54 protein-coding genes (2 of these 54 only partly in view) are annotated in these 55,878 nt (G+C 66.0%); 22 read left to right on the top strand and 32 right to left on the bottom strand.

Translation table 11 applies throughout. The features are described from left to right. A protein-coding gene (locus tag GEV01_RS26935; RefSeq protein ID WP_152808877.1) for an HD domain-containing phosphohydrolase crosses the window boundary here: on the top strand, positions 1–157 show its 3' end. The gene continues 851 nt to the left of window position 1, outside the view; the window shows 157 of its 1,008 coding nt (coding positions 852–1,008); the start codon falls outside the window, past its left edge; the stop codon is at positions 155–157. Here the strand turns inward: GEV01_RS26935 and GEV01_RS26930 are convergent. The 8 genes from GEV01_RS26930 to GEV01_RS26895 form a co-directional block, all read right to left on the bottom strand. Further along, entirely contained in the window at positions 154–1,350 is a 1,197-nt protein-coding gene (locus tag GEV01_RS26930) for an aminotransferase class I/II-fold pyridoxal phosphate-dependent enzyme (RefSeq protein WP_152808875.1), read from the bottom strand. The two genes, GEV01_RS26935 and GEV01_RS26930, sit on opposite strands and share 4 nt — an antisense overlap. A gap of 98 nt (positions 1,351–1,448) precedes the next feature. After that, positions 1,449–2,828, bottom strand: coding sequence for a sensor histidine kinase (locus GEV01_RS26925; protein WP_152808873.1), 1,380 nt, complete (start codon positions 2,826–2,828; stop codon positions 1,449–1,451). Continuing rightward, the gene (locus GEV01_RS26920; RefSeq protein WP_328595636.1) at positions 2,825–3,529 is read right to left on the bottom strand and encodes a response regulator transcription factor; all 705 of its coding nucleotides are present in this window, start codon (positions 3,527–3,529) and stop codon (positions 2,825–2,827) included. Before GEV01_RS26920 ends, GEV01_RS26925 begins: the two co-directional genes overlap by 4 nt. A gap of 203 nt (positions 3,530–3,732) precedes the next feature. After that, entirely contained in the window at positions 3,733–4,884 is a 1,152-nt protein-coding gene (locus GEV01_RS26915) for a glycosyltransferase family 4 protein (RefSeq protein WP_152808871.1), read from the bottom strand. Between the two features lie 7 nt (positions 4,885–4,891). Then, positions 4,892–6,064, bottom strand: coding sequence for a glycosyltransferase family 4 protein (locus GEV01_RS26910; RefSeq protein WP_152808869.1), 1,173 nt, complete (start codon positions 6,062–6,064; stop codon positions 4,892–4,894). A 5-nt stretch (positions 6,065–6,069) separates the two neighbouring features. Then, positions 6,070–6,987: a GDP-mannose 4,6-dehydratase gene (locus tag GEV01_RS26905; RefSeq protein WP_152808867.1), complete on the bottom strand. Its 918-nt coding sequence runs from the start codon at positions 6,985–6,987 to the stop codon at positions 6,070–6,072. Positions 6,988–6,997: 10 nt separating this feature from the next. Beyond that, on the bottom strand, positions 6,998–8,041 hold the full coding sequence (gene gmd / locus GEV01_RS26900; RefSeq protein ID WP_152808865.1) for a GDP-mannose 4,6-dehydratase: 1,044 nt from the start codon (positions 8,039–8,041) through the stop codon (positions 6,998–7,000). Positions 8,042–8,308: 267 nt separating this feature from the next. After that, a complete protein-coding gene (locus GEV01_RS26895; protein ID WP_152808862.1) occupies positions 8,309–10,627 on the bottom strand; it encodes an NADP-dependent malic enzyme in 2,319 nt (772 codons plus the stop codon). Between the two features lie 303 nt (positions 10,628–10,930). On the opposite strand from GEV01_RS26895, the gene GEV01_RS26890 reads away from it, so the two are divergent. After that, a complete protein-coding gene (locus GEV01_RS26890; protein WP_152808860.1) occupies positions 10,931–11,326 on the top strand; it encodes a hypothetical protein in 396 nt (131 codons plus the stop codon). Between the two features lie 4 nt (positions 11,327–11,330). Continuing rightward, on the top strand, positions 11,331–12,299 hold the full coding sequence (thiL, locus tag GEV01_RS26885; RefSeq protein ID WP_152808858.1) for a thiamine-phosphate kinase: 969 nt from the start codon (positions 11,331–11,333) through the stop codon (positions 12,297–12,299). Here the strand turns inward: thiL and GEV01_RS26880 are convergent. Beyond that, positions 12,284–14,890: an EAL domain-containing protein gene (locus tag GEV01_RS26880; RefSeq protein WP_152808856.1), complete on the bottom strand. Its 2,607-nt coding sequence runs from the start codon at positions 14,888–14,890 to the stop codon at positions 12,284–12,286. The genes thiL and GEV01_RS26880 overlap by 16 nt on opposite strands. Positions 14,891–15,182: 292 nt before the next feature. Here GEV01_RS26880 and GEV01_RS26875 point away from each other — a divergent pair, with 292 nt between their 5' ends. The 4 genes from GEV01_RS26875 (at position 15,183) to GEV01_RS26860 (ending at position 20,077) form a co-directional block, all read left to right on the top strand. After that, a complete protein-coding gene (locus tag GEV01_RS26875) occupies positions 15,183–15,674 on the top strand; it encodes a CinA family protein (protein ID WP_152808854.1) in 492 nt (163 codons plus the stop codon). 63 nt (positions 15,675–15,737) lie between these two features. Beyond that, complete coding sequence (locus GEV01_RS26870; RefSeq protein ID WP_152808852.1) at positions 15,738–16,478, top strand: P-loop NTPase family protein; 741 nt, start codon at positions 15,738–15,740, stop codon at positions 16,476–16,478. Positions 16,479–16,484: 6 nt separating this feature from the next. Beyond that, positions 16,485–17,072, top strand: coding sequence for a hypothetical protein (locus tag GEV01_RS26865; protein ID WP_152808850.1), 588 nt, complete (start codon positions 16,485–16,487; stop codon positions 17,070–17,072). A 14-nt stretch (positions 17,073–17,086) separates the two neighbouring features. Further along, entirely contained in the window at positions 17,087–20,077 is a 2,991-nt protein-coding gene (locus GEV01_RS26860) for a sensor histidine kinase (protein ID WP_152808848.1), read from the top strand. On the opposite strand, the gene GEV01_RS26855 is transcribed toward GEV01_RS26860, so the two are convergent. Together GEV01_RS26855 and GEV01_RS26850 are read right to left on the bottom strand one after the other, a co-directional pair. Next, complete coding sequence (locus GEV01_RS26855; protein WP_152808847.1) at positions 20,048–20,689, bottom strand: GNAT family N-acetyltransferase; 642 nt, start codon at positions 20,687–20,689, stop codon at positions 20,048–20,050. The genes GEV01_RS26860 and GEV01_RS26855 overlap by 30 nt on opposite strands. 2 nt (positions 20,690–20,691) lie before the next feature. Further along, positions 20,692–21,237 (bottom strand): TetR/AcrR family transcriptional regulator, encoded by a 546-nt coding sequence (locus tag GEV01_RS26850; RefSeq protein ID WP_328595635.1) that lies wholly within the window; start codon positions 21,235–21,237, stop codon positions 20,692–20,694. An 84-nt stretch (positions 21,238–21,321) separates the two neighbouring features. On the opposite strand from GEV01_RS26850, the gene GEV01_RS26845 reads away from it, so the two are divergent. Both GEV01_RS26845 and GEV01_RS26840 read left to right on the top strand, forming a co-directional pair. Next, entirely contained in the window at positions 21,322–21,948 is a 627-nt protein-coding gene (locus tag GEV01_RS26845) for a DJ-1/PfpI family protein (RefSeq protein WP_152808842.1), read from the top strand. 70 nt (positions 21,949–22,018) lie between these two features. Then, a complete protein-coding gene (locus GEV01_RS26840; RefSeq protein WP_152808840.1) occupies positions 22,019–22,690 on the top strand; it encodes a DUF6683 family protein in 672 nt (223 codons plus the stop codon). Here GEV01_RS26840 and GEV01_RS26835 read toward each other — a convergent pair. Further along, complete coding sequence (locus GEV01_RS26835) at positions 22,687–23,580, bottom strand: LysR family transcriptional regulator (RefSeq protein ID WP_152808838.1); 894 nt, start codon at positions 23,578–23,580, stop codon at positions 22,687–22,689. The genes GEV01_RS26840 and GEV01_RS26835 overlap by 4 nt on opposite strands. An 89-nt stretch (positions 23,581–23,669) precedes the next feature. On the opposite strand from GEV01_RS26835, the gene GEV01_RS26830 reads away from it, so the two are divergent. From GEV01_RS26830 to GEV01_RS26820, 3 genes are read left to right on the top strand one after another with little or no spacing between them, the layout of a single operon-like run. Continuing rightward, entirely contained in the window at positions 23,670–24,656 is a 987-nt protein-coding gene (locus tag GEV01_RS26830; RefSeq protein ID WP_152808836.1) for a zinc-binding dehydrogenase, read from the top strand. 54 nt (positions 24,657–24,710) lie between these two features. Next, positions 24,711–25,037: an ArsR/SmtB family transcription factor gene (locus GEV01_RS26825; protein WP_008452460.1), complete on the top strand. Its 327-nt coding sequence runs from the start codon at positions 24,711–24,713 to the stop codon at positions 25,035–25,037. Continuing rightward, complete coding sequence (locus tag GEV01_RS26820; protein ID WP_152808834.1) at positions 25,034–26,068, top strand: cation diffusion facilitator family transporter; 1,035 nt, start codon at positions 25,034–25,036, stop codon at positions 26,066–26,068. The genes GEV01_RS26825 and GEV01_RS26820 overlap by 4 nt, the downstream gene beginning before the upstream one ends. Positions 26,069–26,074: 6 nt before the next feature. Here the strand turns inward: GEV01_RS26820 and cysK are convergent, their stop codons facing one another. The 3 genes from cysK to tcdA all read right to left on the bottom strand — a co-directional run bounded on the left by cysK (position 26,075) and on the right by tcdA (position 28,492). After that, complete coding sequence (gene cysK / locus GEV01_RS26815) at positions 26,075–27,007, bottom strand: cysteine synthase A (protein WP_152808832.1); 933 nt, start codon at positions 27,005–27,007, stop codon at positions 26,075–26,077. 52 nt (positions 27,008–27,059) lie between these two features. Then, entirely contained in the window at positions 27,060–27,530 is a 471-nt protein-coding gene (locus GEV01_RS26810; RefSeq protein ID WP_152808918.1) for an FKBP-type peptidyl-prolyl cis-trans isomerase, read from the bottom strand. 119 nt (positions 27,531–27,649) lie between these two features. Beyond that, positions 27,650–28,492 carry a tRNA cyclic N6-threonylcarbamoyladenosine(37) synthase TcdA gene (gene tcdA, locus GEV01_RS26805; RefSeq protein WP_152808830.1) on the bottom strand — a complete coding sequence of 281 codons (843 nt, stop codon included), beginning with the start codon at positions 28,490–28,492 and terminating at the stop codon, positions 27,650–27,652. Between the two features lie 73 nt (positions 28,493–28,565). Here tcdA and pdxH point away from each other — a divergent pair, with 73 nt between their 5' ends. Beyond that, positions 28,566–29,801, top strand: coding sequence for a pyridoxamine 5'-phosphate oxidase (gene pdxH, locus GEV01_RS26800; protein WP_152808828.1), 1,236 nt, complete (start codon positions 28,566–28,568; stop codon positions 29,799–29,801). Between the two features lie 22 nt (positions 29,802–29,823). Further along, complete coding sequence (locus GEV01_RS26795; protein ID WP_328595634.1) at positions 29,824–31,083, top strand: cyclopropane-fatty-acyl-phospholipid synthase family protein; 1,260 nt, start codon at positions 29,824–29,826, stop codon at positions 31,081–31,083. Here GEV01_RS26795 and GEV01_RS26790 read toward each other — a convergent pair. The 3 genes from GEV01_RS26790 to msrA are packed head-to-tail and all read right to left on the bottom strand — an operon-like array spanning position 31,020 to position 34,912. After that, entirely contained in the window at positions 31,020–33,293 is a 2,274-nt protein-coding gene (locus GEV01_RS26790) for an ATP-binding protein (RefSeq protein ID WP_152808827.1), read from the bottom strand. The two genes, GEV01_RS26795 and GEV01_RS26790, sit on opposite strands and share 64 nt — an antisense overlap. Further along, entirely contained in the window at positions 33,286–34,341 is a 1,056-nt protein-coding gene (locus GEV01_RS26785) for an HD domain-containing phosphohydrolase (protein WP_152808825.1), read from the bottom strand. The genes GEV01_RS26790 and GEV01_RS26785 overlap by 8 nt, the downstream gene beginning before the upstream one ends. Before the next feature lie 16 nt (positions 34,342–34,357). After that, positions 34,358–34,912, bottom strand: a complete 555-nt coding sequence (msrA, locus tag GEV01_RS26780; RefSeq protein ID WP_152808823.1) for a peptide-methionine (S)-S-oxide reductase MsrA — start codon at positions 34,910–34,912, stop codon at positions 34,358–34,360. 110 nt (positions 34,913–35,022) lie between these two features. Between msrA and GEV01_RS26775 the strand changes: the two genes are divergently transcribed. Both GEV01_RS26775 and GEV01_RS26770 read left to right on the top strand, forming a co-directional pair. Continuing rightward, positions 35,023–35,526 (top strand): flavin reductase family protein, encoded by a 504-nt coding sequence (locus GEV01_RS26775; protein WP_152808821.1) that lies wholly within the window; start codon positions 35,023–35,025, stop codon positions 35,524–35,526. A gap of 95 nt (positions 35,527–35,621) precedes the next feature. Further along, on the top strand, positions 35,622–36,806 hold the full coding sequence (locus GEV01_RS26770; RefSeq protein ID WP_152808819.1) for an acyl-CoA dehydrogenase: 1,185 nt from the start codon (positions 35,622–35,624) through the stop codon (positions 36,804–36,806). 68 nt (positions 36,807–36,874) lie between these two features. Here GEV01_RS26770 and GEV01_RS26765 read toward each other — a convergent pair whose 3' ends face one another. The 12 genes from GEV01_RS26765 to GEV01_RS26710 all read right to left on the bottom strand — a co-directional run bounded on the left by GEV01_RS26765 (position 36,875) and on the right by GEV01_RS26710 (position 49,881). After that, complete coding sequence (locus GEV01_RS26765; protein WP_152808817.1) at positions 36,875–37,555, bottom strand: OmpW/AlkL family protein; 681 nt, start codon at positions 37,553–37,555, stop codon at positions 36,875–36,877. A gap of 75 nt (positions 37,556–37,630) precedes the next feature. Beyond that, positions 37,631–38,983 (bottom strand): SGNH/GDSL hydrolase family protein, encoded by a 1,353-nt coding sequence (locus tag GEV01_RS26760; protein ID WP_152808815.1) that lies wholly within the window; start codon positions 38,981–38,983, stop codon positions 37,631–37,633. Positions 38,984–39,167: 184 nt separating this feature from the next. Continuing rightward, entirely contained in the window at positions 39,168–40,709 is a 1,542-nt protein-coding gene (locus GEV01_RS26755) for an alpha/beta hydrolase family protein (RefSeq protein WP_152808813.1), read from the bottom strand. Positions 40,710–40,845: 136 nt separating this feature from the next. Next, a complete protein-coding gene (locus GEV01_RS26750) occupies positions 40,846–41,931 on the bottom strand; it encodes an L-threonylcarbamoyladenylate synthase (RefSeq protein WP_328595633.1) in 1,086 nt (361 codons plus the stop codon). Next, entirely contained in the window at positions 41,928–43,130 is a 1,203-nt protein-coding gene (locus GEV01_RS26745) for a 5-(carboxyamino)imidazole ribonucleotide synthase (RefSeq protein WP_152808809.1), read from the bottom strand. Before GEV01_RS26745 ends, GEV01_RS26750 begins: the two co-directional genes overlap by 4 nt. Then, positions 43,131–43,631 (bottom strand): 5-(carboxyamino)imidazole ribonucleotide mutase, encoded by a 501-nt coding sequence (gene purE / locus GEV01_RS26740; RefSeq protein ID WP_152808807.1) that lies wholly within the window; start codon positions 43,629–43,631, stop codon positions 43,131–43,133. A gap of 1 nt (position 43,632) precedes the next feature. Further along, complete coding sequence (locus GEV01_RS26735) at positions 43,633–44,526, bottom strand: phosphoribosylaminoimidazolesuccinocarboxamide synthase (RefSeq protein ID WP_152808804.1); 894 nt, start codon at positions 44,524–44,526, stop codon at positions 43,633–43,635. A gap of 121 nt (positions 44,527–44,647) precedes the next feature. After that, positions 44,648–45,712: a class II fructose-bisphosphate aldolase gene (fba, locus tag GEV01_RS26730; protein WP_152808802.1), complete on the bottom strand. Its 1,065-nt coding sequence runs from the start codon at positions 45,710–45,712 to the stop codon at positions 44,648–44,650. Between the two features lie 171 nt (positions 45,713–45,883). Further along, positions 45,884–47,335 (bottom strand): pyruvate kinase, encoded by a 1,452-nt coding sequence (gene pyk / locus GEV01_RS26725; protein WP_008452504.1) that lies wholly within the window; start codon positions 47,333–47,335, stop codon positions 45,884–45,886. Between the two features lie 191 nt (positions 47,336–47,526). Continuing rightward, positions 47,527–48,744 (bottom strand): phosphoglycerate kinase, encoded by a 1,218-nt coding sequence (locus GEV01_RS26720; RefSeq protein WP_152808800.1) that lies wholly within the window; start codon positions 48,742–48,744, stop codon positions 47,527–47,529. Between the two features lie 68 nt (positions 48,745–48,812). Beyond that, on the bottom strand, positions 48,813–49,142 hold the full coding sequence (locus GEV01_RS26715; protein ID WP_008452508.1) for an AzlD domain-containing protein: 330 nt from the start codon (positions 49,140–49,142) through the stop codon (positions 48,813–48,815). Further along, positions 49,135–49,881 carry an AzlC family ABC transporter permease gene (locus GEV01_RS26710; RefSeq protein WP_070271088.1) on the bottom strand — a complete coding sequence of 249 codons (747 nt, stop codon included), beginning with the start codon at positions 49,879–49,881 and terminating at the stop codon, positions 49,135–49,137. Before GEV01_RS26710 ends, GEV01_RS26715 begins: the two co-directional genes overlap by 8 nt. A 137-nt stretch (positions 49,882–50,018) precedes the next feature. Here GEV01_RS26710 and GEV01_RS26705 point away from each other — a divergent pair, with 137 nt between their 5' ends. Genes GEV01_RS26705 through GEV01_RS26690 form a run of 4 tightly spaced genes read left to right on the top strand, consistent with a single transcriptional unit; the run spans position 50,019 to position 52,253 of the window. Next, complete coding sequence (locus GEV01_RS26705; RefSeq protein WP_117014229.1) at positions 50,019–50,225, top strand: zinc-finger domain-containing protein; 207 nt, start codon at positions 50,019–50,021, stop codon at positions 50,223–50,225. Positions 50,226–50,256: 31 nt separating this feature from the next. After that, positions 50,257–50,682: a YybH family protein gene (locus GEV01_RS26700; RefSeq protein WP_152808798.1), complete on the top strand. Its 426-nt coding sequence runs from the start codon at positions 50,257–50,259 to the stop codon at positions 50,680–50,682. Between the two features lie 22 nt (positions 50,683–50,704). Then, a complete protein-coding gene (locus GEV01_RS26695; protein ID WP_328595632.1) occupies positions 50,705–51,679 on the top strand; it encodes a YheT family hydrolase in 975 nt (324 codons plus the stop codon). Then, positions 51,672–52,253, top strand: coding sequence for a DUF2946 family protein (locus GEV01_RS26690; RefSeq protein WP_152808796.1), 582 nt, complete (start codon positions 51,672–51,674; stop codon positions 52,251–52,253). Before GEV01_RS26695 ends, GEV01_RS26690 begins: the two co-directional genes overlap by 8 nt. On the opposite strand, the gene GEV01_RS26685 is transcribed toward GEV01_RS26690, so the two are convergent. Next, entirely contained in the window at positions 52,231–53,904 is a 1,674-nt protein-coding gene (locus GEV01_RS26685) for a M48 family metallopeptidase (protein WP_152808794.1), read from the bottom strand. The two genes, GEV01_RS26690 and GEV01_RS26685, sit on opposite strands and share 23 nt — an antisense overlap. Before the next feature lie 112 nt (positions 53,905–54,016). Between GEV01_RS26685 and moaC the strand changes: the two genes are divergently transcribed. After that, positions 54,017–54,520, top strand: coding sequence for a cyclic pyranopterin monophosphate synthase MoaC (moaC, locus tag GEV01_RS26680; RefSeq protein WP_152808793.1), 504 nt, complete (start codon positions 54,017–54,019; stop codon positions 54,518–54,520). Positions 54,521–54,733: 213 nt separating this feature from the next. Continuing rightward, positions 54,734–55,447, top strand: a complete 714-nt coding sequence (locus tag GEV01_RS26675) for a flagellar brake protein (protein ID WP_008452526.1) — start codon at positions 54,734–54,736, stop codon at positions 55,445–55,447. Between the two features lie 46 nt (positions 55,448–55,493). Here the strand turns inward: GEV01_RS26675 and GEV01_RS26670 are convergent, their stop codons facing one another. Further along, positions 55,494–55,878 carry the 3' portion of a pilin gene (locus tag GEV01_RS26670; RefSeq protein ID WP_152808791.1) on the bottom strand. Its footprint extends 83 nt past the window's final position, so the window shows 385 of its 468 coding nt (coding positions 84–468); the start codon falls outside the window, past its right edge — the gene reads right to left on this strand; its stop codon occupies positions 55,494–55,496.

The following is a 55,878-nucleotide window of genomic DNA, read 5'->3' as shown; positions in this document are numbered from 1 at the left end:
GCCCTACAAGCCGGAATGGCCGATCCCGCAGGCGGTGGAATACCTGGAGCAGCAGCGCGGCAAGCACTTCGACGCCGACCTGGTCGACCTGTTCCTGAAGCAGATGCCGGCGCTGCTGGAGGTCAAGCAGCGCTGGGCGGAGCAGACCGCCGCTTAAGCCGCCAGGCGCGAGGCGCGGCCGGCCAGCTGCGCCATCACCCGCACCGCATGGTCAATCTGCTCGCGGGTGTGGCCGGCGTTGATCACGAAGCGCAGGCGGGCCTGGCCCACCGGCGCCGCCGGGAACTGGACCGCATCGACGTGGATGCCTTCCTTGCGCAGCGCGATCGCATAGCGCTGGCAAGCCTCGGCCTCGCCGACCAGCACCGGCAGGATGGGCGTCAAGGTCGACAGAATGGTGTAGCCCAGCGGCGCCATGCGCTCGATGAAATAGCGCTGGTTGTCCCACAGGCGCTGGCGGCGCTCCGGTTCCTGGTCCAGCAAATCCAGCGCGGCCAGCAGCGCGGCCGCGCGCTCCGGCGGCGGCGGGCTGGCGTAGCCGTAGGCGGAACTGGTCATGCGTATCACTTCGGCGGCCTCGCGCTCGACGGCGACGTAGCCGCCCAGCGCGCCCAGCGCCTTGCCCAGGCTGCCCATCTGCATGATGCACGGGCTGTAGCAATCGTAGTGCTCGGTGCTGCCGCCGCCATGGGCGCCCAGCACGCCGGTGGCGTGGGCGTCGTCGATGTAGAGCAGCGCGCCGAAACGCTCGGCCAGCGCCACCAGCTGCGGCAGCGGCGCGATCGTGCCTTCCATGCCGAACACGCCGTCGCTGACGATGATGGGCGTGCAGCCCTCTTCCGCGCCCGACTTCAGCAGCGATTCCAGATGCTCCATATCGCCGTGGCGGTAGGTGTAGCGCAGCGCGCCCGACATCTGGATGCCTTCGCGGATGCTGACGTGGTTGAACTCGTCCGAGTAGTAGGCGTACTTGTGGCGCTTGCGGGCGCGGTAGCCGTGCAGCCGCGCCAGCGCGGCCGCCTTGGCGATGGACGACAGCACGCCGATATTGGTCATGTAGCCGGAAACAAACAGCACCGCGTCGCTCTTGCGCGCCAGCGCGCCGAGACGGCTTTCCAGCGCGCGGTAGACCTCCGGCTCGCCGCCGGGCTGCCACGACGCCACGCCGTCGCCGTGGCGGACGCCGTAGCGGTCCAACCCGTCCTTGGCCGCCGCCACCAGGCGCGGATGGCCGGCCAGCGCCAGGTAGTCGTGGCTGCTGAACGACACCACGTGCCCGCCATGCTCCCGCGCGTCCTGCTGGACGGGATGATGCTTGAGCCAATCGGCGATGTCGCTTAAATCGTGCATGGTGGGGATGATCTCGGTATGTAACCCTTCATGCTAGCGCGCAACGGCTTTCCGCCAGCTTGCGGCCACATTACCGATCGGAAAGCTAACCCGGCAGGCTAGGCTTGCGGCGCCAGCGGCAGCAGGATGCGCGCCACCAGCCCCGGCGCGGCGTCCTCCAGCACCAGCTCGCCGCCGTGGGCCAGCGCGGTGGCGCTGACGATGGCCAGGCCCAGGCCGTTGCCCGGCAGGTGGCGGCTGTCGTCCAGGCGGTAGAAGCGCTGCGTCACCTTGCCGCGCTCCTGCTCGGGGATGCCGGGGCCGTTGTCGTGCACCGCGATCGAGGCCAGGCCGCCGTGGTACAGCCCGGCGCGCAGGCGCAGCGAGGCGCCCGGCCCGGCGTACTTGATGGCGTTGTCCAGCAGGCTGGCGACGGCGCTGGCCAGCAGGTTGCGGTCGCCGTCCACGTACAGGTGCTCGGGCGCGTCCACCGTCAGCTGCAGGCCGCTGTCCTCGGCGCTGGCCTCGTACATCTCGCCGATGTCGCTGGCGATGTGGCCCAGGTCCAGGCGCTCGAACAGGCGGGTGCGCATGCCCGATTCGGCCTCGGCGATCTGCAGCAGGCGTTCGAACAGCCGTATCAGGTCGTCGATGTCCTCGATGGCGTCGCGGGCGGCGGCGGTCAGGCGCGGCACGCTGGCCTCGCGCCGCACCACCTCGTCGAGCCGGCCCCGGATGCGGCCCAGCGGCGTGCGCAGGTCGTGGGCGATGGCGTTCGACACGTGGCGGATGCCTTCCATCAGCAGTTCGATGCGGTCCAGCATGCGGTTGATGTCGCGCCCCAGCAGCGCGAATTCGTCGTGTCCCGTGACCGGGATGCGCGGGCTGAGGTCGCCCGCCTCGATCTGCGCGGCGGTGCGGCGGATCGCGCTCAGGCGGCGTTCGATCGCGCGCCGGAACAGCAGCGCGCCGCCCACCGTCAGCAGCAGCGAGACGGCGGCGCCGGCCAGCAGCGCGTGCCAGATCACCTCGCGCACGGCTTCCTGCTCGCTGAGGTCGCGGCCGACGATCAGCGCGCCGCCGTCGTCCAGCGGGCGCAGGTAGAGGCGGGCCGGCGCCGGATGGCCCTGGCGCACCACCATCGCGCTCACCAGCCCCGGGCCGGTGCCCGGCGACGGCAGTTGCGACTTCGGCCACGCATCCAGGTTGCCGGCCAGCGGCGTGCCGTCGGCCGCCACCAGCTGGAAGATTTCGCGGTCGCTGTCGACGCCGTCGTCCAGCTGGCGCCGCACCTCGGCCAGCAGCACGCCGGGCGGCAAGCCGTTGGCGCGCGCCAGCAGGCGGTCCGACTGGACCACGATGCGGCCGTCGATATCGCGGTCCAGCACGCCCACGGTGCCGCGGTAGAACACCGCCGACACCAGCACGATGGAGGCCGTGCCCAGCAGGCCGTAGCCCAGCACCAGCTTGGCGGCGATGGACGCGCGCAGCCGGATCAAGCGGCCGGCTCCCCGTCTTCGGGCGGGGTCGGCCCCATGCGGTAGCCGACGCCGCGCAGCGTATGGATCAGCATGACGGGGAAGTCCTTGTCGACCTTGGCGCGCAGGCGGCTGATCTGGACGTCGATGACATTGGTCTGCGGGTCGAAGTGGTAGTCCCACACCGATTCGAGCAGCATGGTGCGCGTCACCACCTGGTTGACGTTGCGCATCAGGTACTCCAGCAGCCGGTATTCGCGCGGCTGCAGCGTGATGACCTTGTTGCCGCGCGTCACGCGCAGCGTGCGCAGGTCCAGCCGCAGGTCGGCCACCTGCAGCTGCGAGCTGTCGGCGCCGGGCGCGCTGCGGCGCTGCAGCGCCTCGATGCGGGCCAGCAGTTCGGAAAAGGCGAAGGGTTTGGACAGGTAGTCGTCGGCGCCGCCGCGCAGGCCGCTGACGCGGGCGTCGATGGTGGTCAGCGCGCTGACGATGATGACCGGGGTCTGCTTGCCCAGCGCGCGCAGGCGGTCGACGATGGACAGGCCGTCGATGCGGCCCGGCAGCATGCGGTCGAGCACGATGATGTCCCAGTCGTTGCCGACCGCCAGGTCGAGGCCTTCGGGGCCGTTGTCGCAGGCGCTGACCAGGTAGCCCGCCTCGCGCAGCCCTTTGCAGATGTAATTCGAGGTTTCGGCTTCGTCTTCAATAACCAGGCAGCGCACGCGGATCTCCGGATTCAGGGGTGGTGGCGGTATTCTACCCTGCTGGAGAGGCCACGGTGGGGGTGAACTCCCGCCCGGACGACGTCGTTGCGTCACACAGCGGGTGGCGCCGTCTTGGCAGCGTCATTGTTGAGGACCGTCGGCAGGGCGCGGAGTTCGACCGCCATGATAGCCGCGTCCGCCAGCGCCGCCCTTGCGTCAGATCAAACGGTACGTGGAACGGCGCTCTCGCCGGCCGTGCCCGCGCGGGCCGCCAGCTCGCTGTACAGCGCGTGGTAGTTGCGCGCCATGGTCTCGGCGGTGAACAGTTCCCAGTAGCGCGCCTCGGCGCGGCGGCCCATCTCGGCGGCGCGTTCCGGCTGCTCCCACAGCACGCGCATGGCCGCGCCCAGGGCCGCCGGATCGTCGGGCGGCACCACCAGGCCGGTCTCCTGGTCGAGGTTGATGTAGGTGGTGCCGGTGCCGATCTCGCTGGAGATCATCGGCTTGCCGTACATCGCCCCTTCCAGCAGCGAGATGCCGAACGCTTCCGAACGCAGGTGCGACGGGAACACCATCGCATAGCTCAGCTCCAGCAGCGCGACCTTGTCTTCCTCCTCCAGCGCGCCGACGAACAGCACGTGGGTCAGGCCCAGGCGCTCGGCGTGCGCCTTCAACTCCTGCTCCTCCGGGCCGCCGCCGACGATCACCACCGGGTAGTCCAGCTTGGCCATGGCGTCGAGCAGGATGTGCAGGCCCTTGTAGTAGCGCAGCACGCCGACGAACAGGAAGAAGCGCTCGCCGCAGCGCGCGCGCCAGCGGTCCTTGCAGGCGGCCGAGGGCTGCGGGTAGATCGTCTTGTCCAGGCCGTAGGTGATGGTGCGCGTCTTGTGCTCGAAGCGCTTGAGCACCGGCGACGAGGCCAGGTAGTTGGGCGAGGTGGCGACGATGGTGTCGATGCTGCGCAGGAAGCGGCGCTTGAGCGGGCTGTACACGCGCAGCAAATTCTTCTGGCGCACGATGTCCGAATGGTAGGTGACGACGCAGGGCTTGGCTATGCGCGCCATGAAGTGCGCCAGGTCCATGAATGGCCACGGGAAGTGGTAGTGGATCACGTCGGCCTCGCGCGCCAGGCGTGCCAGCTGGCGGATCGCGGCGAACGAGAAGCCGGTCGAGGCGACCTCGAAGTCGAGCTGCGCGCGGTGCACGGTGTGGCCTTCGAACTCGATGCGGGCCGGGCCCTGGTCGCGCGTCAGCGTCAGCACTTCGTTGGTGACGCCGAGGCGGCCGGTGCCCACGCACAGCTGGCGTATCACCTGCTCGATGCCGCCCCAGGTATCGGGGTAGTAGGTCTTGTAGAAATGGAGGACGCGCATGACTGCTTCAGTGAGAGAGGACGTGGTGGTACACGGCGACGGTACGGCGTGCCGCTTCATCCCATGTCAGTTCGAGCGCGCGGCGGCGGCCGGCGGCGATGCAGCGGTTGCGGGTGGCGTCGTCGCGCGCCAGCGTGGTCATGGCGGCGGTCATTTCCGGCACCGACAGCGGGTCGAACTCCAGCGCCGCGCCCTGCGCCACTTCCGGCAGCGAGGTGGCGTTGGAGGTGGCCACCGGCACGCCGCTGGCGAAGGCTTCCACCAGCGGCAGGCCGAAGCCCTCGTGCAGCGACGGGAAGACAAAGGCGCCGGCGCCGGCGTAGATGTGGTGTAGCTGGGCGTCGTCGGTCAGCTTGCTGAGCCAGACCACGTTCTCGCCGCGCTGCTTGGCGGCCTTGATCTGGGCCACCAGCTCGTCGCTGAGCCAGCCCGGGGCGCCGACGATCACCAGCTGGCGCGCGGAACGCAGCACCGGCGGCAAGGCCAGGTAAGCCTCCAGCAGGCGGCCGACGTTCTTGCGCGGCTGCAGCGTGCCGACGAACAGGAAGTAGCCGGGGTTGAGGCCGTGCAGCGCCAGCGTGGCGTCGCGCGCCTCGGCCGACGGCGCGTCGAACCATTCGGGGCGCACGCCATGGTGCACCACGCTGATCTTGCCCTCGTCGACGCCGAAGTGTTCGACCAGCTCGCGGATCGAGTAATGGGAGCCGGTGATCACATGCTGGGCCTTGCGCGCGGCCTTGATCTGCAGCCAGTTCTTCAGGCCGCGCAGGCGCGGCGTGCACCACTCGGGATGGGCGATCGGCACGGCGTCGTGCAGCGTCGCCACCACCGGGCAATCCATGCGCACGATGCGGTAGTCGGTGGCGTGGAACAGGTCCAGCGGCGGCGCCCCGCGGCCCATGACGCCGCTGACGTGCATATGCACCGACGACGGCAGCAGCAGGTCGGCCAGCGTGGCGCCGCGGAACGACAGCGGCAAGGCGCGGCCGACGCTGACGCGGCTGGCGTCGCCGCCCGGCGCGAAGGAAAACGGCAGCACTTCGGCGCCGGCCTGCGGCAGGTGTTCGAGCAGCGCGCGGCTGTAGACGCCCAGGCCGTCGAGGCGGCCGCCGGTCAGCGCCGTCTCGGCCGTGGTGGTGGACAGGCCCACCCGCACGATGCGGGATGCAGGGTTGTTCATCGCCGTCACGCCGTGTACATCCAGCGCAGCGTGTCGGCCAGCGGCACGGCCGCCGAGGCGCCGATGGCGGCCAGCAGGCGGCGGTTGTCGCCGACCAGGCGCACCACTTCATTGGCGCGCACGAAGGCCGGGTTGACGTGGACCTTGATCTGGTAGCCGGCGATGTCGGCCATCATGTCCAGCGCCTCGCCCAGCGAATAGGCGTTGCCGGAGCAGACGTTGAAGGTCTGGCCGGCGGCGGCCGGGCCCAGCGCCAGCAGGCGGCGGTAGCTGGAGGCCACGGTGCGCACGTCCGAGAAATCGCGCCAGACGTGCAGATTGCCCAGCTCGATGTCGGCGGCCTGGCGGCGGAAGTGGGCGACGATCTTCGGCAGCAGGAAGTTCTCGTGCTGGCCGACGCCGGTGTAGTTGAAGGGGCGGACCATGATCAGCGGCAGCTTGTCCTGCCACAGCCGCGCCATGTATTCCATGGCCAGCTTGCTGACCGCGTAATCGTTGGCCGGCGCGGCCGGCACCTGCTCGTCGATCACGCCGGCGTCGGTGTTGCCGTAGACATTGGCGCTGGAGGCCAGCAGCACGGCCGACGGCTTGTGTTCGGCGGCGGCCAGCGCTTCCAGCAGGTTGCGGGTGCCCGCCACGTTGACGCGGTAGATCTGTTCGACGTCGCCATGGCCGACGAAGGCGATGGCGGCCAGGTGGGCCACCACGTCCGGCCGCACCTGGGCCACCACGGCGGCCAGGCCGGCGCGGTCGCCCAGGTCGACGGCGAACTGGCGCGGGCCGGGTGCATGGCCGGGGGTGATGGTGCCGTAGACTTCGTAGCCTGCGGCGCTCAGCTCCTGCTCGACATAGCGTCCGGTGAAGCCGGACAGCCCGGTGATCAGGGCGCGCTTGCCTGCGCCCTCCATGCCCTCAGCAGCCATCGTCGCGTCCTTAGAAGGAGAAGCCGGCTTTGTTGCGGCGCAGGTCGGCCTCGACCATCATCTGGCACAGCTGTTCCAGCGTGGTCTTAGGCTTCCAGCCCAGTTCCTTTTCAGCCTTGGCCGGGTCGCCGATCAGCAGCTCCACCTCGGCCGGACGGTAGAACTTCGGATTGACGCGCACCAGCACCTTGCCGGTTTTCTTGCAGGTGCCGATTTCGTGGTCGGCCGAGCCGCTCCACTCCAGCGCCACATCGACCGCCTTGAACGCCATGCTGACGAAGTCGCGCACGGTCTCGGTGCGGTTGGTGGCCAGCACATAGGTGTCCGGATGGTCGGCCTGCAGGATGCGCCACATGCCTTCGACGTATTCCTTGGCGTAGCCCCAGTCGCGCTTGGCGTCCAGGTTGCCCAGTTCCAGCACGTCGAGCTGGCCCAGGTGGATCTTGGCCACCGAGTCGGTGATCTTGCGGGTGACGAATTCACGGCCGCGCAGCGGCGACTCGTGGTTGAACAGGATGCCGGAGCAGCCGAAGATGCCATAGGATTCGCGGTAGTTCACGGTCATCCAGTGGGCATACAGCTTGGCCACGCCGTACGGGCTGCGCGGGTAGAAAGGGGTGTCTTCCTTTTGCGGCACGGCCTGCACCTTGCCGAACATTTCCGAGGTCGACGCCTGGTAGAAGCGGATCTTCGGATTGACGATGCGGATCGCCTCCAGCAGGTTGACCGGGCCGACGCCGGTGATCTCGGCGGTCGTCACCGGCTGTTCGAAGGAGACGCCGACAAAGCTTTGCGCCGCCAGGTTGTAGACCTCGTCCGGCTGCGCGCTTTGCAGCAGGCGGATGTTGGAGCCCAGGTCGGTCAGATCGTATTCCACCAGCTTCAGATTCGGGTGCGACTGGATGCCGAGTTCCTCGATACGCCAGAAATTCACCGAGCTCGTGCGGCGATAAGTTCCCGTAACTTCGTAACCTTTTTCCAGCAGCAATTCGGCCAGATATGCACCGTCCTGGCCGGTAATGCCCGTAATCAGGGCTTTTTTTATTTTATTCATGGTGAATAGCAATCCAAATCATGGGTGACTTTACAGCCCGGTATTGTAACAGAGCGTACCAGCCGCACTTCTCACCAATTATGTCGATTACATCACTTACATCTTGTTACCATCAGCGGCAGTGATGTCTCGACTTCGTTGATATTGAGGCAATAAAAACGGGGTCAAGTCTGACATTCGGACACGAGTTCTACCGTAACGCGCGTTACGGTAGAACTCGTGTCCGAATGTCAGACTTGACCCCGGGCCTTGCGGCGGCGTGCTACATCAGACCTTGCGCTGGGCCACCGCGTCGACCACGCACAGCGCGGTCATGTTGACGATGCGGCGCACCGTGGCAGACGGCGTCAGGATGTGCACCGGCTTGGCGCAGCCCAGCAGGATAGGGCCGACCGCGATGCCGTTGCCGGCCGCCGTCTTCACCAGGTTGTAGGCGATGTTGGCGGCGTCGATGTTCGGCATCACCAGCAGGTTGGCGTCGCCCGTCAGCGTGGTGCCCGGCATGATGGAGTTGCGCAGTTTGGAGTCCAGCGCGGTGTCGCCATGCATTTCGCCATCCACTTCCAGCGTCGGATCGAGCTGCTTGACCAGCTCCAGCGCGGCGCGCATCTTCTGCGCCGATTCGCTGTTGGACGAGCCGAAGTTCGAGTGCGACAGCAGCGCCGCGCGCGGCGACAGGCCGAAACGGCGCATCTCTTCGGCCGCCATCACGGTGATCGCCGCCAGCTCTTTCGCGTTCGGGTTTTCGTTGACGTGGGTGTCGACCATCACCAGCTGGCGCTCGGGCATGATCAGCACGTTCATCGCCGCGTACACGCAGGCGCCGTCGCGCTTGCCCAGCACCTGGTCGATGTAGTGCAGGTGCAGCTGGGTGGTGCCGAAGGTGCCGCAGATCATGCCGTCGGCGTCGCCCTTCTTGATCATCATGGCGCCGATCAGCGAGTGGCGGCGGCGCATTTCCAGCTTGGCGTACTCTTGCGTCACGCCTTTGCGGGCGGTCAGCTCGTAGTAAGCCTGCCAGTATTCGCGGTAGCGCTCGTCGTGGTCCGGGTTGATGACGTCGAAATCGATGCCCTGCTTCAGGCGCAGGCCGAACTTGGTGATGCGGGTTTCCAGCACGGCCGGACGGCCGACAAGGATAGGACGGGCCAGCTTCTCGTCGACGATCACCTGCACCGCGCGCAGCACGCGCTCTTCTTCGCCCTCGGCGTAGACGATGCGCTTGAGTTCGGCGGCGGTCTTCTTGGCGACCTGGAACAGCGGCTTCATGAAGGTGCCGCTGCGGTAGACGAACTGCTGCAGGCTGTCGGCGTAGGCTTGCAGATCCTTGATAGGACGGGTGGCGACGCCGGAATCCTCGGCCGCCTTGGCCACGGCCGGGGCGATCTTGATCAGCAGGCGCGGATCGAACGGCATCGGGATCAGGTACTCGGGGCCGAACGACAGGTTGCTGAAACCGTAGGTGGTGGCGACGATGTCCGACTGCTCGGCGTGGGCCAGCTCGGCGATCGCGTGCACCACGGCGATTTCCATTTCGCGCGTGATGGTGGTGGCGCCGCAATCGAGCGCGCCGCGGAAGATGTACGGGAAGCACAGCACGTTGTTGACCTGGTTCGGATAGTCCGAACGGCCGGTGCAGATGATGGCGTCGCCGCGCACGGCCTTGACGTCTTCCGGCAGGATCTCCGGGTTCGGGTTGGCCAGCGCCAGGATCAGCGGATTCGGCGCCATGGCCTTGACCATGTCCTGCTTCAGCACGCCGCCGGCCGACAGGCCGAGGAAGATGTCGGCGTCGCTGATCACTTCGGCCAGCGTGCGGGCCGAGGTTTCGCGGGCGAAGCGTTCCTTGTCCGGGTCCATCAATTCCTTGCGGCCCTTGTAGACCACGCCTGCCAGGTCGGTGACGTAGATGTTTTCCAGCGGGAAGCCGAGGTCGACGATCAGGTCCAGGCAGGCCAGCGCGGCCGCGCCGGCGCCCGACACCACCAGCTTGCAGTTGGCGATATCCTTGCCGACGTACTGGATGCCGTTCATGATGGCGGCGCCGACGATGATGGCGGTGCCGTGCTGGTCGTCGTGGAAGACCGGGATCTTCATCTTCTCGCGCAGCTGGCGCTCGATGTAGAAGCACTCGGGCGCCTTGATGTCTTCCAGGTTGACGCCGCCGAAGGTCGGCTCCAGCGAGGCGATGATGTCGACCAGCTTGTCCGGGTCGGATTCGTTGATCTCGATGTCGAACACGTCGATGCCGGCGAACTTCTTGAACAGCACGCCCTTGCCTTCCATCACAGGCTTGGCGGCCAGCGGGCCGATGTTACCCAGGCCCAGCACGGCGGTGCCGTTGGTGATGACGGCCACCAGGTTGCCGCGCGCCGTGTATTTGTAGGCGTTGGCCGGATCGATGACGATCTCTTCGCATGGCGCGGCCACGCCCGGCGAGTACGCCAGCGCCAGGTCGCGCTGGTTGGTCAGTTGCTTGGTCGGCGTGACGCTGATCTTGCCTGGCGTCGGGCACTCGTGGTATTCGAGCGCCGCGAGGCGCAATTGTTGACGAAGTTCTTCTTTTTTATCAGATGACGAATCCATGCTGTGCTGCCTTCCTGTTTGTACTGTCGGAAAGCTTCCGATTTTATCAGACCAATTCTTTCAATTAAGTAGGTATTTTCACCAACAGCTATGACTGATATCAGCATTATTTATGATCTGAGGCAACTCAAACCGAATTTTTGACGCTTTTAGCGGCATTAAACTATCAATAGCTTCAACATAATCAATTTTCCGGTTTTATCACTATTTTGTATCGGCCGATGAATTTTGATTGAAAATGCCAATCAGCCGGCGGCCGGGGGCCAAGTAAGCTGGATCCATCCCCACCTACCGGAGCTTGCCATGCCCACCATGATCAGCAGCGGCGCCGACCTGCCGGCCACCACTGGCGACGCCGCCCCCTCCAACGCCTGGACCTGCCTGCAGGATTGGCAGCGCCACGGCATCCAGCTGGCGTTTGTCTACAGCCGCTCGCTCGGCGGCCTGATGCAGACCGGCCAGGGCAAACTGGCGCAACTGGGCGAACAGGCGCTGACCATCGAAACGGCCGGCAGCCGCCTGCTCGTCATGCTGGCCGGCGCCCGCTACGAGGCCGGGCCGCAGCTGTTCTTCACACCCGACCTGCTGGACCGCTACCAGGTGGAAGGCATCGCGGTCCGCCTGGCCAACCACGACTGGCTGTTCCTGTCCGCCGACACCACAGCGCCCCGCGCGACGCTGCACGCACCGGTACAATAACGCCATGCTCTCCGAATTCGACCTCATCCAGGAATACTTCCAGCGCCCTCGCCACCCTGCCCGCGCCACGCTCGGCATCGGCGACGACTGCGCCCTGCTCACCCCCACGCCCGGCATGCAGACGGCGATCTCGTCCGACATGCTGGTCGAGGGCCGCCACTTCTTCGCCGGCGAGGACGCGGCCCGCCTCGGCCACAAGGCGCTGGCGGTCAACCTGTCCGACCTGGCGGCGATGGGCGCGCGCCCGGTCGGCTTCACCTTGGCGCTGGCGCTGCCGTCGGCCGACCGCGACTGGCTGGCCGGCTTTTCCCACGGCATGTTCGCGCTGGCCGACGCCCACGACATCGAGCTGATCGGCGGCGACACCACCAAGGGCCCGCTGACCATCTGCATCACCGTGTTCGGCGAAGTGCGGCCCGGCCAGGCGCTGCGCCGCAGCGGCGCCCGCGCCGGCGACGATATCTGGATCTCCGGCACGCTGGGCGACGCCCGCCTGGCGCTGGGCGGCTACCGCCTCGAACTGTCGATGGACGCGGCCAGCCTGCAGGCGGCCGCCGTGCGCCTGCACACGCCGACGCCGCGCGTGGCGCTGGGCATGCTGCTGGCGCAACAAGGCCTGGCCAGCTCCGCCATCGACATTTCCGACGGCCTGGTGGGCGACCTCGGCCACATCCTCAAGCAATCGGGCGTCGGCGCCACGCTGGACCTGGATGCGCTGCCGGCCGGCGCCGTGCTGGTCACGCGCGATGCCGCGATGCGCCGCGCCTACACCGCCGCCGGCGGCGACGATTACGAACTGTGCTTCACCGCGCCGGCCTCGGCGCGGGCGGACGTGCTGGCGGCGGCCGCCAGCGTGGCCACGCCGGTCACGCGGGTCGGCAGCATCGAAGCCGCCCCCGGCCTGCGCCTGGTGGACGCGGCCGGCGCCGCGCTAGACCTGCAACTGGAAAGCTTCGATCACTTCACTTCCTGAAGCGCGGTGACGTCCTCGTCCGGCTGCCCCGCGTGGCGGCCGCTGCCGTGCATCAGCCAGTAGTGGTGGAAGGCCAGGCGGATGTTGTCGCGCAGCTGGGTGTCGTCCCACGGCTTGGTGTAGAAGCGGTAGATGGCGCCGCGGTTGATCGAATCGAGCACCGCGTCCAGCCCCGTGTAGCCGGACAGGATGATGCGTATCGTCTCCGGATACATTTCCTTGACCTTGCTGAGGAACTCGGTGCCGCTCATGCCCGGCATGCGCTGGTCGCAGACGATCACCTGCACCGCGTGCAGCGCCAGCATCTCGAAGCCTTCGCCGGGCGTGGCCGCCGTCAGGATCTGGTAGCCGTCGCGGCGGAACAGCCGGTGCAGCGAGGACAGCACGTTGACGTCGTCGTCGACGATCAGCAGCGTCTGCGCCGGCTTGCCGGGATGGGCGGCGTCCGGCGGCAGGCCGCGGCCCGAGGCCAGCAGTTCGGCCAGGTCCGCCGGCGCCACCGGGCGGCTGAAGTAATAGCCCTGGATTTCATCGCAGCGGCTGCGCCGCAGGTACTCCAGCTGGGCGCGCGTCTCCACCCCTTCGGCGATCACCCGCAGCTTCAGGCTGTGCGCCATGCTGATGATGGCCTGGGCGATGGCGGCGTCGTTGGGGTTGGTGGTGATGTCGCGCACGAAGGCGATGTCGATCTTCAGCTTGTCGATCGGGAAGCGCTGCAGATAGGCCAGCGATGAATAGCCGGTGCCGAAATCGTCGATCGCCACCTTGATGCCGATCGCCTTCAGGCTGCTCAGCACGCTGATGGTGCGCTCGGTGTTGGACATCAGCGCGGTCTCGGTCAGCTCCAGTTCCAGCAGCTCGGCCGGCACGTCGTGGCGCAGCAGCGCGCTGCGCACCGTCAGCTCCAGGTCGCCCTCGACGAACTGGCGGCTGGCGACGTTGACCGCCACCCGCACCGGCCCGACGTCGCTGCGCAGCCAGGCGCCGATCTGGCGGCAGGCGGCATCGACGATCCAGGCGCCGACCCGCACGATCAGGCCGGTATCCTCCAGCACCGGCACGAACTCGGCCGGATAGACCAGGCCGAAGCCGGGCCGCTGCCAGCGCAGCAGCGCCTCGGCGCCGGCCACCTCGCCGCTGTGCAGGTTGACCTTGGGCTGGTAGTACAGCAGCAGTTCGTTGTTGTCCAGCGCGCGGCGCAGCGCCAGCTCCATGTCCAGCCGCGCCAGCACTTGCACGTTCATGCCGGCGGTGAAGAAGCGGTAGCCGTCGCGCCCGGCCTGCTTGGCGCGCTCCATCGCGGTGTCGGCGTACTTGACCAGGGTTTGCGGATCGGTGGCGTCTTCCGGATACATGGCGATGCCGATGCTGGCGCTGAGCACGGCCTGGTGGCCGTCCAGGTCGAACGGCAGGCGCAGCGCCTCGCGCACCTCGTTGGCGGTGTGCACCGCGTCCTGCTGGTCGCGCGTCATGGTCAGGATCAGCGCGAACTCGTCGCCGCCCATGCGGCCCACGGTGTCGCGGATGCGCACGCACTGCACCAGCCGGTTGCTGAACTGGCGCAGCAGCTCGTCGCCCAGCGCCGCGCCCAGCGAATCGTTGATGTTCTTGAAGCGGTCCAGCGCGATGAACAGCACCACGATGCGCCAGGACTTGTCCTGCGCGAGCGTGATGGCGTCGCCCAGGGTCTGGAAGAACAGCGTGCGGTTGGGCAGGCCGGTCAGGCTGTCGTAGTGGGCCATGTGCTGCAGCAGTTCCTCGGACTGGCGGCGCTCGCTGATGTCGCGCGCCACGCCCAGCAGCACGGCCGGCTGGCCGGCGCGCTGCAGCAGCTGCCAGTAGAGCTCCACCGGCACCGCGATCAGGTCGCGCCGCATCAAGTCCTGTTCGAGCAGCTCGGGCGCGCGCGCCGGGCCGATGGCGGCGGTGTAGGCGGCCAGCCGCTCGGCCTGGTCGCGCAGCGCCGACGGCGAACCCAGGCCGATGCGGCTGGCGCTCTGGCCCAGCATCTCGCTGCGCGGATAGCCCAGCATGCGGCAGGCGCCGTCGTTGACGTCGACCACGTCGGCGCTGTCGGCGTCGAGCAGGAAGATGGCGTCGGCGGTGGCGTCCATCGCGCTGCGGAAGCGCTGCAGCTCGGCGGTGCGCTCGCGCACGGTCTGCTCCAGGCGTGTGTTGTAGTGGCGGGTTTCGCGGTGCAGCAGGCGCACCTCCAGCATGTTGCGGATGCGCGTCAGCACCTCGACCGGGTCGAAGGGCTTGCTGACGAAATCGCGCGCGCCCATGTCCAGCGCCTTGATCTTGTGGTCGGGCTGGGCGGTGACGACCAGCACCGGCAGCCAGGCGTCGGTCTCCAGCGGCTTGAGCGCCTCCATGACCTCGAAGCCGGTCATGTTCGGCATCTGCATGTCGAGGATGATCAGGTCGTACTGGTGCTCGGCGTGCCAGCCGGCCACCACGCGCGGATCGGTGGTGGCGCTGACCGCCGTGTAGCCGGTGGAACGGAGCAGGTATTCCAGCAGTTCCACGTTCACCGGCTGATCGTCGACGATCAGGATGCGGGCACTGAAAATGTCGGTCTGGCTGATCATAGGATGGGCCTCCGTATGGTCCCTGGTGAGCCGGCGTTCTGGCCGGTTCGGACCGCGTCCCTCTCTTGTGCAAGCTTAACAGTTTGCACAATCGGCGGCGCACGCCTGCGGTGTCTGGGCAGGGGCAGCCGGGTTATCGTTTCGAGTGTACGCAAGTTCAAATCGGCGGTCTAATGTTTTTGTGGACTATTGCGATTCTGGCAAAACATTTTGTACACTACTGGCATCGATTGCGAACTGCATGGTACAGTGGAAGCCAGCCCGCAGATTGCCGCAACAGAAGGAGCGTTTCATGAATTCGAACAGCGACACCATCCTCGACCTGGCCGCACAAGTCGGCAAATCCCTGCAAGCCAAGGGCCTGATACTGGCCACCGCCGAGTCGTGCACCGGCGGCGGCGTGGCCCAGGCCATCACTGAAATCGCCGGCTCGACCGCCTGGTTCGACTGCGGCTTCATCACCTATTCCAACGCCTCCAAGACGGAAATGCTGGACGTGTCCGCCGCACTGATCGCGCAGATGGGCAGCGTGTCCGAGGAAGTGGCGGCCGCCATGGCGACCGGCGCGCTCGGCTCCAGCAACGCCCATCTGGCGGTGTCGACCACCGGCATCGCCGGCCCCACCGGCGCCGTGCCCGGCAAGCCGGTCGGCACGGTCTGCTTCGGCTGGGCCAACGGCGACACCGTGCACACCGAACGGCTGGTGTTCAGCGGCGACCGCAAGGCCGTGCGCGAACAGACCGTCATCCATGCCTTGCAGGGTTTGCTCCGCTTCATCGACTAGGCGGTTGCCATCCCGCCGCAAAACAATTACTCTCGACGCATTCAAGCGATTCAGGAGTAATTGATGCAAAACTCGGTACATTTTATTCTCCAAGGTAAGGGCGGTATCGGCAAGACGCTGGTATCCACCATCCTGGCGCAGTGGATCGCGGCCAAGGACCTGGTGGAAGACCAGCAGCCGCTGCGCTGCTACGACACCGACCAGGAGAACGCGACCTTCTCGCGCTACAAGGCGATGGACGTCAAGCATGTGCCGGTGATGACCGACAGCCGCACCATCGACCCCAAGCGCTTCGACGCGCTGATGATCGACATCCTGGAAGAAGACGGCAACTGCGTCATCGACAACGGCGCCAACACCTTCTCGCCGCTGATGGGCTACCTGATCGAGAACGACTGCTTCTCGCTGCTGGAGGAATCGGGGCGCAAGGTCTACATCCACACCATCGTCGGCGGCGGCGACACGCTGCACGACACCGCCATGGGCTTCGTCTCGACCGCCAAGTCGACCAATGTGCCGCTGGTGCTGTGGGAGAACGAACACTTCGGCCTGCTGCAATCGGCGTCCGGCAAGCAGTTCACCGAATCGCAGACCTATGCCGACAACTCGTCGCGCGTGAAGGGCCGCATCGTGCTGTCGGCGCGCAACGCCGACACCTTCGGCGCCGACATCAAGAAGATGAACACGGCGCGCCTGACCGCTAACGAGGTCAAGGAAAGCGACAAGTTCAACCTGATGGAAAAACAACGCATCAAGGTGGTATTCCGCGATTTGTTCGAGCAACTCGACAAAGTGGAGTGGTAAGCCGCCATGGATCAGCACAAGCTGCGCAGCCTGGTCTTTGAAAAAACCGGCGTCCGCATCGACGTCGACGACCCCGTGTTCGCGCTGGTGGCGCTGAACGAGGCGGTGCTGGCCGAGACGGTCGAGCGCCACATCGCCCTGATCGACGCCGCCTCGCAGGAACTGGTGCAGCACGCCAGGTCGGCCGTCGGACTGGGCGCGCAGCACGACGGCGTCCGCAAACCGGTGGCGCTGGACGCCACCAACGAACCGGCCGCCATCGGTGCAACTGCGGCGGCCACGGCGGCCGGCTACGCGCCGGCGCCGGCGATGCCGGTGCGCGCCATCGCCACCCAGTCGCCGGCGGTCACGCCGCGCGAGCTGCGGCTGCTGGGCGCGGCGGCCGGCGTCTCGGTGCTGAGCGCCTTGCTGGTGCTGGGCGGCCAGGCCGCCTTCTTCAAACCGCTGCCGCCGCCGGCGCCGGTGATCCAGCAAGCCAAGGCGCTGACGCCGGAACAAACCACCGCGCTGGCCAACGCCGACAAACTCAACAAAGCCATCCAGAAGCTGGACCCGAAACTCCGCGCCCAGCTTCAAGCTGAGCTGCTGAAGTAAGCGGCGCCGGCGGCATGGCATTCCCCATCGTCCGCCGCCTGCTATTGATCGGCATGCTGATGGTTGGCCTTCCCGCGGCCGCCATCCCCCCCGACCGCACATTGTCACAACTGGAGCACCGCTCCTGGACCGCCAAGGACGGCGTGCCGCCATCGATCATCACGATGGACCAGACCGATGACGGCTATCTGTGGCTGGGCACCGGCGCCGGCCTGTTCCAGTTCGACGGCGTGCGCTTCCAGCCCTTCCAGCCAAGCACGGGAAAGATCTCGACCAGCGCCGTCTACTTCATCAAGGCGCAGCCGGGCGGCGGCCTGTGGATAGGCTGGCGCCAGGGCGGCATCAGCTTCGTCAAGGATGGCGCGGTGGTCAACTACGGCGCCGACGAAGGGCTGAGCCTGGCCAGCTGGTGGGCCTTCGCCTTCGACCGCCAAGGCCAGGTGTTCGCCGCCGGCCTGGACGGCGTGATGCGCTTCGACGGCCAGCGCTGGCACAAGCTGGGCCCGGCCCAGGGCTTCACGGCGGACAAGGCGTCCGTCATGTTTGTCGACAAGGACGGCACGCTGGCCGTCTTCACCGACCACGGCTTGTTCCGCCTGCCGCCGGGCGCCGCCACCTTCAAGCCGCCGCTCGGGCATCTGGGCAGCATCGAGCCCCCGCAGTTTGGCCCCGACGGCCGCATCTACTTCATGGAGGCGCGCGGCCTGCGCATCATCGACAGCCTGGAAACCTATGACAAGGCCGACGGACCATGGCTGTTCAAATCCACGCCGGAATCATCCCACCGCATGCTGGTCGACCGGTCGGGCAGCCTGTGGGTGGAAACCGCGACCTGCGGCGTCTGCCGCTTCGATCCGCGCCGGCCGGACAAGATCGAAAGCTTCAGCGTCAAAAACGGCCTGAGCTCGAATCTGGTCGCCACTTTTTTCGAGGACCGCGAGGGCAATGTCTGGGTCGCCACCGCCAAGGGGCTGGAGCGTTTCCGCCAGGTCGATGTGAACCTGGTGACGCCGGCCTTGCCGGGCGCGGAAGTGAGCGAAGGCAGGCTGCTGCCCGGCCCGGCCAACGCGATGATGCTGACCACCGTGGCGCAGGTCGGCAGCTGGCTGGAAGTCACGCCGGACGGCGAAGTGCACAACAGCGCCTGGCTGAAGCAGCATGGGATAGGCCGGGTGCAGGTGATCCAGCGCGGGCGCGATCAATCGCTGTGGCTGGCGGAGCGCGCCCGCCTGCGCCGGGTGACGCCGGACGGCGCGGTGCACGCCATCGAATATCCCGAGGACATGGGCCCGGTCCATCTGGTCCACGCGCTGGCGCATGGCGAGGACGATACGCTGTGGATGTCGGTGGTGAATGCCGGCGTGCACCGGCTGCGCGGCGGACGCTGGGACCGCGAAACGCTGCTGCCGGGTGAAGGCACGCGCTCGGCCATGTCGATACTGGCCGATACCTCCGGCCGGATGTGGTTCGGCTACAGCAGGAACACGGTGGTCATGCTGGACAAGGGCAAGGCGGTGACTGTGCCCATCGAGCAGGACGGGCAGCTGAAAGGCACGTCGGTATTGTACGAGTCCCTCGGGCAGATCTGGGCCGGCGGCGAGGCCGGGCTGGCGCGCTATCACGACGGACGCTTCGTCAAGGTGAGCCTGGCGCTGCCCAACATCCGCAGCATCTCCTCCATCCTGACCGACAGCAGCGGCAATATGTGGCTGAATTCATCGGCGGGCACGGTGCGGCTGGACGGCCGCTCGCTGGCCGACGCCATCGCCCACCCGGAGCAACCGGTGCAAGGTCGTCTGTTCGACGCCACGGACGGCAGGCTGGGCATCACCGACCTGCTGGGCGCACAATCGCTGGCGCAAGCCGGCGACGGCAAGATATGGCTGACCACGCACGACGGCGTCGCCTGGATCGATCCGCTGCATCTGCTCAAGGCGCCGGCGCCGCCGCCGGTCGTCATGCAAGCGCTGAGCGCGCAGGGCCAGACGTACCGGCGGCCCGCGCAGCTGAACCTGCCCGCCGGCGCAGGCAATGTGCAGATCGACTACAGCAGCGCGCTGCTCGGCACGCCGCAGCGCATGCGCTTCAAGTATCTGCTGGAGGGCTACGACCAGGAATGGCAGGACGCGGGCGAGCGCCGCCAGGCTTTCTACACGGGCTTGCCGCCGGGCGAATACCGCTTCCGCGCGGTCGCGGAAAACGGCGCCGGCAACTGGGGGCAGGAAGGCCCGGGCCTGCGCTTCAGCGTTGCCGCGAGTTTTTACCAGACCTGGTGGTTCAAGTGCCTGCTGGTCTTGAGCGGGATGGCGCTGGTGTGGCTGCTGCACCGGCTGCGTTTGAAGCGCATGGAACTGCGGATCAAGGCGCAGATGGAAGTGCGGCACGCGGAGCGCGAGCGCATCGCCCGCACGCTGCACGACACGATCCTGCAAAGCGCGCAGGCGCTGATCCTGCGCTTCGACCGCATCAAGCGCGCCCTGCCCGCCGCCGACCCGGCGCTGTGCCAGATCGACGCCGCGCTCGATGCCGCGCAAGAGGTGGTCGACGAGGGACGCGAGCGGGTGCTGGAATTGCGCAGGCGCGATGCACATCCGGGCGCGCTCGGCGACTACCTGTACGAGTTCGGGCAAGCGATGGCGCAGCAGCACGGCATTTGTTTTTCGCTGAGCACGCAGGGCGAGGCACGCGAGCTGGCGGCGGCGGTCAAGACCGAAGTGCTGGCCATCGGCAAGGAAGCCTTGTTCAACGCGGTGCGGCACTCGGGCAGCGCCGAAGTGAAGATCGAGCTGGTGTATGCATCCGCGCAGTTCTCGATGACGGTGCAGGACTACGGCAAGGGGCTGGATGCGAGCGTGCAGTCGTCAGGAAAACGGCCGGGGCATTGGGGCTTGAGCGGCATGAGCGAACGCGCGCAGCAGGTCGGCGGGCAGTTGGTTATCGACAGCCGGCAGGATGTCGGCACCACCGTCGTGTTCTCAATCATCGCCAGGCTGGCCTTCGGCTAGCACGGCCGTCGAGTACGGCGCCAGTTCCTGCCAGCCCAGGCTGAGATACAGCGCGCGGCCTTCGGCCGTCGCCACCAGCAGGCGATCGGCATCGCCGGCCACGGCGTCCAGCGCATGCATCAATGCGCTGGCCAAGCCTTTGCGGCGATGCGCCGGCGCCGTTTCGATGCGGTCGAAGATCGCGGTTCCCTGATGCAGCACCACGCCGCCCGTTGCGGCCGTCTGGCCGTCGGCGTCGACGATGCGGATGATGTGCGCGCCATGTTCAATCGCCGATTGCAGCGCATAGCCGGCAGGCAGCGGCGCGGCCTGCGCCATCGGTGTGGCGCGGGACATCAGGTAGCGCGGGCGTTCGATGGCCCAACGCGTCGGCAGCGCGTGGCGCAGGGTCTCGACGTCGACGGCAGCCTTCAGGAAGACGCGGTGTTGCAGGATCTGCGCCGCGCACGCTTGCAGTGCAGCGCCAGCATCGACAAACACATGGCGGCGCAATTGCTCCGGCCAGCCGACCTCGACGACCAGACCGCCACCCTCGCGCTGCGGCAACGGCAAGCCGCGCGCCAGGCTCCAGCCGGACAGCCAACGTTCAAGTAAATCCAGATTCAGATGCATGTTTATGATGGACGGAACGACGAGGCGCGCAGCAACGCCAGCGCCTGCTGCACGCGCTGGCCGAAGACGGCGGGCATGCTGCGCTCGCCGGACTCCTGGCCGCCGATCAGGCACAGGTGCGCCATGCGGCCCACCAGTTCCGCATCGACCGAACCATCGGTGCGCGCGCGGCACGCCGAGATCGCGAACGACAGCCGGGTTTGATCGACGCGCTGCTGGTACTCGGCCACGAGGGGATCGATGCGCGACCAGGCGCGGATCGCGGTTTCCCGCTGCGGCCGCTTTTCCGCAGCAATGGTGAGATAGCGTTGCAGCACATCCTCCAGGCTGCTGCCTGCGGCCGCGTGGGCCAGCATACGGTCGGCATAGTCGGCCTCCCAGGCCGCCAGCAGCGCATGCACAAATTCATCTCGGCTGCGGAAGTGGTGGTAGAACGATCCGCGCGTCACGTTCAGGCGCCGCGCCAATTGTTCGGCGGAGATGCCTTGATAGCCCTGGTGGTCCAGGGCGTCGAAGCCGGCTGCAATCCAATGGTCACGCGTCAACACCAGGTCCACCTCGAAAACATACAGACTGTGTATGGTAGCACCGGCCTCGCTAGACTGCAGCCTTCCCCTACGCATGGAGCCGGCATGAAAAAGATAGCCCTGATCGCCTTTGACAACTTCACCGATATCGACCTGTTTTTGATGTGGGATATTCTCGGACGCAACCAACATGATTGGCAGGTCCGCATCCTCGGCAAGCAGGCCGTGCTGCGTTCCGCCCACGGATTGCAGGTCGGCGTGCACGGCGCGCTGGACGAAGCGAACCAGGCGGACGTGGTGCTGTTCTCAAGCGGCAAGGAAGGCGTGCCTGCGGCCCTGGCTGACCGCGACTTCATGGCGGCGTTCCAGCTGGACCCCGAACGGCAATTGATCGGTTCCATCTGCGGCGGCTCCTTCATCCTCGGGCAATTGGGCTTGTTGCCCGGACGTCGGGCAGCCACCCATCCCGACGCCCGCGAGGCCTTGCGCGCAAGCGGCGTGGAACCGGACGACAGACCGTTCATGAGCGTCGGCAATGTAGCGACGGCGGGCGGTTGCCTGGCCGCGCTCTACCTGATCGGCTGGGCGGTCGAGCGGCTGTTCGGCATCGGGAAAAGCCTGGAAACGCTGCGGCCGGTGCTGCCGGCCGGCCAGTACGAATGCTATGAACAGCTGATCGTTTCCAGCATCCGCCAGGGCGGCGAGCCCTCTTCCATAACGTGCGGCCATTGATTGGCAAGCGATTCTATGCCATGCTGGGTGCTTACAAATACGTCAACTTTCCATCAAGGCTGCCATCCCCATGAATACGCTCATTCGCAAGTTCCTGCTGGCCGCGCTGGCACTGGCAGCAGTCCAGGCCACCCATGCGCAGATGGCGGGTTATGGCATGCAGTACGATAACGTCACCGTCTGGCCGGTGCCGGACTTGCGGGTGCCGGTGCACTCGTCCGGCGGCGCTGCCGCAGCGCCGGTGCGCGCCAGCGCCCAGCCCGCACCCAAGGCCAACGCGCGCATCCTGGCGCAGTCCTTCCCGCCCAAGAAGCAGTTTGAAATGCAGCAGGCCTATCTGCAAAGCATGGACGCGTACCTGCAAATCGAGAAAAAGATGGGCTGGACCTCGCGCGACATGGCGGGCGGACTGGCGGCCTTCTTGGTCGGCAACTATATGGTGCTGAACGATGCCGACGTCTCCGACGAAGCCTTCCAGGCGGTGGCGAAGCAGTTGCGCCGCGAGCCGGGCATGCAGGCGCTGGTCAGCAAGCAGGATGCCATCACCCTGCGCGACACCTTCGAACAAAGCGCCATGGTCGGCACCTTCATGGCGCTGGCCTACAAGTCCGGGCAGCAGACGCCGCAGCCGCCGGCCGTGCAGCAAAACCTGCGCAACGCCGCGCGTGAAAACCTCAAGCTGGTGCTGCGCACCGATCCCGCCACCGTACAGATCGACAACGCGGGCATGCACCTGCGCTAGTCCAGCCCGGCCAGCAGATGCTGCCATAGCCGCTGGGCGACCGGGCCATGGGCGGCATCGCGGCGGCGCGCGATGACCAGCTCCAGTTCGCTTTCGCGGAAATGATCGCCGGCCAGCGACAGCAGCCTTCCCTGCGCCAGATCCTCGTCCACCAGATAGCCGGGCATGTGGCCCCAGCCCATGCCTTGCAAAATCACTTCGCGCTTCATGAACTGGTCGGCCACGGTGCAGCGCCGCGCGCCGTCCACCACGAAGTAGTCGCGCGGCGGGCTATTGCGCGCGCTGTCGCGGATCACGCATTGCACGTAGGGCCGCATCATCTCCGGCGTGATGCCCGCATGCAGCGGAAAATCCAGGAAGCCCGGCGCCACCACCGGCACCAGCCGCACGCGCTGCCACTGCCGCGCATCGAAGCGCAGGTCGGCATGGTCGAGGTGGTGGAAGATCAGGTCGGCCTCGCCGCTGTGCAGACGCTCCCACGGCCCGGACAGCGCTTCGAAATGCAGGTCGAGGCGGGTGGCCGGGCATTGCGCGAAGAATTGCCGCAGCAGGCGCAGCGTGGCCGGCAGCGGGCACAGGTCGCCGATCACCACGGACAGTTGTAGCTCCTCGCCCATCGCCGCCTGACTGGCCTGGGTTGCCAGCTGCCTGGCGCCGTCGAGCAGCTGCCGCGCCTGCCCGACGAAGGCCTGGCCGGCGGCGGACACGGTCACGCGATAGCCGCTGCGGTCCAGCAGCGCCAGCCCTAGTTGGCGCTCCAGGCTGGCCACGGCGGCAAACACGCTGGGATGCGAGCGGTGCAGCTGCGCCGCAGCCTTTTGAAAGCTGCCCAATTCGGCCACCGCCAGGAAGCAGGCCAGCTCATGCAGGGTAAAACCGATAGAGTTCATAAATCCTACAGAGATAGACCGAATTATTGAATTTTATCCGACTATGTTCTTCCCTACAGTGAAGGCTCGATCATTTTCAGGAGAACATCATGCGTGCCATACACATCGCCAGCTTCGGCGGCCCGGAACAGCTGCAAGCGATAGAACTGCCCACACCGGTCGCGGCGGCCGGACAGGTGCTCATCCGCGTCAAGGCGTTCGGCCTCAACCGCGCGGAAAGCTATATGCGGCAAGGGCTGTGGGGCGATGCCGTCAAGGTGCCGGGCATCGAATGCGTCGGCGAAGTCGCCAGCGCGCCGGGCTCGACGTTGCGTGAAGGCGAGCGCGTCGCCGCCATCATGGGCGGCATGGGCCGCAGCATCAACGGCAGCTACGCCGAGTATGTGTGCGTGCCGGCAGCCAACGTGGTGCCGCTGCGCAGCGCCCTGCCCTGGGCCGAGCTGGCCGCCATTCCGGAATCGTATGCAACCGCCTGGGCCTGCCTGCACGACTGCCTGGCGCTGCAAGCCGGGCAGACCTTGCTGATACGCGGCGCCAGCTCGGCGCTGGGCCAGGCCGCCAGCAATATCGCCGCCCGCCTGGGCGCGCAGGTGATCGCCGCCAGCCGCCGGCCGGCCGAGCTGGCGGACGTGCTGAAGCAAAACGGTGCGCGCCACATCGTCGCCGAGCAGCCCAGCCTGAGCGGCGCGGTGTGGGAGATCGCGCCCGGCGGCGTGGACGCGGTGCTGGACCTGGTCGGCAACACCACCCTGCTCGACTCGCTGACGCTGGCGGCCCGCCCGAGCCGGGTGTGCCAGGCCGGCTTCCTCGGCGGGCTGGGGCCGCTGGAGCATTTCCTGCCGCTGCAACAGCTGCCGCCGCGCGTGCAGCTGAGCTTTTTCGGCAGCTTCGCCTTCGGCACGCCCGGCTTCGAGCTGGACCGGGTGCCGCTGCAAGCCATCGTCGAGCGGGTCGAGCAAGGCCACTACCGCGCGCGGCCGGCCCGGGTGTTCGCCTTCGACGACATCGCCGAAGCCCACGCCTATCTCGACGCCGGGTCCGGCATGGGCAAGGCGGTGGTGCAAATCGGCCACTAGGCGGTTGCGGCAGTTTTCTGCTAACATGTGAACACCTATTCATTTGTTAGCACCATGAGCTGCCACCACGACTATTCCGACTGCGATCCCGCGATTGCCCAGCTGGCCGACCTGTTCCATCTGCTGGGCGATCCCACGCGCCTGCGCATCGTGCTGGCCTGCGTGGCGGCGCCGATCGCCGTCAGCGACATCGCTTCCTCGCTGGAGCTGAGCAGTTCGCTGGTCAGCCACCACTTGCGTTTGCTGCGCGCGGCGCGCATTGTCAAGTCTGAGCGCCAGGGCAAACAAGTGTTCTATTCCGCCGCCGACGCCCACATCAGCGGCGTACTCAACGATATGCTCGAACATATCGCCGAACCTTCCAACGGGAACGAAGCATGAGCAAGCACCACGACCACCACGATCACGACCATAGCCATGACCATGGCCATGATTGCGGCCACTCCCACGCCCCGGCCAAGGCCAAGGCGCACAGCCACGACCATCACGGGCACGACCACAGCCACGGTCACGGCCACCATCACCACCACGGCGATCCCAACACCATGGGCCGCGCCTTCGCCATCGCCATCGTGCTCAACACCGTGTTCGTCGCGGTGGAATTCTTCTACGGTTTCCTGGCCAACTCCACCGCGCTGATGGCCGACGCCGGCCACAACCTGTCCGACGTGCTGGGCCTGATGCTGGCCTGGGGCGCGGCGATCCTGGCCAAGCGCGTGCCGAACGGCCGCTATACCTACGGCCTGCGCAGCACGTCGATGCTGGCGGCCCTGTTCAATTCCATGCTGCTGATGGCGGCCTGCGGCGGCATCGCCTGGGAAGCCGTGCAGCAACTGGCGCACCCGGATCCGGTGGCCGGCCTGACCGTGTCGGTGGTGGCCGGCGTCGGCATCCTGATCAACGGTTTCTCGGCCTGGCTGTTCATGTCCGGCAGCAAGGACGACATCAACATCCGTGGCGCCTACCTGCACATGGCGGCCGATGCCGCGATCTCGCTGGGCGTGCTTGTGGCCGGCGTGATCGTCAAGTACTCGGGCTGGAACTGGCTGGATCCGCTGGTCAGTATGGTGATCGTCGCCTTCATCGTCTACAGCACCTGGTCGCTGCTGAAGCAATCGATGCGCATGATGCTGGCGGCCGTGCCGGACAATCTGGACCACGCCGAAGTCGAGCAATTCCTGCGCACCCAGCCAGGCGTGACCGAAGTGCACGACCTGCACATCTGGGCCATGAGCACCACCGAGAACGCGCTGACGGCGCACCTGGTGACGCCGGCCGGCCATCCGGGCGATGCGGCGCTGGACGCGATCAGCGCCCAGCTGAAGGAAGACTATTCCATCGACCACGCCACGCTGCAGGTGCGCCTCGGCACCACGGCGCACGAGTGCAGCCTGCAGGAGCAGCCGCACTAAGCCAAGTCAGTCCACCAGGTTGGCGTACAGCGCCGTACTCAGGTAGCGTTCGCCAAAGGACGGGATGATCGTCACGATGATCTTGTCCGCATTCTCCGGCCGCCGCGCCACCTGCAGCGCCGCCCACAAAGCGGCGCCGGAGGATATCCCCACCAGCAATCCCTCCTGGCTGGCCGCCAGCCGCGCGGTCGCAAAAGCATCGTCGTTCTTGACGCCGATGATCTCGTCATACACCTTGGTATTGAGCACGGCCGGCACGAAGCCCGCGCCTATGCCCTGGATCGGGTGCGGCCCCTTGGTGCCCTTGGCCAGCACGGGCGAAGCCTCCGGCTCCACCGCGATGCAGCGGAACTCCGGCTTGCGCGCCTTGATCACTTCGCCGACACCGGTGATGGTGCCACCCGTGCCCACGCCGGCCACCAGGATGTCGGCGCGGCCGTCGGTGTCGGCCCAGATTTCCTCGGCCGTGGTGCGGCGGTGCACATCGGGATTGGCGGGGTTGTTGAATTGCTGCGGCATCAGGTAGCGCGGATCGCTGTCGGCCAGTTCCTCGGCTTTGCGGATCGCGCCCAGCATGCCCTCGCTGCCGGGTGTGAGCACCAGCTCGGCGCCATAGGCGCGCAGCAGCATGCGGCGCTCGCGGCTCATGGTGTCCGGCATGACCAGCATGCAGCGGTAGCCGCGCGCGGCGCACACCATCGCCAGCGCGATGCCGGTGTTGCCGCTGGTCGGTTCGAGGATGATGGTGTCGGGACGGATCTGGCCGGCCGCTTCGGCCGCTTCGATCATCGACAGGCCGATGCGGTCTTTGACGCTGTGGGCGGGGTTGCAGTACTCCAGCTTGACCAGCACCTGCGCGGTGCTGCCCTTGGCCAGCCGGTTCAGGCGCACCAGCGGGGTGCGGCCTATCAGTTCGGTGACGTCGTTGGCAATCTTCATGGAAAACCTCCGAAGTGGGACGGAGGTTCCAGTCTACGCCAAATTCAGGTGCTTATTTCACATCCATCAGTTCGACATCGAAGATCAACGCGGAATTCGGCGGGATGCCGCTGCCCGGCGTCGGACGCGAGCCGTAGGCCAGTTCCGACGGGATGATCAGCGTGCGCTTGCCGCCCACCTTCATGCCCTGGATGCCCTGGTCCCAGCCTTTGATGACGCGGCCGGCGCCCAGCACGAAGTCCAGCGGCTCGCCGCGCGGAATCGACGAGTCGAACAGCTTGCCGTGCATGGCCTTGGCCAGCGGACGGTACAGCCAGCCCGAGTAGTGCATGTAGACGGTGGAGCCGGTGGTCGCTTCCTTGCCGGTGCCGACCTTGGTGTCGGTGACGATCAGCTGTTCGGCGGCCGGGCCGGGCGTGGCGGAGCCGACCACCATCGGCGGTGGCGGCGGCACATCGGCCGGCGCTACGGGTGCAGTCGGAGTCTGGGCCTGGGCCACGGAGGCCGCCAGCGCGCACAGCATTGCTACGAGTACGGAACTACGCATCATGGTTTTATTCTTTCGATGAAGTCTGTGGATAGCACGGTCCCCGTGCCAGCGCGCACCATGATAACAAAACCGCATCCGCAACTGGATAAAATCTACGGTGTGCCGGCCGGCGCCACCGGCGGTTGCACGCTGTCGGCCAACTGGCGCAGCACCTGGCCGGCGGCCACCATGCCGAAGGTGGCCGTGACCACCATGGCCGAACCGAAGCCGGCGCAGTTCAAACCTGTCACGCCGGCGGCGGGCTGGCCGCCTTCCAGCGCGCACACTTCCTGCGGTTCCGGGAACTTCAGGCGCTCCATCGAGAACACGGCGTCGACGTAGAACTTGGTCTTTTCGCCGCGCGGATAGCCGTACTGGCTGCGCAACACCTTGCGCACTTTCTTCAGCAACGGTTCCTGCTCGGTGCGGGCCAGGTCGCGCACGGCGATCTGGGTCGGGTCGGTCTGGCCGCCGGCGCTGCCGATGATGATCATCGGCATGCTGTGCTGGCGGCACCAGGCGATCATCGCGGCCTTGTCCTTGACGCTGTCGATGGCGTCGACCACGAAGTCGTACTGGCCGGCGCCCAGCATCTGCTCCAGGTTGTCCGGGGTGACGAAGTCCTCGATCTGGTTGACCACGCAGAAGGGATTGATGTCGGCGATGCGCGCGGCCAGCGCGCTGACCTTGGCCTGGCCGACGGTGCTGCCCAGGGCCTGGATCTGGCGGTTGATATTGGACTCGGCAACGTTGTCCAGATCAATCAGGGTCAACTGGCCGATGGCGCTGCGGGCCAGCGCCTCGACGATCCACGAGCCGACGCCGCCGGTGCCGACCACGCAGACGTGGGCGGTGCGGAAGCGCGCCAGTGCGGCGTCGCCATAGAGGCGGGCGATGCCGCCGAAGCGGCGCTCGAAGTCGATATCGTCGAATTGGGTAGGTGCTATGGAGTTCATGCCGACATTTTAACGGACGCCGCCGCAAAAATTATTTTAGAATGACTTTCCCTTCCAGCCCGAGCGCCCTCCCATGAGCAATATCCTGCACGACACCGCCCCCGACTTCAGCCAGCCGATAGCAGTCTTGAAACATTGCCACGACAAGATACGCAAGCAGCTGGACACGCTGCACAAGCTGCTGGCACACCTGCCCAAGCACGGCGCCGACGCCGAGGCGCAAAAGGCCGCGCAAGCGGTGCAAAAATATTTCAACAACGCGGCCCATATGCACCACGAAGACGAGGAGCAAAACCTGGTGCCGATGCTCCAGGCCACGGCGCGCGACGCCGACGCCGCGCTGCTGGCCGAACTGGTGCCGGGCATTCTGGCCGACCACCAGCAGATGGATCAGGACTGGCATATAATTAATTCGCAACTTGATCAAATAGCCAATGGACAGGGGACCGCCCTGTCGGCCGAGATGGTGCAGCGTTTCTGCGACGCCTACGCCGCCCACATGGTCATCGAAGAAAGCAATATCGCACCCATGGCCAAGCGCCTGTTCAGCCCCGAGCAGATGGCGCAGCTGGGCAGCGCGATGCAGGTACGGCGCGGCATCACGCCCGCCCTGCCACAGAGCCAGGTGCCGGAGCAGCAGCAAGTGGCGGTCGCCAACACGGTGGCCGACGGCGTGGTGCTGGCGGACCTGCGCCTCGATTACGGCCGCGCCAGTTTGACGGAACACGATGTGCTGGACGATCCGATCGCCCAGTTCGGCAAGTGGTTTGAAGAGGCCATGCGCGCCAAGGTCAATGAACCGAACGCGATGAGCGTGGCCACGGTGGATGCGGAAGGCAAGCCCAGTTCGCGCATCGTGCTGATCAAGCAGTACGACGCGCGCGGCTTCACCTGGTACACCAACTACGAGAGCCAGAAAGGCCGGCAACTGGGCGACAATCCGCACGCCGCGCTGCTATTCTTTTGGAGCGAGTTGGAACGCCAGGTGCGCATCGAAGGCAAGGTGGTCAAGACGTCCGCCGAGGAAAGCGACAAGTATTTTTACAGCCGGCCGGTGAAGAGCCAGATCGCCGCGATCGCCTCGCAGCAAAGCGCGCGCATCGCCAGCCGGGAGCAGATGGAAGCCAATTACGATGCGGCGGCCGCTGTCGGCGGCGAGCATCCGGTGCGGCCGGAATACTGGGGCGGCTACCGCCTCGAACCGGTGCGCATCGAGTTCTGGCAGGGACGCCGTTCGCGCTTCCATGACCGGATCGTGTATGTGAAACAGGCCGATGGCAGCTGGATGAAGGAGCGCCTGCAACCGTAAATTTCTCGACGCGGAGGTGATTGTGTTTGTACAGAACCGACTCACTAGCTGGATCGCCGGCATCCGCCAGCAAATCGCCCTGCCTCTGCGTATCGAACTGTGGAACGGCCAGCATGTCGACTTCTCCACCGAAACACCGCGCGTGACGATACGGCTGCCGAACGTGTCGGCCGCGCGCTACCTGCTGACGCCTTCGCTGTCCAACCTGGGCGCGGCCTATGTCGAGGGCGCGATCGAGGTCAAGGGCCGGGCGCACGACATGATCGCCGTCGTCAACGCGCTGGCGCGCACCACGCTCAAGGCCGAGGGCAAGTTCGCCCGCGTCGTGCGCGGCATGGTGCACAGCAAGCAAAAGGACGCCGAGGCGATCCGCTACCACTACGACGTTTCCAACGAGTTCTACCAGCAGTTCCTCGATCCGGCCATGGTGTATTCCTGCGCCTACTTCGAGGACGGCGACGAAGACCTGGCCACCGCCCAGACCAAGAAGATCGACCACATCCTGCGCAAGATCGAGCTGCAACCGAACCAGACGCTGCTCGACATCGGCTGCGGCTGGGGCGCGCTGGTGATACGGGCGGCGCAGCAGTACCGGGCGCGCTGCGTCGGCATCACGCTGTCGGAAAACCAGTTCGCGCTGGCCAAGGAGCGCGTGCGGCGCGCGGGGCTGGAGCACCTGGTCGAAGTCCGCCTGCAGGATTACCGCGACGTGCGCGGCCGCTTCGACCGCATCACCAGCGTCGGCATGTTCGAGCATGTGGGCATCAAGCACCTGCCCGAGTATTTCACCGCCATCCACAAGCTGCTGGCGGACGATGGCGTGGTGATGAACCACGGCATCACCACCACCGATCCCGACAACGGCGAGACGCCCTACGGCGGCGGCGAGTTCATCGGAAAATACGTGTTCCCGCAGGGCGAGCTGGCGCACATCGGCCACGTGCTCAAGGCCATGCAGCAGGCCAAGCTGGAAGTCGGCGACGTTGAAAACCTGCGCCGCCACTACGCCCGCACCTGCGCCATCTGGACCGACAATTTCGAGGCCCACGCCGAGCGCGTGCGGGCGCTGGCGGGCGACAAGCGCTACCGCATCTGGCATGTCTACCTGGCCGGTTGCAGCTATGCCTTCGAACAGGATTGGATCAGCCTGTACCAGATCGTCGGCCGCAAGGCGGGCCAGCGCAGCGCGGCGCTGCCGTGGTCGCGCCGGCACATGTATCAGGACGGCGGCGCGGCCATGGCGTCGATGCCGCCGGCGATCAATTCATTCAATGCCTCGTAGACCTGCTGCAAGGCCGGCTCCAGGCGGCCGGCCGCCAGCTGCCACGGCTGGCCGGCGTGCAGCGCGGCCGACAATTGCTCGGCCAGCGCCACCGCGCGCGCCGCGCCGAAGTTGACCAGCACGCCCTTCAAACTGTGCACCGCGCGCGTGCTGCGCGGCTGGTCGCCCGCCGCCAGCGCCTCCCCCAGTTCCTGCCACAGCTGCGGGCCGTCGTGCAGGAACAGCGCGGCCAGTTCCAGCAGCAGTTCGGCGTCGCCGTCCAGGCGCTGCAAGGCGCCGCGCCAGTCCAGCAGTTGATGGCCGCTGTCGGGCTGGTAACGCAGCAGCATGTCGCGCAGTTGCTGGCTGTCCACCGGCTTGGCCAGATAGTCGTCCATGCCGGCTTCCAGGCAGCGCTCGCGGTCGCCCGCCATGGCGCGCGCGGTCATCGCGATGATGGGTACGTGGCCGCCCTGCATCGATTCGCGCTGGCGGATCTGGCGCGTGGCGGCCAGGCCGTCCAGGCCCGGCATCTGCACGTCCATCAGGATCACATCGTGCTCGCCGCGCGCGGCGCGCTCCAGCACCGCCAGGCCGCTGTCGACCAGGGTGACGCGGTGGCCCAGCTTTTCCAGCAGGCGCACCGCCAGCCGCTGGTTGACCGGGTTGTCCTCGGCCAGCAACACGCGCAGGCCGCCGCGCGCCGATGCGCCCTGAGCATGCTGCGCGCCTGCCGACGGCGGCGGTAAATCGCCCTCGCCGACGATCAGCCCGCCGTCATTGGCGCTCAGGTTCATGCCCTGGCCCGGCGCCAGCACGGCCAGCGGCGGCAGCGGCGCGGCCTGCGCCACGCCGGTGTGCTGCAAGGGCACGGCGAAGCTGAACACGCTGCCCTGCCCCGGCGTGCTGTGCACCTCGATGCGGCCCTGCATCAGTATCACCAGCCGGCGGCAGATCGCCAGCCCGAGGCCGGTGCCGCCGTACTGGCGCGTGGTCGAGCCGTCGACCTGGGCAAAGGCTTCGAAGATCAGGTGCTGTTTTTCCTCCGGCACGCCGATGCCGGTGTCGCGCACGGCAAACACGATCTCGCTGCGGCCGTCGTGCTCGGCGCCGATGGACAGCTGCACCGTCACGCTGCCCGCGCCGGTGAACTTGATGGCGTTGCCGACCAGGTTGAGCAGCACCTGCCGCAAGCGCCCCGGATCGCCCTTCATGATGCGCGGCACGTCCGGCGGAATCTCGGACGCCAGCGCCAGCCCCTTCTGCCGCGCCCGCAAGCTCATGGCGCGCAGCGTGTCGCCGACCAGCTGGCGCAGGTCGAACGGCACTTCCTCGATGTCCAGCTTGCCGGCCTCGATCTTGGAAAAGTCCAGGATGTCGTCGACGATCTGCAACAGCGCATCGGCCGAGGCTTTCACCAGCGTCAGGTCGGCACGCTGGTGGGCGTCGATGTCGGACTCCAGCACCAGCTCGGTCATGCCGAGGATGCCGTTCATCGGCGTGCGGATTTCATGGCTCATATTGGCCAGGAATTCGCTCTTGGCGCGGCTGGCAGCCTCGGCCGATTCCACCGCGTGCTGCATGGCGGCGCGGGCGGCGCGCTGTTCGCTGATGTCGATGAAGTAGCCCAGCATGTAGGACAGCCCGCCGCTGTTGATGACCTTGCGGCTGACCAGCACGTCGAGCGGCGGATCGAAGGTGGCCATGCGGCGCTCGGTCGTGACCATGCGGCCGGTGGACCAGGCTTGCTCGTCTTCGACGTGGGTGGCGGCGGCCCAGCGCGGCGAGGCGAAGTCGTCGATGGTGCGGCCGAGGATTTCGGCCCGCGAGCGCTGGGTGAATTCCTCGAAGCGGCTGTTGAAGCGCAGGAAGCGGCCGTCGCGGTCCTTGAGGAAAATTGGAATGGGCAGCTGGTCGAGAATCTGCTCGGTCAACTCCTGCTGGTCGCGAGCGGCCTGGTCGCCGGACGACGCCCGCAGCTGCACTTGCAGGTCGGCGTGCAGCTCGCGTTGCAGGCCGGCCAGGCGCGCGGTGTGCTGGTCGCGCCAGGTGCCGGCGTTGCCGCGCTGCTGGCGGTTCTCCTTGCGCAGCAGCGCGTTGGCCGAGCGCAGCTGGCTGGCCTCCGCTTCCAGTTCGGCCAGCGCGGCCAGGTGCGGTTCCAGCAGCCGCGCCAGGTCCTGCGCGTCCAGCGTTGCCAGCGCTTGCCGTATCCGGGCGACGTGGCTATCCATGATCCGTGGCGGCGCCCGGCTCATCGCGGAAGCGGGCGCGGATAGCCTGCACGTCGTCCCAGCGTTGCAGCAGCGCGTCCACGCAGACCGGATCGAAGTGGCCGCCGCAGTTGTCCAGCAGGTGCTGGCGCGCATCCTCCATGCTCCAGGCGCTCTTGTACGGACGCACGCTGGTCAGCGCATCGAACACGTCGGCCACGGCGACGATGCGGCCCACCAGCGGGATATCCTCGCCCGCCAGCCCGCGCGGATAGCCGGCGCCGTCGTAGCGCTCGTGGTGGGTCAGCGCGATCTCGGCCGCCAGCTGCAGCATGCGCGCCTGGCAATCCTTGAGGATGTTGTAGCCGATGTCGGCGTGCTGGCGCATGACCACCATTTCCTCCGGGTTCAGGCGGCCGGGCTTGAGCAGGATGTGGTCGGGCGTGCCGACCTTGCCGATGTCGTGCATGGGCGCGGCGTTGAGCACGTCCTGCTGCTGTTCCTCGGGCAGGCCCAGCTGCTCGGCGATCAGCCGCGAGTAGTGCGCCATGCGCTGGATGTGGGCGCCGGTTTCGGGGTCGCGGTATTCGGAGGCGCGGCACAGCAGCATGATGGTTTCCTGCTCGCGCGCGCGCAGCTCGGCGGTGGCCTTGGCCACTTCCTCGGCCAGCCAGCTGGCGCGGTGCTGCAGGCCCAGCGTGGCGCTGCGCAGCGCCAGCATGTTGCGGGTGCGCGCCAGGAACTCGACCTTGTCGATCGGCTTGATGAGGAAATCGCTGGCGCCGTTTTCCAGCGCGCGGTGGCGCACGTCGACATCGACGCTGGCCGTCACCATCAGCACCGGCGGGCGCTGGTCGGGCGGCGCTTGCAGGCGGGCGATCAGCTCCAGGCCGTTCATGTCCGGCATCATGTAGTCGACGATCAGCAGATCGTAGGGATGGGCGTTGCACCAGGCCAGCGCCTCGTGCGCCGACTGGAAGCTGATGGTGCTCACGTCCTTCAGCTTGTCCACCAGGCGCGACATCAGCACCAGGTTGATATGGGTATCGTCGACCAGCACCACCTTCATGCACGTCCCCTCGTTTTTATGATTTCAGGCGATACGCGTAGGTACTCCTGAACTTGGCCACCTTGGGCGCCACCACGAAAGCGCAATAGCTTTGCAAGGGATGTTGTGTGAAGTAATCCTGATGGTAGGGTTCGGCCGGATAGTAGGTCGAGGCCGGCGCCAGTTCGGTGACGATGGGCGCGTCCCACACCCCGGCCATCTGCGCGATCACCTGGCGCGCCGTGGCTTCCTGCTGCGGCGACTGGTAAAAAATCACCGAGCGGTACTGGGTGCCGACGTCGTTGCCCTGGCGGTTCAAGGTGGTCGGGTCGTGGATGGTGAAGAAGATTTCCAGCAGGTCGCGGAAACCGATGACGGCGGGATCAAATTGCAATTTCACTACTTCGGCATGGCCGGTGCCGCCGGCGCAGACTTGCTCGTACGTGGGGTCGGGCTGGTGGCCGCCGGTGTAGCCCGATTCGACCTGGACGACGCCCTTGACCTGGGCATACACGGCCTCGGTACACCAGAAGCAGCCGCCGCCCAGATACGCCGTTTCCAGCGCCGTGGCCGGCGCAGTCTGACTCGTCATGACTCCCCCCGCGTAGAAGAATGCCCATGGGTTCACTGTAACGCAAACCAGGGCAATACGCTATCGCACGGTAAACTTTGGCATAATGGCTGAAAAGTCACAGGTCCACCATGCACACTCGTTCTCCCCGCGCCGACCAGCGCCCCTTCGATACCAGCCATTTTCGCCAGGCGCTGGGCCAGTTCGCCACCGGCGTCACCGTCATCACCACCCGGCTGGCGGACGGCACCTTTCGCGGCCTGACGGCCAGTTCCTTCAATTCGGTGTCGCTGGACCCGCCGCTGGTGCTGTGGAGCCTGGCGACCACGGCCAACAGCATGCCCATCTTCACCGGCAATTCGCACTACGTCATCAATGTGCTGTCGGCCAGCCAGGCGCACCTGGCCAAGCAGTTCGCCACGCGCGGCATCGACCCGTGGGAAAACACCGAATACGAGCTGTCGCGCACCGGCCAGCCCATCCTCAAGGGCGCCTCGGCCTGGTTCGAATGCCACAACCGCAGCCGCTATCCGGAAGGCGACCACGTGATTTTCGTCGGCGAGGTCGAGCTGTGCGAGTTCTCGCCGTCGCCGCCGCTGATTTTCCACGGCGGCCAGTTCGGCAGCCTGGGCTAAAAACGGAAATTGGTGTCGCCATTTGAAAAGCCGTGACGGTGGCCCCGGCATAGAATGCGGGCAGCCTTCACAAATTTTCATAATGAGAGACCACTATGAGCCAAGCCCGCGCCCAATTCCACTGGGATGATCCCCTGCTGCTGGACCAGCAACTGACCGACGACGAGCGCATGGTGCGCGACGCCGCCGCCGCGTATTGCCAGGACAAACTGGCGCCGCGCATTCTGGACGCCTTCCGCCACGAAAAGATGGACACTTCGATCTTCCGCGAGATGGGCGAACTGGGCCTGCTGGGCCCGACCATTCCGGAACAGTACGGCGGTCCCGGCCTGAACTACGTGGCCTACGGCCTGATCGCCCGCGAAGTCGAGCGCATCGATTCCGGCTACCGTTCGATGATGAGCGTGCAGTCGTCGCTGGTGATGGTGCCGATCTACGAGTTCGGCACCGAAGCGCAGAAACAGAAATACCTGCCGAAACTGGCGACCGGCGAATGGATCGGCTGCTTCGGCCTGACCGAGCCTAACCACGGTTCCGACCCGGGCTCGATGATCACCCGCGCCAAGAAGGTGCCGGGCGGCTACGCGCTGAGCGGTTCCAAGATGTGGATCACCAACTCGCCGGTGGCCGACGTGTTCGTGGTCTGGGCCAAGGACGATGAAGGCGCGATCCGCGGCTTCGTGCTGGAAAAAGGCATGGCCGGCCTGAGCGCCCCCGCCATCCACGGCAAGTTCGGCCTGCGCGCTTCGGTGACGGGCGAGATCGTGATGGACAATGTGTTCTGCCCGGAAGAGAACGCCTTCCCGGACGTGCGCGGCCTGAAGGGTCCGTTCACCTGCCTGAACTCGGCACGCTACGGCATCGCCTGGGGCGCGCTGGGCGCGGCCGAAGCCTGCTGGCACACCGCGCGCCAGTACGTGCTGGACCGCCACCAGTTCGGCCGTCCGCTGGCCGCCAACCAGCTGGTGCAGAAGAAGCTGGCCGACATGCAGACCGAAATCACGCTGGGCCTGCAAGGCTGTTTGCAGCTGGGCCGCATGAAGGACGCCGGCACCGCGGCGGTGGAAATCACCTCGATGATGAAGCGCAATTCCTGCGGCAAGTCGCTGGACATCGCCCGCGTCGCGCGCGACATGCTGGGTGGTAACGGCATCTCGGACGAGTTCGGCATCATCCGCCACATGGTCAACCTGGAAGTGGTCAATACCTACGAAGGTACGCACGACATCCACGCGCTGATCCTGGGCCGCGCCCAGACCGGCATCCAGGCGTTCCAATAAACCGATGGACGTAAAAAAACCGCTGCGGCTGCAAGGCCCCAGCGGTTTTTTTGTTTTCGGCTTAAACCTTAGAAGCCCTTGAAGTTGTAGCCGATGCTGACGTTGACCGCCAGCGGATCCAGCCGCACGTTCTGGGTCTGGCCGGTCGAGTAATGGGCCGTGGTTTTCAGCTTGGTCTTGATGACCGAGGCGTCCAGGAACCACTTCTCATTGATCTTCACCGTGCCGCCGAGCTGGTAGCTCACCGCCCACTTGTCATCAAGCTTGAAGGTAGCGCCAGGGCCGCCGGTGTTCAGCACGGCAGTCAGCTGGCCCGAACCGCGTTCCTTCTGGAACATGGCGTAGGTGATGCCCAGGCCCACATAAGGACGGACCATCGAGTTCGCCGGCAGGAAGCGGTATTGGATGAAGGCCGTCGGCGGCAGCACTTCCGCCGTGGCCAGCTTGCCCGTGCCTTCGATCGCACCGGCGCCGCGCAGCTCATGTTTGTAGGGCAGACCCAGATCGATCTCAGCCGCAATATTGTCGGTCACCATGTAAGCGATCGCGAAGCGCGGCTTGGTGTCCGAACCGACGTCGGTCTTGGTGCCCGGCAGCGCCGGCGCCGAGACGTCGCCCGAATCGACTTTCGGTGTGATCTTGTTGATGCCCAGCGTGCCCAGCCAGGTGCCGGCGGTTTGTTGCGCCGATGCGGCCGAGGCCACCGTCAGTGCGGCGGCCAGCGCCAGCAGTTTTACCGTGTTCTTCATATCGTCTCCTGATTTATTGTGTGATGAGTCCGGCAGCCGCCCTCCCGCAGGCGGCGGCTGCGCGCGACGACTGAATTACAGCCAGCCCTTGACGACCAGCTTCTCGGCCACGTAGCGGGCCAGCAGCAGGTTGTTGTACGGCGTAGGGTGCAGCGTGTCGGCAAAGCCCCAATGGCTGATATCGCCCGATTTGACGTTGCTGGCGTTGCACACCACCGAGCTGCCCAGCGGGTTCTTCGGCGCGGTCAGGTCGCAAGCGTTCTCGGTCACGTTGGTCAGGCCATACGGGCCGGGATTGATGGCCTGGTCGTGGCTGCCCGCGAACACGTCTACCAGCAACACCTTCGATTCCGATGCCAGGCCGGCGCTCAGCGTCGAGTTGAAGGCGCCGATCATGGCGTTGATCAGGGCCTTGGTCGAGTCCGTCTGGGCCAGGGCGAACGGCGTGGTGCCGAGGTCCGGGATGTTGTTGACGGTGACGTAGTTGGCGCCGTTGGCGAGGATCTGCGTCTTGACCAGGGCGACCAGTTCGGTGGCGGCGGTGGTCATCGCGGTCACCAGTTCCGGACCATGGGCGGCGGCGTAGGCGGCGCCGGCGGCGGCGCCGTCAGCCTTGGCTTTCAAGGCCATCGGGCCCCAGACGGCCTGCGAGGCCACTGCGGAATTGCCTGGCTGGACAGCGGCTGCGCCGACTGCTGCGATGGTGATCGAGTCCGCCGTGCTGCCCGGGTTGGCAGCTTCCGTCTGCGCGGCCAGGCCGATGGCGGCGGCGGCGGCTTGCGGCGTGGTGGCGCCGGCAGCCAGCTGGCCGACCAGGCTGGTGACATAGGCCTGGCTGCCGGCCTTGGTCGAATTGTCGCCCAACACGGACAAGCCCAGCAGCGCATCGTTGGCGCCCGCCATGACGAACACCATTTCATCGCCCTTGAATTTGCCGCCGACGGCTTTCAAGTGGTTGGCCACCTGGGTGACGACCGGGATGGTCAGCGCGCCCAGCGCGCTGCCGGTCAGCTTGTTGCCCGGGCCGACAGGGTTGGTGACGCGCGCGCCGCCCTGGGCATAGCCGTAGCAGCCGGCGTGGGGCGCTTGCGGTACCGAGAAACCTTTGCTGGCATCACCGTCGAGGCCGGTCAAGGCCGCGCACGGCGCAGCCAGGCCGAATTGAGCGGCGACCAGTTCGGTCCAGTTCTTGCCGGTCAGCGTGGGAACGGTGGCCGAGCTGTCGCCATTGATCGTGAATTTGCCGCCCTTGAGCGCGGCGACCGTGCCGACCGCGTAGGAGCCGACGTCGGACAGGCTGTCGCCAAACGACACCTGGGCACTGTATTTGATCTTGATGGATTGATCGCCGGGTTGGGGATCGGTGCCGCCGCAACCTGCAAGGACGGCCAGGGTCATTGCAGCAAGTGCAAATTTGGTATGACGCATGTTGTCTCCTAGAAAAATATTTTTATAGTGTGATACGAACGTCCGTGCTATTCGCAACCCAACTAATATGCCAGCGTTAGCTATCGATGTATAGGGGAGCACATCAAATCCCCTGTCGTCTGTGGCTAAAAAGAACGATTGCTCGGCTTTATTTTCAATGAGACAACTTTACGCAAAATCGATTTCAGCGTGCAGGTGCAGAATCGAAGAAGTTTCTTACCTCGCGCATGCAGAATGGGGCGACCAGGCCGGCGTGGTAGGCGTCGCTGACGGCCTTGTTGGCGGCCGCCGTCGAACCCGTGCTGGTCAGCGTGGACAAGCGCAGCACCTGCTTGGCGGCGGCGAATTCGGCGCGCGTGGTGCGGTACGGGCCCAGCAGCGCCGAATCGTCCACATCCAGCACCGTCAGCAGGCCGGAGGCCATGGCGTGGGCGCGGAAGTAATCGTTGGCGGCGTCGGTGTTAGCGAACGGCACCACCGGATCCTCGTTGCCGCCGCACAGCAGCAGCGGCACGGTCGGCGTGTAGGTGCGCAGATCGTTCCTCAGCAGCCACTTGCGCAGCGGCTGGGCAGGCGTGCAGCCCAGCGGCGAGACGCTGTTGGTGTTGCAGGGGTTGGCCTTGAGGTCGGCCAGGTAGCCGTTGCGGTAGCTGGTCTTCATCAAGTGGTCGAAACCGAAGTAGGACGCGTAGCCCGACGCCTGCGGCAGGGAATCCTGGGCGAACAGCACGTCGTTCGGCAGCTTGCCGGCCGCCACCAGGTCGCCCAGGCCCTGCGTGCCCGGCAGCAGCGTATCGATGCCGGTGGCGTACTTGGCTTCGTAGATGTCGTCCAGGCTGGCGTAGATGCCGGCGCCGGCGCGCTGGCCGGCGTTGATCAGCATCGGCAGGAAGCCGCTGGAACCCACCGTCGGCGCACCGCCGTAGATGGCGTCGCCGAATTGCAGCAGCGCATACGGGCCGGACATCGGCGCCGCCGCCGCCACCGAGAATTCGCCGGCGTACTTGGTCTGCATCGCACGCTGGGTGGCCAGCGCCACGAAGCCGCCCTGCGAGTAACCGCTCACTACCAGCTTGCTGGAAGCGCTGGCGCCGATGCTGCCGAGCACGCTGCGGGCGGCGCGTAAGGCGTCGATCATGTCGTTGGATTGCTGGTCGGCGTCCAGGTAGGGATGGTAGGCCAGCGACGAGCCCGCATAGCCGGCATAGTTCGGCGCCACCACGATGTAGCCCTGGGCCGCGAACATCGCCGCCACCAGCCGCGCCTCGGTGGCGGACAGGTTGGCCATGTCGGTGGTCTTGCGCGGCGAGGTGCCGTGCGCATACAACATCACCGGACGGCTGCCCTGGCAGGCCGCGTCCGTGCCGGACGGCACGATGATCGCGGTGCTGGCGTCGGTGTCGGCCGCCACCGAGTCGACGGTGTGGTACTTGAGAGTGTAGGCGGTCACGGCGCAGGTCGGCGTGCCGGTCATGGAGCTGCCGAGGGGGATGGTGCCATCCATCAGCTTCTTCATGACGCCAGGCTCGACGGTGTTGGCCATGGCGCCGTTGCCGACGGCAGCCGGCACCAGCGTGGCGCCGCCGATGGGCACGCCGCGCAGCTGGGCCGGCGGCTGCGTCACCACGGTGCCGCCGGTCTGGTTGCCGGCGGAACCGCCGCCGCCGCCACAACAAGCCAGCAATACGGCAAGGGAAATCAGGGAAAAACGGGCGGCGTTGAACATGATGCATCCTCAAATTGGGTGCGGGACCCTATGAGGCGGCCCCTGCTGGTAGGTCAAGGTTGCCGGAATTTTTTTTTGTCGAGCAACGCTTTAGCTTAGCAGAAAAGCAAGCCAATTGCATGACCTATCGCAACACTTACATCTCAGTTTTCAGCAGGGATGCGATCACGCCGGCCGAGCCGAACACCGAACGGCGCAAGCGGTCGTTGACGCCCAGCCACGCCGCGTCCTGCGGCGGGGTCTCGACCAGGATCAGGTCGGAGCCGGTCTGGTCCATGTCGCGCAGCGCGGCGTACAGGCCGTAGGCGTAGCCGGCCGGCTCGGCCGGCAGCAGGCGTTGCGACGGCGACGATGGTGACTGCGCCGGCAAGGCATGGCCGATCAGCGCCACCTTGACGCCGCGCGCCTGCAACTGCGCCAGCGCGGCCGCCAGTTCGGCCTGCGGCAGCATCGTCACCGGCGTGCGGGGCGCGTAGTGCGATTCCAGCGTGCCGGAGGCGCGCGGCGCGGCCTGGTCCGGCGCGGCCGGCATGGCGCCGATGACGTCGGCGATCTGCTGCGCGCTGATGTGGCCGGGACGCAGCAGCACCGGGCCGTGCGTCGCCAGGCGCGACAGGTCGACGATGGTCGATTCGATGCCGACCTGGCTGGGACCGCCTTCGAGCACGGTGCTCAGCAAGGCGCCGCTGCAGGCTTCGCCGTCGGTGGCGCCGTCGTCCTGTTCATCCAGGCCGAACTCATCGCGCACGTGCTGGGCCGTGGTCGGGCTGACGTTGCCGAACTTGTTGGCCGACGGCGCGGCCACGCCGCCCTTGCCGCCCTTGAAGGCGCTCAGCAAGGCGATCGCGACCGGGTGCGAGGGGCAGCGGATGCCGACCGTATCCTGGCCGCCGGAGACGGCGTCGGGAATGTGGCTGGCGCGTTTCAAGATCATGGTCAGCGGGCCAGGCCAGAAGGCCGCGACCAGTTGGCGGGCTTCGTCCGGAATGTCGGCGACCCAGTAGTCGAGCGCGGCGCCGGGGGCGACGTGGACGATCACCGGGTGGTCGTTCGGCCGGCCCTTGGCCTGGTAGATGCGGGCCACGGCCGCCGGGTTCTCGGCGTCGGCGCCCAGGCCGTAGACGGTCTCGGTGGGGAAGGCGACCAGGCCGCCCTCCTCCAGGATCGTCGCGGCCGCCGCGATGGCGGTGTGGTCGGCTACCGTTGCGGCCTGCTGCTTCACGGTGCCGCCTTGTCGATCGCCAGGATGGCGCAGGCGGCATCGAGCTGCTGCTGCGCTTGCGCCAGGGTCGGCGCGATGAAGGTCAGGTGGCCCATCTTGCGGGCGCGGCGCGGATCGTCCTTGCCGTACAGATGCAGGCAGGCGCCCGGCAGCGCCAGCACCTGATCCCAGGCCGGTTCACGCGTGGCGTCGGTGTCGTCGGTGAACCAGACATCGCCGAGGATGTTGAGCATCACGGCCGGCGAATGCTGGCGCACATCGCCCAGCGGCAGGCGGGCCATGGCGCGCACCTGCTGCGCGAACTGGCTGGTGACGCAGGCATCCATCGTGTAGTGGCCGCTGTTGTGCGGACGCGGCGCCATCTCGTTGACCACCAGGCTGCCGTCGGTGAGCACGAAGAATTCGATGCACAGCACGCCGACATAACCGAGCTCGGCAACGATGGCTTGCGCCGCCTGCTGTGCGATCCTGGCGCTGGCTTCCGACACGTTCGGGCCGGGCACGGTGGTAGTGAACAGGATGCCGTCGCGGTGGACGTTCTCGGCGATCGGGTAGACCACCGATTCGCCGTCGGCGCCGCGCGCGGTCAGCACCGAGACCTCGTAGGCCAGCGGCAGCATCTTCTCCAGCAGGCAGGTGACGCCGTCCATGCTGTCGAAGGCGGCGCGCACATCCTCGCGGCTGCGCACGCGGACCTGGCCCTTGCCGTCATAGCCCATGCGCACCGTCTTCAGGATGCCGGGCAGCAGGTCGTCGCCAATGGCGTCGATGTCCGCATGCGTGGCGATCACCTTGTGCGGCGCCGGCATCACGCCCGACTTGGACGCGCAATCGACGAAGAAGCGTTTCTCGGCGATGCGGTCCTGCGCCACCGACACGCCATGCGCGTTCGGCGCGACAAACACTTGCTGCGCCAGGCGCGACAGGCTGTCGGCCGGCACGTTCTCGAATTCGGTGGTGACGGCCAGGCATTGCGCGGCCAGCGCGTCGAGGCCGGCGGCATCTTCATAGCCGGCTTCGACCAGGCGCTGCGCGACCTGCCCTGCTGGACAGTCGGCCGCCGGTTCCAGCACGGCCACTTGATAACCCATGCTTTGTGCGGCCTGGGCAAACATGCGGCCGAGCTGACCACCGCCCATCACACCCAGCCAGGCTGGTGGATTGGCGGCTGGCAGAATTGGTGAAAACTGTTTACTCATTTATTCCAGCGGTAAAGTCATGGCCTTGGCGGCTTCGGTTTGCGTGACACGGAATGCTTCCAGCTTGCCGGCCAGCGCGTCGTCGTTGGCGGCGATCATCGCCACCGCCGTCAGCGCGGCATTGGCGGCGCCGGCTTCGCCGATGGCGAAGGTCGACACCGGCACGCCCTTGGGCATCTGCACGATGGACAGCAGCGAATCCTCGCCGCGCAGATACTTGGACGGCACCGGCACGCCCAGCACCGGCACGATGGTCATCGCGGCCACCATGCCAGGCAGGTGGGCCGCGCCGCCGGCGCCGGCGATGATGGCGCGCAGGCCGCGAGCGCGGGCGCTCTTGGCGTAGGCGTACATCTCGTCCGGCATGCGGTGCGCAGAAATGACTTGCGCTTCATACGGCACGCCGAACTGCTTGAGGATGGCGACCGCGTTCTGCATCACGTCCCAGTCCGACGACGAACCCATGATGACGCCGACCAATGGCTTGTTCTGCTCGCTCATATCAGGCCTTCAGCTTCTGGCCGGTCAGGCGCTCGATGGCTTCGAAGTACTTGGCCTGGGTCTTGTCGATGACGTCGGCAGGCAGCGCCGGCGCCGGTGCGGTTTTGCCCCAGGTCAGGGTTTCCAGGTAGTCGCGCACGAACTGCTTGTCGAACGACGGTGGCGACATGCCAGGCTTGTACGAGTCGGCAGGCCAGAAGCGCGACGAGTCGGCGGTCAGCACTTCGTCCATCAGGTGCATGACGCCGTTTTCGTCCAGGCCGAATTCGAACTTGGTGTCGGCGATGATGATGCCGCGCGTGGCGGCGTAGTCGGCGGCGGCCTTGTACAGGGCGATGCTGACATCGCGCATCTTGGCGGCCAGTTCGGCGCCGATGCGGCTTTCCATGTCGGCGAAGCTGATGTTCTCGTCGTGCTCGCCCAGGTCGGCCTTGGCGGCCGGGGTGAACAGCGGCTCAGGCAGCTTCTCAGCCTGTTGCAGGCCGGCCGGCAGCTTGATGCCGCAGATGCTGCCGGTGTCCTGGTAATCCTTCCAGCCCGAACCGATGATGTAACCGCGCACCACCGCCTCGACCATGATCGGCTTCAGGCGCTTGGCGACCACGGCGCGGCCCTTGACCTGCTCCACTTCGTCGGCGGCGACCACGGATTCCGGCGCCACGCCGGTCAGGTGGTTAGGCACGATGTGGCCGAGTTTTTCGAACCAGAAATCGCTCATCTGGTTCAGGACCATGCCCTTGCCAGGGATAGGCTCGTTCATGACGACGTCGAAGGCCGACAGGCGGTCGGTGGTGACGATCAAAATCTTGTCGTCGCCGACAGCGTAGTTGTCGCGGACTTTGCCGTGGCCGAGGAGTGGCAGGGACTTGATGGAGGTCTGGTAAAGGCTGTTCATAGCGGGAGGTGGATAGACTAGCGGTATAGAAAAGCGAAAACCGGCGCAGGGAAAACCTTGCTAGCCGGTCAAGAGAGTTGGACCGATTCCCGAGAGAATCGATCCGTTCCAAAACAGAATTTTACTTCACAATCTGGGACAGCTCGCCGGCCTTGTAACGCTCGGCCATTTTTTCCAGCGGGATGACTTTGATTTTCGACGCCTGGCCTTCGCAGCCGAACGACTGGAAGCGGGCGCGCACGATCAGCTCGGCGGCGGCGCGGGCTGGCTTCAGGAAGTCGCGCGGGTCGAATTTCGACGGGTTCTCGAACAGGAACTTGCGGGTGGCCGCGGTCATCGCCAGACGGATGTCGGTGTCGATGTTGATCTTGCGAACGCCGTGACGGATGCCTTCCTGGATTTCTTCGACTGGCACGCCGTAGGTTTCCTTCATGTCGCCGCCGAATTCGCGGATGATGGCCAGCAGTTCCTGCGGCACCGACGACGAACCGTGCATCACCAGGTGGGTGTTAGGGATGCGGGCGTGGATTTCCTTGATGCGGTCGATGGCCAGGATGTCGCCGGTCGGCTTGCGGGTGAACTTGTAGGCGCCGTGCGAGGTGCCGATGGCGATCGCCAGCGCGTCGCACTGGGTGCGCTGCACGAAGTCGGCGGCCTGGGCCACGTCGGTCAGCAGCTGTTCGCGGGTCATGGTGCCGTCGGCGCCGTGGCCGTCTTCCTTGTCGCCCTTCATGGTTTCCAGCGAACCGAGCACGCCCAGTTCGGCTTCCACCGTCACGCCGATGGCGTGCGAGAACTTGACCACTTCTTTCGATACTTCGACGTTGTACTCGTACGAAGCGACCGACTTGCCGTCCGCTTCCAGCGAGCCGTCCATCATCACCGAGGTGAAGCCGGAGCGGATCGCGGCCTGGCACACGGCCGGCGACTGGCCGTGGTCCTGGTGCATGACGACCGGGATGTGCGGATAGGCTTCGACGGCGGCGTCGATCAGGTGGCGCAGAAAGGCTTCGCCGGCATATTTGCGGGCGCCGGCCGAGGCTTGCATGATGACCGGGCTGTTCAGGGCATCGGCGGCGGCCATGATGGCCTGCACCTGCTCCAGATTGTTGACGTTGAACGCAGGGATGCCATAGCCGTTTTCAGCGGCGTGGTCCAGCAATTGACGCATGGATACGAGGGACATGGTAATACTCCAAACAATAAAAAAACCTGTCACCGGTCGCTCGTCATTCCCGCGCAGGCGGGAATCCATGCACCGCATGGATTCCCTCCATACGTCGGCTGCCAAAGAGGCGCAGCATGGGGGTAATTCGGGCAATGCCCGAATTACCGCTTTCGCACAACACGACCGGACTTATTTAGTAAATTCTCCAACCTTGACGATCTTCAGCGCATTGGTGCCGCCGACCTGGCCCATCGGCTCGCCCCAGGTGACGACGATCATGTCACCCTTCTTGACGATGCCGTACTCGACCAGCAAATCTTCCGCCTGCTTCAGCACTTCCGCGCTGCCGGCTTTTTGCAGCAGATTGTAGGCCTTCACGTTGCGGTACAGCGCCACCTTGCGCTGGGTCGTCACGCTGGGCGTCAGCGCGAAGATCGGCGTGTCGATGTTGTGACGGCTCATCCACAGCGCGGTCGAGCCGGACTCGGTCAGCGCCACGATCGCCTTCACCGCCAGATGGTGCGCGGTGAACAGCGCGCCATAGGCGATCGACTGGTCGATCCGGGTGAAGGTCGCATTGAGGAAGTCGGCGTCGAGCTTGTTGTACTCGGACTGCTCGGCTTCCACGCAAATGGCGGCCATCATTTCTACCGTTTCAATCGGATAACGGCCCGACGCGGTTTCCGCCGAGGTCATCACCGCATCCGTGCCGTCCAGCACCGCGTTGGCCACGTCCGATACTTCGGCGCGGGTCGGCACGGCGTTGAAGATCATCGACTCCATCATCTGGGTCGCGGTGATCGCCAGCTTGTTCGACTCGCGCGCCATGCGGATCATGCGCTTCTGCAGCGCCGGCACCGCCGCGTTGCCTACTTCCACCGCCAGATCGCCGCGCGCCACCATGATGCCGTCGGAAGCGTCGAGGATCTCCTGCAGCACAGGGATCGCTTCGGCGCGCTCGATCTTGGCGATCATCAGCGGCTTGTGGCCGAACGGCTCGCCGGCGATATTGGCCAGCTGGCGCGCCATTTCCATATCGGTCGCGCTTTTCGGGAACGAGATCGCCAGGTAATCGCACTGGAAACTCATTGCCGTCTTGATGTCTTCCATGTCCTTGGCGGTCAGCGCCGGCGCGGTCAAGCCGCCGCCCTGGCGATTGATGCCCTTGTTGTTGGACAGTTCGCCGCCGATTTTCACGGTGGTGTAAATCTCATGGCCGACGATCTTGTCGACCACCAGCACGATCAAGCCGTCGTTCAACAGCAGCTTGTCGTCGGCGCGCAAATCCTGCGGCAGCGCCTTGTAGTCCAGGCCGACGCGTTCCTGGTTGCCCAGTTCGCCGTTTTCGCCCCATTTTGCGTCCAGGATGAATTTATCGCCGTTCGCAAGGTCAATCTTACCATTTTCAAACTTGCCGACGCGGATTTTAGGACCCTGCATGTCGGCCATAATCGCCACTTCGCGGCCGCATTCGGCTGCCGCTTCGCGCACCAGGCGGGCGCGGTCGATGTGATCCTGCGCCTTGCCGTGCGAGAAATTCAGGCGCACGACATCGACGCCCGCACGTATCATTTTGACCAGGACGTTGAAGTCAGTGGAGGCTGGGCCGATCGTTGCAACAATTTTGGTACCACGGGACATAGGATTCCTTGAGCGTTGGGTCATGCGAACAGTCCCCGCAGATGCGGCGGGGACGCGGAAGAGCTGCGCTGTTTGGGGTGGCAAGGCCGGAATTTTGTAGCAAAGCTACAAAATTCTAGCCATTCCCAGGCATTAACTTGATTTTACTGTTAATTTGCTACACCGCACGACCGTGCTTTTATACCGGGTATTTACTGCGCCGCAGCACGCTGCGTCAAAATCTCCACCGCAGGCAGGGTCTTACCTTCCAGGAACTCCAGGAAGGCGCCGCCGCCGGTCGAGATGTAGCCGATCTGCTCGGTGATGTTGTACTTGGCGATGGCCGCCAGCGTGTCGCCGCCGCCGGCGATCGAGAACGCCTTGGAGCCGGCGATGGCCAGCGCCAGCGTCTTGGTGCCTTCGCCGAACTGGTCGAACTCGAACACGCCAACCGGGCCGTTCCAGACGATGGTGCCGGCGGCGCCGATTTGCGCGGCCAGGATGGCGGCGGTTTTCGGGCCGATGTCCAGGATCATGTCATCGTCGGCCACGTCAGCCACATCCTTGATGGTGGCGGCGGCGGTCGGCGAGAATTCCTTGGCGCAGACGACGTCGACCGGGATAGGCACTTGGGCGCCGCGCTTGGCCATGATCTCGATGATGGCCTTGGCTTCTTCAACCAGCTCGTTTTCCACCAGCGACTTGCCGATGTTCAGGCCGACGGCCTTCATGAAGGTGTTGGCGATGCCGCCGCCGACGATCAGGTTGTCGACCTTGTCGGCCAGCGCCTTCAGGATGGACAGCTTGGACGACACCTTGGAACCGGCGACGATGGCCAGCAGCGGACGGGCCGGGGCGCCCAGCGCCTTGCCCAGCGCGTCCAGCTCGGCGGCCAGCAGCGGGCCGGCGGAGGCGATCGGCGCGAACTTGGCGATGCCGTGCGTCGAGGCTTCGGCGCGGTGCGCGGTGCCGAAAGCGTCGTTGACGTAGATGTCGCACAAAGCGGCCATTTTCTGCGCCAGTTCGTCGCTGTTCTTCTTCTCGCCCTTGTTGACGCGTACGTTTTCCAGCAATACCACTTGGCCGGCTTGCAGGTTTTCCAGGCCGGCGCCGTCTACCCAGTTCTGTTTCAGTTCGACCGGCTGGCCCAGCAGCTCGGCCAGGCGCGCGGCGACCGGCGCCAGGCTGTCTTCCGGCTTGAACTCGCCTTCGGTCGGGCGGCCCAGGTGGGACGTGACCATGACCTTGGCGCCGGCGGCCGCGGCAGCCTTAATGGCTGGAACGGAAGCGCGGATGCGCGTATCTTCGGTGATATTGCCGCTATCATCCTGCGGCACGTTCAAGTCGGCGCGGATGAAAACGCGCTTGCCTTGCAGCGCATTCTGGGCGATGAGATCTTGCAGACGGATGAAGTTCAAAACAGCGGACATGGCTACCCAAAGGTCGAGTTGAGGAAAGAGCGCTATTTTACCGCAAGGACGGGGTGATTTATCTGTTATTAAAATACATGCATCAGTCGCAAAACCGTGTAAAAGCCCATGCCGAACACAATCGTCTGCAACATATTTCGGCGCAGCAAGTAAAAAATCGTCGCGACGATGCCTGATACCAGTTTGAGATTGCTCAAATCGAGCAGCGGGTGGCTGTCGACCAGCACCAGGTCCGGCGCGACGATGGCGGCCAGTGCGCAGGCCGGCGCGTAGCGCAGCATTTCCTGCACCCGCTTGGGGATGGTGATGTGCTGGCCGATCAGCCAGAACGAGCTGCGCGTGGCGGCGGTGGCCAGCGCCAGCACGCCGATCACGGCCCAGATTTCCCAATCAGCCATGGTGTTTTCTCCATTTTTCGACGCCCTCTTCGACCGCCATCGAGGTCAGCATGCCGACCAGCACGGCCAGCAGCAGGCCCAGCTTGTACGGCAGGCCGGCCGCCAGCACCGACACCACGCCGGCCACCAGCACGCCGCACAGCGCGGGACGGCCCACCATCAGCGGGATCATCACGCAGATGATGGCCAGGGTGCCGGCAAAGCCCAGCCCCCATTCGGTGGGCACGGCGCTGCCGAGGAAGATGCCGGCGATCGAGCCGATCTGCCAGGCGGCCCAGTTCGGGTACAGCAAGCCCTTCAGATAGGACAGCTTGCCCACCTGCGGCGCCTCGCTCGGATATTTTTGCAGGAACAGGGCGACCGTCATGTCGCCGGCCACGTAGCCGAGCACGAAACGCTTGCGCCACGGCAGGTGGGCGAAGTGCGGCGCCAGCAGTGCCGAAAAGATCACGAAACGCAGGTTGACCACGAAGGCGGTGGCGAAGATGACCCAGATCGGCGAATGCGAGGCGATCAGCGGCAGCGCGGCCAGCTGGGCCGATCCGGCGAACACCAGCAGCGTCATGCCCAGCGCCTGCGGCACCGTCAGGCCGCTCTTGACCATGGCGATGCCGACCACCAGGCCCCAGGCGCCGATGCCGAACAGGGTGGGAGTGCCGGTCTTCAAGCCTTCGCGCCACGAGGGTTCGTGGTGCTCGGCGACGTAGGGCTGGGGAGGTGTGCTGCTCAAATCGGTCATGTGCGTAGTCGTGTGTCATTCCCGCCACATAGCGGGCCGCACCGGGGTTGTAGAGGCGCTATTTTACCGATGATTTTTGCTCAATGCGCGAATCCGTTAAAATCGTGGTTTTCCCCAGCCTTTCGGAGCATAAGAATATGACCAACGCCCACACGTCCGCCGCCACCAATGCAGTCGAGCTCGAAGGCAAGGATCTGCCGGCCCACTGCCCCAACCCGGCCATGCCGCTGTGGTCGTCGCACCCGCGCGTGTTCCTGGAATTCAACCACGACGGCATCGCCAAGTGCCCATACTGCGGCACCGCCTACCGCCTGAAACCGGGCACCGTCGTCGGCCACCACTAATCCCCGCCAGCCAGCACGCCCCGGAGCCAGCATGCCCACCAAGCGAGTCAAGCAGTTGAACGGCAGCGCCGCAGAAACCGAAGCGGCTTTTTACGACGCGCTCAACCGCGCCGACCTGGACACCCTGATGTCCCTGTGGGCCGACGACGACGAGATCGTCTGCGTGCATCCGGGCGGGCCGCGCCTGATCGGCCACGCGGCGATCCGCACCTCGTGGGCGGCGATCCTGGAACACGGCGGCCTGCACATCGTGCCGACGCAGTTGCATGAAACCCACAATCTGATGAGCTCGGTGCACACCGTGGTCGAGGGCACGACCGCCGGCGGCGAGGCCGCGCACCTGGTCGCCACCAACGTCTACGTCAAGACGCCGCGCGGCTGGCGCATCGTGCTGCACCACGCATCGGTGGCGCCGGGCGCGGCGCCGGCGGACAGCCACAGCCAGATCCTGCACTGACCGCCGCCCGATTGCATCCGCCGTGAAGTACAACGCTCCCTTCTGGCTGCCCAGCGGCCACCTGCAAACCATCTACCCCGCCCTGTGCATCGCCAGGCCGGCGGTGCAGTTCCGGCGCGAGCGCTGGGAGGCGCCGGACGGCGATTTCGTCGATGTCGATTTCGTCGACGGCCAGCCGGGCCAGCCTTTCGTGGTGCTGTTCCACGGGCTGGAAGGCTCGTCCGACAGCCACTACGCGCGGGCGCTGATGGCGGCCGTGGCGGCACGCGGCTGGTCGGGCGCGGTGCCGCATTTCCGCGGCTGCTCCGGCGAGCCCAACCGTGCGCCGCGCTTCTACCATTCCGGCGATGCCGCCGAGATCGACTGGATCGTACGCCGCCTGCATGCACGTAGCAGCGGCAAGTTCTACGCCACCGGCGTCTCGCTGGGCGGCAACGCGCTGCTGCGCTGGCTGGGCGAGTCGCAGCACCAGGCCGACTTCGTCGACGCCGCCTGTTCGGTGTCGGCGCCGCTGGACCTGGCGCAGGGCGGCGTCTCGCTGTCGAGCGGCTTCAACATGCTCTACACGCGCATGTTCCTGCAAACGCTCAAGCCCAAGTGCGTGGCCAAGCTCCAGCAATTCCCCGGCCTGTTCGACCTCGACGCGCTGCACGCCGCGCGCGACCTGTACGCCTTCGACAACGTGGTGACGGCGCCGCTGCACGGCTACCGCAACACCGACGATTACTGGGACCGCGCCAGCGCCAAGCACGTGCTGAACGACATCACCGTGCCGACGCTGGTGCTGAACGCGAAGAACGATCCCTTCCTGCCGGGCCGCCATCTGCCGCAGCGTGCGGCGGCCAACGTGGTATTGGACTATCCTGCCGAGGGCGGCCATGTGGGCTTCGCGGTCGGCGGCCTGCCGGGCAAGCTGCACTGGCTGCCGCAGCGCCTGCTCAACTTCATGACGGGCGCGACCGCCACCAACGACGCACTGGCAGAACAACATGGATGACATCGTCAAGCAAGCCCTGGCCAAATGGCCGAACGTGCCCTACTGCTACGGCTGGCTGGGCCTGGATGCGCGCGGCAACTGGCGCATGCGCGACGAGCGCGCCCAGCACCTGAACCTGCCGGGCGACAAATTGCGTCATGCGGCGCTGATGGCCTTCATCGTCCGCAACTACGCGGCCGACGAGCGCGGCTGCTGGTATTTCCAGAACGGTCCGCAGCGCGTGTACGTGCAGCTGGAGGCCACGCCCTACATCGTCCGCACCGATCCGGCGCAGGGCTGGCTGCTGCATACGGGCGCGGCGCTGGGGCCGGTCGAGGAAGTGGTGCTGACGGAGACGGGCGCGCTGGTCTTGCGCAGCGGCGACGCGGTGGCGCAGCTGGACGACCGCGATTTCACGCAGGTGCTGCATCGCCTGCAAATGGACGGCGCCGCCGTGGACGACGACGCCTTGCTGGCGTGGATGGATGGCGCCGCTGCCGGCGCGCTGACGCTGGACGGCGTGGCCGTGCAGCGCGTGGCGGCGGCCGAACTGCCGGCGCGCTACGGCTACGTCAGCGTACCTGCCGCCCCTTAGTCAGGCTGTCGGCATCCTGGCGCATGCGGTCGAAGCGGTTGGCCGGCGTCGTGCTTTCCGCATCGTGGCGCATCTCCGCCTTGAACGCCGGGCGCGATTCCGCCTCGCGTAAATCCTTTTTGCCCTTCTCGCCCAGCTCCTCGCGGCGGCGCGCCTGCAACTCGCGCTCGCGGGCGTCGATCACGGCCTGGTCGTAGAACGAGGCGTCGGGCGCCTTGCGCGCATAGCTCAGCTGGTCCAGCGCGGACAGCACACCGCCCTGCAATACATACGATTCGGCCAGCGCGATATGCTGCAAGGCCAGCTTGCCCTGCTTGGAATAGGCTTGCGCCAGCAAGTCGTAGGCGTCCGGGTCTTCGCGGTACAGCTGCACCTGGTCGCGCAGATAGGTGGCCGCCTGCTCCAGCTTGCCCGCCGCGATCAAGGCTTCGCCATATTGGTGGGCGATGCCGCGCGACAGCGGGAATTGCAGGTGCGCCGCTTCCGCCTCGGCCAGACCTTTTTCGATCATGGCCTTGTCGTCCGGCTGCGCCAGCTTGATCTCTATCGACGTGCTGACGAAGATCGAATCCGGCGCCGGCCGCGGGGCCGCGCTGAAGGTGCCGGCGGCGGGCGGCTTGTCGAAGGTCGCGCGCGCCTTGTCGAGCCAGGCCTGGGCGTTCGCGGTCTCGCCTTTTTTCAGCGACAGGAAGGCCATGCCGTACTGGCCGGCCGTGACCTGCTGACGGTTCTCCTGCTTCATCTGGCCTTCAAAGAAAGTCTTGGCCTCGGCCAGGCCGTTGCTGCTGGAATCCTGCAGCACGCGGGCGCGCGAACGCACCAGGTAGAAGTCCAGGCTGTCCTGGCGCTGCTTGTATGGCTGCTCGCGGATGCGCGCCTGGATGTCGGCGATGCGCTCGGTGGTCAACGGGTGGCTTTGCAGATAGGCCGGCACCAGGTCGCTGTAGTTGCGGGTCGCCACCTGCATGCGCTGGAAGAAGGCCACCATGCCCGAGGTATCGTAACCGGCCGCGCCCATGATCTGGAAGCCGATGCGGTCGGCTTCTCGCTCGGCGTCGCGGCCGAAATTGAGTTGACGCTGGATCGCCAGGCCCTGCCCGGCAGAGAACACGCCGAGCGCCGCGTCGCCGCCGGCCTTGGAGGCCAGCGCCGCCAGGATCATCGCCGCCAGCGGGATCAGCGCATCCTGCTTCTGCTGGCCGATGGAGCGGGCGATGTGGCGCTGCACCACGTGGCCGATCTCGTGGCCCAGCACCGACGCCAGTTCCGATTCGGACTGGGCCGCCAGCAGCAGCGCCGAGTGGACGGCGATGAAACCGCCGGGCAGCGCGAAGGCGTTCAGTTGCGGATCGCGCACGGCGAAGAAGTAGTAATCGAAATTGGCCTCGCCGCGCGCGCCGGGACGGGCTGCGACCAGCGAGTTGCCGAAGTTGTTCAGGTATTCGAGGATGGGGCCGTCGTCGAGGAAATCGTGGTCGCGGCGGATATCGCGCATAATTTCCTCGCCCAGCTTGCGCTCCATCAGCGGCGACAAGTCCTGGCGTTCGGTATCGCCGAGCGCGGGCAGGTTGGGGATTTTGGCGGGCGCCAGCACATCCTGGGCCATGGCCAGCGGCATGGCGACCAGCAGCGCGGCGGCGACTGCGCGCATACGCAGGGAGCGGGGGGAACGTTTTGTATTCACGATGATATGATACCCGCAACTTGGGCGCTCACGCACGGCGTCCGCCGACGAATTATTTTGTTACGTTTTTCAGCCTACCATGACCATCGAAAACTCCGCGCCCGCCGACCACCTGACCCACTTCGACAGCTCCGGCCAGGCGCACATGGTCGACGTCGGCGCCAAGACGGAGACGCACCGCATCGCGCTGGCCAGCGGCACCATCCGCATGAAACCGGAGACGCTGGCCATCATCACCGGCGGCACGGCCAAGAAAGGCGACGTGCTGGGCATCGCGCGGATCGCCGCCATCATGGCGTCCAAGCGCACCAGCGACCTGGTGCCGCTGTGCCACCCGCTGGCCTTGACCCGCGTGACGGTGGATTTCGAGACCGATGTCGCCGCGTCGAGCGTGCACTGCAAGGCGCAGGTTGAAACCTACGGCAAGACCGGGGTGGAAATGGAGGCGCTGACCGCCGTGCAAGTCGGGCTGCTGACCGTGTACGACATGTGCAAGGCGGTGGACCGGGGCATGGTGATGACCGATATCCGCGTGATGGAGAAGCATGGCGGCAAGTCGGGCGACTGGAGCGTCACGAGCTAACTCGTCTTCCCTCCTCCATCTCCCTGATGAGCGCCGAAATGCAACGGTTTTCGGCGTTGCGCCCCCTCCTGTTGGCTAGTCTGCGACCATTTGGCATCTCAACCTATTGTCTGATTGTTACCTTTGCATGGCGCGTATATAATAAATGTTGCTGAAGTAATTTTTGACGTAGGCCTCACCGTACCCGCCTCGCGCATACGAGAAAGAATTTGAATGAGCAGCAACCCTCCTCCACCGAGCGAAGCCAAGACTCAGGAATACGAATTCGAACAGATGAACCTGCAGGTGGGCGGCAGGATTCAGTTCATTACTCATCGCACCATCAAGCCTATCCAGCACTTCTCCACGCTGATCGGCTGGGTCAAAGACGAGTATATGATCGTCAAGGTTCCGTTCGAGAATGGCGCACCGATCGCCCTCAATGACGGCGACAAGCTGACCATCCGCGTCTTCTCCGGCGTCAACGTCTGCTCATTCTCTTGCGTCGTGCAACGCGTGTTCCCACGGCCGCTGTTCTATGTCCATCTGTCGTTCCCGGTGTCGATCCAGGGCACCAGCCTGCGCGCGGCGATGCGGGTCAAGGTCGATATCCCGGCCCAGGTGACCTCGCCGGCCGGTACCACCTCGGTATTCCTGGTGAACCTGAGCGTTTCCGGCGCGCTGATCGAGTCGGCAAAAAAACTGTCCGAGGACGAGGCTCAGGTCGGCCTGTCCTTCTACCTGATCGCCCAGCCCGGCAACCGCCAGGTGCGCATCAATCCGAATGCCACCATCCGCAACATCAACGTGGTCAAGCCGGCCACCAGCGACAAGGCCGAGGTGTTCACCTACGGCGTGCAGTTCATCGACCTGGATCCGGTCCACTACACCATGCTGCAAAACCTGACCTACGAGGCGCTGATCGCCGATCGGCAGAAGATCGTCTGAGACGAAAAAAAACCGGCCGAAGCCGGTTTTTTTTAGCCCAAGAACATTAAGGGGCGACGTTGTTTTTGGTCAGTGCTTGCGACGCTGCGGTGTTGGTGACGGTGGTGGTCACGTTCCAGGTTACGTTCGCTGCACCAGCGGCGATGGTCGGGGTGAAGGTCGCGGTTTTGCCGTCGATGTCCTTGCCGACGCCGGCAGCGAAGGTTTCAACAATCACGCCGTCGGTAACGGTGGCGCCGGAAACTTCTTTGGTCGGGGTGAAGGTCGGTACACCTTTGGCGCCGGCGTTGCAACCGGTCAGATCCCCTCCACCTTCCTGGGCGCACAGTGCCACCGCAGTCTTGATCGAATCGATCGCGCCCTGGGCATTCGCCATCTTGGCTTTCACCGTGTAGTCGCTGTACGCCGGGATCGCCACGGCGGCCAGAATA

The sequence above is a fragment of the Rugamonas rivuli genome, assembly GCF_009380165.1.
In the GTDB taxonomy this organism is placed as follows: domain Bacteria; phylum Pseudomonadota; class Gammaproteobacteria; order Burkholderiales; family Burkholderiaceae_D; genus Rugamonas; species Rugamonas rivuli.
The sequence above is the reverse complement of the archived record's forward strand: the minus strand, read 5'-3'. Positions and strand labels throughout refer to the sequence as shown.

What these genes read in the sequence shown, in the direction of transcription:
- GEV01_RS26770 (WP_152808819.1), top strand. Translation starts at nt 35,622, where the DNA reads ATGAGCCAAGCCCGCGCCCAATTCCACTGGGATGATCCCCTGCTGCTG.
- GEV01_RS26785 (WP_152808825.1), bottom strand. Translation starts at nt 34,341, where the DNA reads ATGAAGGTGGTGCTGGTCGACGATACCCATATCAACCTGGTGCTGATG.
- GEV01_RS26775 (WP_152808821.1), top strand. Translation starts at nt 35,023, where the DNA reads ATGCACACTCGTTCTCCCCGCGCCGACCAGCGCCCCTTCGATACCAGC.
- fba (WP_152808802.1), bottom strand. Translation starts at nt 45,712, where the DNA reads ATGTCCCTCGTATCCATGCGTCAATTGCTGGACCACGCCGCTGAAAAC.
- GEV01_RS26905 (WP_152808867.1), bottom strand. Translation starts at nt 6,987, where the DNA reads ATGGCTGCTGAGGGCATGGAGGGCGCAGGCAAGCGCGCCCTGATCACC.
- GEV01_RS26820 (WP_152808834.1), top strand. Translation starts at nt 25,034, where the DNA reads ATGAGCAAGCACCACGACCACCACGATCACGACCATAGCCATGACCAT.
- GEV01_RS26720 (WP_152808800.1), bottom strand. Translation starts at nt 48,744, where the DNA reads ATGTCCGCTGTTTTGAACTTCATCCGTCTGCAAGATCTCATCGCCCAG.
- GEV01_RS26860 (WP_152808848.1), top strand. Translation starts at nt 17,087, where the DNA reads ATGGCATTCCCCATCGTCCGCCGCCTGCTATTGATCGGCATGCTGATG.
- tcdA (WP_152808830.1), bottom strand. Translation starts at nt 28,492, where the DNA reads ATGAACTCCATAGCACCTACCCAATTCGACGATATCGACTTCGAGCGC.
- GEV01_RS26755 (WP_152808813.1), bottom strand. Translation starts at nt 40,709, where the DNA reads ATGTTCAACGCCGCCCGTTTTTCCCTGATTTCCCTTGCCGTATTGCTG.
- GEV01_RS26845 (WP_152808842.1), top strand. Translation starts at nt 21,322, where the DNA reads ATGAAAAAGATAGCCCTGATCGCCTTTGACAACTTCACCGATATCGAC.
- GEV01_RS26710 (WP_070271088.1), bottom strand. Translation starts at nt 49,881, where the DNA reads ATGACCGATTTGAGCAGCACACCTCCCCAGCCCTACGTCGCCGAGCAC.
- GEV01_RS26915 (WP_152808871.1), bottom strand. Translation starts at nt 4,884, where the DNA reads ATGCGCGTCCTCCATTTCTACAAGACCTACTACCCCGATACCTGGGGC.
- moaC (WP_152808793.1), top strand. Translation starts at nt 54,017, where the DNA reads ATGACCATCGAAAACTCCGCGCCCGCCGACCACCTGACCCACTTCGAC.
- pyk (WP_008452504.1), bottom strand. Translation starts at nt 47,335, where the DNA reads ATGTCCCGTGGTACCAAAATTGTTGCAACGATCGGCCCAGCCTCCACT.
- GEV01_RS26890 (WP_152808860.1), top strand. Translation starts at nt 10,931, where the DNA reads ATGCCCACCATGATCAGCAGCGGCGCCGACCTGCCGGCCACCACTGGC.
- msrA (WP_152808823.1), bottom strand. Translation starts at nt 34,912, where the DNA reads ATGACGAGTCAGACTGCGCCGGCCACGGCGCTGGAAACGGCGTATCTG.
- GEV01_RS26675 (WP_008452526.1), top strand. Translation starts at nt 54,734, where the DNA reads ATGAGCAGCAACCCTCCTCCACCGAGCGAAGCCAAGACTCAGGAATAC.
- GEV01_RS26765 (WP_152808817.1), bottom strand. Translation starts at nt 37,555, where the DNA reads ATGAAGAACACGGTAAAACTGCTGGCGCTGGCCGCCGCACTGACGGTG.
- pdxH (WP_152808828.1), top strand. Translation starts at nt 28,566, where the DNA reads ATGAGCAATATCCTGCACGACACCGCCCCCGACTTCAGCCAGCCGATA.
- GEV01_RS26735 (WP_152808804.1), bottom strand. Translation starts at nt 44,526, where the DNA reads ATGAACAGCCTTTACCAGACCTCCATCAAGTCCCTGCCACTCCTCGGC.
- cysK (WP_152808832.1), bottom strand. Translation starts at nt 27,007, where the DNA reads ATGAAGATTGCCAACGACGTCACCGAACTGATAGGCCGCACCCCGCTG.
- GEV01_RS26790 (WP_152808827.1), bottom strand. Translation starts at nt 33,293, where the DNA reads ATGGATAGCCACGTCGCCCGGATACGGCAAGCGCTGGCAACGCTGGAC.
- GEV01_RS26895 (WP_152808862.1), bottom strand. Translation starts at nt 10,627, where the DNA reads ATGGATTCGTCATCTGATAAAAAAGAAGAACTTCGTCAACAATTGCGC.
- GEV01_RS26685 (WP_152808794.1), bottom strand. Translation starts at nt 53,904, where the DNA reads ATGCGCGCAGTCGCCGCCGCGCTGCTGGTCGCCATGCCGCTGGCCATG.
- GEV01_RS26705 (WP_117014229.1), top strand. Translation starts at nt 50,019, where the DNA reads ATGACCAACGCCCACACGTCCGCCGCCACCAATGCAGTCGAGCTCGAA.
- GEV01_RS26880 (WP_152808856.1), bottom strand. Translation starts at nt 14,890, where the DNA reads ATGATCAGCCAGACCGACATTTTCAGTGCCCGCATCCTGATCGTCGAC.
- GEV01_RS26715 (WP_008452508.1), bottom strand. Translation starts at nt 49,142, where the DNA reads ATGGCTGATTGGGAAATCTGGGCCGTGATCGGCGTGCTGGCGCTGGCC.
- GEV01_RS26760 (WP_152808815.1), bottom strand. Translation starts at nt 38,983, where the DNA reads ATGCGTCATACCAAATTTGCACTTGCTGCAATGACCCTGGCCGTCCTT.
- thiL (WP_152808858.1), top strand. Translation starts at nt 11,331, where the DNA reads ATGCTCTCCGAATTCGACCTCATCCAGGAATACTTCCAGCGCCCTCGC.
- gmd (WP_152808865.1), bottom strand. Translation starts at nt 8,041, where the DNA reads ATGAATAAAATAAAAAAAGCCCTGATTACGGGCATTACCGGCCAGGAC.
- GEV01_RS26810 (WP_152808918.1), bottom strand. Translation starts at nt 27,530, where the DNA reads ATGCTGTGCGCGCTGGCGGCCTCCGTGGCCCAGGCCCAGACTCCGACT.
- GEV01_RS26835 (WP_152808838.1), bottom strand. Translation starts at nt 23,580, where the DNA reads ATGAACTCTATCGGTTTTACCCTGCATGAGCTGGCCTGCTTCCTGGCG.
- GEV01_RS26840 (WP_152808840.1), top strand. Translation starts at nt 22,019, where the DNA reads ATGAATACGCTCATTCGCAAGTTCCTGCTGGCCGCGCTGGCACTGGCA.
- GEV01_RS26930 (WP_152808875.1), bottom strand. Translation starts at nt 1,350, where the DNA reads ATGCACGATTTAAGCGACATCGCCGATTGGCTCAAGCATCATCCCGTC.
- GEV01_RS26855 (WP_152808847.1), bottom strand. Translation starts at nt 20,689, where the DNA reads ATGCATCTGAATCTGGATTTACTTGAACGTTGGCTGTCCGGCTGGAGC.
- GEV01_RS26875 (WP_152808854.1), top strand. Translation starts at nt 15,183, where the DNA reads ATGAATTCGAACAGCGACACCATCCTCGACCTGGCCGCACAAGTCGGC.
- GEV01_RS26870 (WP_152808852.1), top strand. Translation starts at nt 15,738, where the DNA reads ATGCAAAACTCGGTACATTTTATTCTCCAAGGTAAGGGCGGTATCGGC.
- GEV01_RS26690 (WP_152808796.1), top strand. Translation starts at nt 51,672, where the DNA reads ATGGATGACATCGTCAAGCAAGCCCTGGCCAAATGGCCGAACGTGCCC.
- GEV01_RS26825 (WP_008452460.1), top strand. Translation starts at nt 24,711, where the DNA reads ATGAGCTGCCACCACGACTATTCCGACTGCGATCCCGCGATTGCCCAG.
- purE (WP_152808807.1), bottom strand. Translation starts at nt 43,631, where the DNA reads ATGAGCGAGCAGAACAAGCCATTGGTCGGCGTCATCATGGGTTCGTCG.
- GEV01_RS26700 (WP_152808798.1), top strand. Translation starts at nt 50,257, where the DNA reads ATGCCCACCAAGCGAGTCAAGCAGTTGAACGGCAGCGCCGCAGAAACC.
- GEV01_RS26865 (WP_152808850.1), top strand. Translation starts at nt 16,485, where the DNA reads ATGGATCAGCACAAGCTGCGCAGCCTGGTCTTTGAAAAAACCGGCGTC.
- GEV01_RS26830 (WP_152808836.1), top strand. Translation starts at nt 23,670, where the DNA reads ATGCGTGCCATACACATCGCCAGCTTCGGCGGCCCGGAACAGCTGCAA.
- GEV01_RS26745 (WP_152808809.1), bottom strand. Translation starts at nt 43,130, where the DNA reads ATGAGTAAACAGTTTTCACCAATTCTGCCAGCCGCCAATCCACCAGCC.
- GEV01_RS26910 (WP_152808869.1), bottom strand. Translation starts at nt 6,064, where the DNA reads ATGAACAACCCTGCATCCCGCATCGTGCGGGTGGGCCTGTCCACCACC.